The following is a 43,246-nucleotide window of genomic DNA, read 5'->3' on the forward strand; positions in this document are numbered from 1 at the left end:
AGCTAAGCCTCACAGCGCCGATGGTACTGCAGGGGGGACCCTGTGGGAGAGTAGGACGCCGCCGAACAATCATTCAGAAAAGCCCCCGCCGGGTTCACCGGCGGGGGCTTTTCGCATTTCCGGGAAAGGGGAGACCCGCGCTGTGACGCAGGTCACTCCGGATCAAGAACCTGCGCGCCGGATCGGGCGTCTGGCTGGTGTGAGATCACGCAGGAGAGCACTGGACGAGCTGGACGAGGAACGCCTCCTCCGGCTGGTGGCCAGGGGCGACCGCGGGGCGTTCGAGGAGCTGTACGGCCGGACGTCACCGTGGTTGGCGGTGCGGTTGCGCCGTCGCTGCTCGGACGAGCAGATCGTCGCCGAGGTCATGCAGGAGACCTATCTGGCGGTGTGGCGCGCGGCCGGCGCGTTCGCCGGGAGCGCCGTGGGCGGTTCGGCCGTCGGGTGGCTGTGGACGATCGCCGCGCGCCGGCTGGTCGACGCGTTCCGGCGGCGGGCCCACCACGCCGAGCCGCCCGTGGCGGCCGCCGAGCGGGCGGTGGTGCCGGGGGCGGAGGAGGAGGCGCTCGCCGGGACGGTCGGCGGTGACGTGGGCGACGCGCTGCGGCGCCTGGCACCGGAACTGCGCGAGGTGCTGCAGGCCACGGTGCTGGACGGGCTGTCCGTCCGGGAGACGGCCGTGCTGCTCAGACTGCCCGAAGGCACGGTCAAGACCCGTGCCCGGCGGGCCCGGATCGCGATGCGGGAGGCACTGGCATGACGGCGGAACACGCGTCCCGGCGGCTCATCGCCGACTACGCGCGGGGGGACGCGGCGATGGCCGCGGACACGGTGTGGGCGCTGGAGGCCCACTTGGAGACCTGTGCGCCGTGCCGGGCGTTGCTGGCGGCCTCGGTCGTCACCGAGGCGCCCGAGGTCGCCGCGCTGCTGGACACCGTCCGGGCCGGTCTGGCCCCGCAGTTGGACGCCGCGGTCCGGGCGCCCGCCCGTCGGCGCCGTCCGCGGTGGGTGTCGGCCTGGCTGACGCCCGCGACCGGCCCGTGGCTGGCCATGACCGCCGCCGTCACCCTGCTGGCGCTGCTGCTGGACGCGGTCGCGCCGTCGGGGTCGCTCGGCGGTGCCTCGCCGGTGTCGCTGCTGGCGCCGGTGCTGCCGCTGTTCGGCGTCGCCGCGGCGTGGTCGCGGGCCCTGGACCCGGCGTACGAGCTGACCGCCTCGACCGCCCGCGCGGGCCTGCCCCTGCTGCTCAGGCGCACCACGGCGGTGCTCGCCGTGGTCGTGCCCGGGCTCCTGCTGACGGGGTGGCTGACCGGCACCATGACGGCCGCTCAGTGGCTGCTGCCCTCGCTCGCCTTCACGTCCACGGCCCTGGCCCTGGGCAGCGTCGTCGGGGTGACCCGGGCCGCGACCGCTCTGGCGGCCGTCTGGAGCGCCGCCGTGCTGGTGCCCGCCGGGGTCACCGGACGTGCCCCCGCGGCCCTGCGGCTCGCCCTGGAACCGGGCCGGCTGCCGGTGTGGGGACTGCTCCTGGTGCTGGGGATCGCTGCCGTGATCGCCCGCCGGAACGCCTACTCAACGTTGTGACAACACCATCGACCCTCGAAAGGGGCCACCGCATGGCGCCCATGACGAGCGCGGCCGACATCGCGCCGAAGACCTACGCCTGGGAGATCCGGGCCAGTGACCTGAGAGTCCGGGTGGGCCGGAAGAAGCTGGCCGTCGACGGGCTGGACCTCTCCCTGGGGCTCGGTGCCCACGGCCTGCTGGGGCCCAACGGCGCGGGCAAGACCAGCCTGATCCGGGCGCTCGCGACGGTGCTGCGGCCGGCCGGCGGCGAGCTGGAGCTGCTCGGCACCTCCGTCGGCGGGCTGGGCGACCACCGGGCGCTGCGGCGCCGGATCGGCTACCTGCCGCAGGACTTCGGCTACTACAAGCGCTTCACCGTGCGGGAGTTCGTGGAGTACATGGCCTGGTTGAAGGAGGTGCCGAAGCCGGACATCCCCGCGGCCGTCCAGCGGGCCGTCGAGCGGGTGGGCCTGGCGGACCGGGCCGACCACCGGATGAAGACCCTGTCCGGCGGCATGGTGCGGCGGGCCGGCATCGCCCAGGCGATCGTCAACGACCCCGCGGTGCTGCTGCTGGACGAGCCCACGGCCGGCCTGGACCCGGCGCAGCGGCTGCGCTTCCGCGAGCTGCTCCAGGAACTGGGCCGGGACACCTGCGTGGTCGTCTCCACCCACCTGGTCGAGGACGTCGCGGCGGCCTGCACCGACGTGGTGCTGTTCGCGGACGGGCGCCTGGTCTTCCAGGGCACCCCGGAGGACCTGGCCGCCGCGGGCGGCAGCGAGTACCCGGGCGACAGCCCGTTGGAGCGCGGCTACTCGGCCCTGCTCCGTGACTCCGGACAGCAGGGAGGCAACTGGTGAACGCCCGGGTGCTGCGCACCGAACTGAGGCGCTCCGTCGCCCCGTGGGCCGGCCTGGTCGTCCTGGGCGGCAGCCTGGCGGTCCTCTACGCCGTCAACGGGCTGTGGTGGCGGGGCACCGCGGCGTGGACGGGGCAGTGGACGTCGATGGCGCTGACGACCCGTTCCATGCTGGCCTACCTGTGGCCGCTCTCGGTGGGCTTCGGCGCGGTCTTCGGGCTGCGGGACTCCCGCTCGCGGACGGCCGAGCTGCTGGCGAGCACGCCGCGGCCGGCCTGGCGCCGGGCGGCGGTGCCGGCCGGCGCGCTGGCGCTCGCGCTGGTGTCGGGCTTCGGCCTGCTCGTCCTGTGGGGCGGGAGCCAGGTGGCCCTGGGCGAGAGCGACTACCTGCCGGCGGGCTGGCCGGCGATCTCGCTGGTGGCGGCGCTGGCCCTGGCCGCGGGTGCCGTGTTCGGGATGGGCCTGGCGCGGACCCTGCCCTCGGTGCTCACCCCGCCGATCCTGGTGGTGGGCTCCCTGGTGACGGTCATGTACCTGCGGCAGACCACCGACACGGCCCTGCCGTCGGGCCAGGCGCCGAACCGCCTCTCCCAGCTGTCCCCGGTGACCGACATGCCGCGCGAGATGCTGCTGACCCTGTCCGGGGCGGTGGACCTGGGCCAGGTGCTGTGGTTCCTCGGCCTGCTCGGCACCGGCTTCGCGCTGCTGACGGCCTCGACCGTCCGGGCCCGGCTGTTCGCGGCGGCTCCGGTGCTGGTCGGTGCGGCGCTGGCCCTGCTGGTCCTGCCGGCCGACCCGCGCGACACCTGGGTGGTCGACCGGGCCGCCGCGGCCCTGGTCTGCGACGGTCCGGTGTGCGTGACCCGGGCGAACGGCGCGCAACTGCCCGTATTCGCGCCCTCCGGCAAGGAGGCGCTGCGGGTGCTGCACGACGCCCTGGGCGACCGGGCGCCGGCCGCGGTCCACGAGGAGACCACGCTGCGCGCGACCGGCGACGACCGTCAGCTCTCCGGCGACACGGTGCTGGTCGACTTCGACGACCCGCTGATCGCCCGTGCGACGGGGGCGGAACTGACCCGCCTGCTGGTCGCCCAGGGCCTGGCGCCGAACTGCCGGCCGCGCACCCCTTGGGAGGGAGGGGGGCTGAACGCCGTCGCGGCGCAGAGCGTCGTCGCGAGCTGGGCCCTCGGCGACCGTCAGCCCCAGCCGTTGCAGAAGCCGGAGGACGACAGGTACTCGCAGGTCGCGTGGGCGAGCGCGACGGCCGCCTGGGAGAAGCTGACCGCGCTGCCGCGGGCCGAGCAGCGCGCGCGGATCGCCGAGGTCCGGGCCGCCGCGCTGTCCTGCGGGGACGAGCTGGCGTCGCTGACCGGGGAGGCGTCCCGATGAGGTGGCTGAGTCTGTACGCGCGCTCGCGGCAGGCGCCCGCCTCGGCGGCCGTCGTCCTGCTGGTGGTGCTGGCGGGGTGGGCCTTCGACCACGACGGCCCGGGCCCGATGGGGTTGGGGACGGCGGTCCTGGTCCTCACCGTGAGCGTGGCGGCCGCCTCCGTCGGGCTCGGCGGCCAGGACGCCGCGCTGGACCGGACGGCCGCGATCCGGTGGGTGCCCCGCCGGGCGGCGCACCTGCTGCTGATCGGTGCGTTCGCCGCCGCGGCGCTGCTGGCGCTGCGGCTGGTGGGGGCGGAGCCCGCCTCCACCGGGTCCGTGGTCCGGGTCGCCGCCGGGCTGGCCGGCCTGGCCGGGCTCGGGGCGGTGCTGTGCGGGGCGCACCTCGCCTGGATCCTGCCGACCGGCTGGCTCGCGGTCACCGTCCTCAGCCCGGCCGCGCCCGGCACCGCGGGGGAGGTGGTGCACTGGATGACCTTCTCCCCGGCCACCACGGTGTCCACCGGGACGGGGTGGGTCCTGCTGGCGGTCGGTACCGCGCTGTACGCCGTGGTGGGCCCGAGGCGCTGACCGTCCGGTGGGTCGAGCGCGTCGGCCGACGTCGGCCGAGTCCCCGGGGGAGGGTCCAAGGGCCCCCGGGGACTCGGCCGTTTTCACGTCCCCGTGGTGTACGGGGTCAGGTCGACGTTCCAGGTGTGCGCGCCGCCCTCGTGGACGGTGATCGCGACCGGCTCGTCCGGGTGCAAGGGGTCGAATTCCGAGCGCACGCTGTGGGTGACCACGGGGCTGGTCCAGGCGGGCAGGTTCCGGTTCCAGGTGCCGTTGTTCGGGGCGACCTTCCAGCGGAACGAGACGCTGTACTCCTGGAGCCAGTACCCGGGGGACATCCGGGCCGAGGTGGAGAAGCCCGGGTTGTCGTTGAACTCGATCTGGTTCTGGGCGTCGACGATGACGGCGTTGGTGTAGTTCGGGCGGTAGGGGCCGTCCTGGACCCAGTCGCGCGCCGAGTCGTGCTCGCCGTAGCTGCCGTCCTTCGCCCGGACGACCTGGACGTTGGAGTCGGTGACCTCCTGCCAGAAGTGGTAGTTGGTGGAGACCCGCTGCGGGGCGCCCGGCGGGTTCTTCAACCGGGCGACCTGCCAGAAGCCGATGCTCTGGTCGTCGTCCATCTTCTGGGTGGCCGGGCCCTCGTAGCCGGACTCGAACTCCAGCACCGGCCGGGCGAGGTCGAGGTTCGCCGCGCGCGCCTTGCCCCGGGTGGTGCGCGCGGGCGGGCTGCTGCCGCGCACCTCGGCGACGTCCGCGTTCCGCTTGGGCATCCGCTGCACCGCGGCCCTGGCCGCCGCCGGGGATCCGGTGTGGGCGGGCGGCGCCTCCGCGCGTTGCAGCGGGGCCGCGAGGGCCCGGACGGCGTTGGCCTCCGCCTCGCGTTCGTAGCGGTCGGAGGGGTCGGAGATCCGCAGGCCGTCGCCGCGGTCGGTGCCGGTCACCGGGCCCTGGCGCTGCTGGATGACGTGGGTGAGCTCGTGCGCCAGGGTGTGCCGGTCGCCGCCGCCCTGCCCGAGCACCACGTGGTTGCCGGAGGTGTAGGCGCGGGCGCCGACCTCGGCCGCGGAGGCGGCGGCCGTGCTGCCGGTGTGCAGCCGTACGTCGGAGAAGTCGGCGCCGAGGCGGGCCTCCATCTCGCTGCGGGTGGGGCCGTCCAGGGGCTTCCCGGCGGTGCGCAGCACCTGGGGGACCAGGGAGCGCTGGAGCGGCAGTTCCTCCGGCCCGGCGCCGTGGGCGCCGCAGTCGTGGCCGCTGTGGGCGCCGTGGGCGCCGGATCCGGCCCGGGCCTGCTGGACGAGGCGGCTCACCGCGGCGTTGCCGAGGGTGCGTTGCAGGGCGAGGGCGGTGCCGGGCCCAGGGCCCGGGCGTGGTGCGCGGGCGGCCGGGGAGTTCCCCCGGTCGCTGCGCTGGTCGGCCTGCCGGTCCGGTTCATGAGCGCGCACGGTGGTCGGATTCCTTCCGCCTTGTGGCGATTCGGTGCGTATAAGGCCTCGAAGGCGTCTCCGGTGCGGGAACGGTTCAAAGCTACTGCTGTACTGATGACACGTCAGGAGGGCGTGCGGGGCAGACTCCGCCGTCCCCGGGGGAACGGCCGGTTGCCCCGGCGGGCCCCGGCCGGGTTCCCCGGGAGGGCAGGTGGCCCGTATTGGTGGGGTTCGAACGGGTTGTCGCCCGGTCCGCGGACCGGGTGCGAGGTCCGTCCCGTGTTGACATGGTCACGGGCCGTGGGAGGAGATACGGAAGGGGAAGATCACGGAGGAGAACGGGGTGATTCCGGCGGAAGGGGCCCATTGACACCGTTGGGGCATCGGGTGCACCTTTCCGGTCCGGTTGCGGGAGGGGAGGGCGCCGTGTGCACCGGGTCAGTTCCCCTGCCTGATGTCGCTCAACGTTCCGCTGATGTTGAGGAGTTCGTGACAGGTGGCTGCCTGCTTGCCCGAGGCCGGAGTGCCCGGGGCCTCGCAGGTCACGCTCGCCGTCACCGCCTGGTCCTCGGAGACCTGAATGGGAGTCACCCAGTGGTAGTCCTGGTTGCGGAAGGTCTCCAAGGCGATGGTGTTGATCACCTTCTGGCCGGCCGTGATGGTCACGACGCCCTGGTCGCCCTGGAAGTTGGCGATCACGAGGTCGGTCATGTCGAAGACCTTGCCGTGCGGCACCTGGTAGCTGCCGGTGGACGCGGCGCCGCCGCCGGTCTGCACGTCGATGGTCGCGGAGCTCTGCCGCCCGGTGCCCGGCTCCGCCAGGCCCGGTCCGGGGGCGGGGCGGCCGCCGCTGCTGGTGGCCTGCCCGGAGCCCGGCTTGCCCGATGCGCTGGGGTTGCCGCCGGAGGGGACGCCCGGGCCGCCGCCGGGTGTGCCGGCGGGTGCGGCCGGGGTGGCGCTCTGCTGGGCGACGGCCTGCTGGGCGGCCTGCTTGGCGGAGCTGCGCACCGCCGGGCGGACCAGGGCGAACCAGGCCAGCAGCAGGGCGATCAGTGCCGCCAGGAGGGCCAGCAGCCACTTGGGGAAGATCGGGAGCTGGATGAACTCGCCCTCCAGCACCGGGCGTTGAGCGGCGCCGGGAGGGGTGGGAGCGGGAGCAGCAGCGGGAGTGGGAGCGGCAGCGGTGCCCTCGGCAGCTCCGCCGCCGGTGTCCTTGCCGTCCTTGGTGTCCTTGGTGTCCTTGCTGTCCTTGCCCCCGCCGTCGGGGGCCTTGCCCGCAGGGGCCGGCTCGGGGCCCACCGCGACCTCGAACGGCCAGGAGGCCTGCTTCCCGAACCAGATCAGCTTGCGCGCGCGGGCCTGCAGGCGCAGCTCCCCGGACTCGCCGGGCTCCAGGCGCAGCCGCTCCGGGGTGGCCCGGAAGCGCAGGTCCTCGCCGGCCTGAGCAGGGGTGAGCACCACGGTGTCCGGGGCGTTGCCGAGGTTGCGCACCGAGGTGCGGTAGCGGCCGCGCAGCCAGCCGCGGCGGCGCCGGGGCGCGAGCGCGGCCTGCAACTCCTGGAAGGGCGTCACGGTGACCGTGGTCTCCGGCACCGTCACCAGCTCGGGGCGCTCGGTCGGCAGGACCCGGATGCCGAGCGGGAACTCCCCGGCCCGGGCGGCGGGCGAGCGCGGTGGGGCGAGGCGCACCGTCACCGTCTCGGACGTCCCCGGGAAGAGCGAGACCCGGGCCGGTTCGACCGTCGTCCACGCGGCGCAGTCGCCGACCACCTCCAGCGTGTACGCCTCCACGATGTCCAGGTCGTTGCGCACCGTCAGGGTCGTGGTGGCCACGCCACCGGGCGCCACCGTCAGCGCGGGCAGGCCGAGTTCGGCGGATGTGGTCATGGCGTGACGGTAGGGCCGGAGGACCGTCCGCGGAGAGGGCCGTACGGGCAAGCCGTGGGCACACCCCTTGCCCGTACGGGCCCGTACGGACGGACCGGCCCTGCCCGGCGCCGTCGCGACCGACCAGACGGGGCCCGACCGAGCCCCCCACCGGGGCCCCGACCGGGCCCCCGACCGGCCCCGCGCCACCACGCCGGGCCGCAACAGCCGCAGGACCGCAGGAGAATGGAGTGTTCCGATGACATCGATCGAGGCGACCCGCGGAGAAGCCGTCACCAGCCGCCGGGGGCCGGCGGCACCGCCGTCCGTGCCCGCCCGCCCGGCCGGGGCGCGGATCCCGGTGCAGGGGCGCGCCCGGCCGGCCCAGATACCCGTGGCGGTGTACGCCGAGGACCTCATCCTGCAGACCGGGGTGGTCCAACAGCTGCGCCAGCGGCCCGAGGTGGAACTGCTCAGTGAGGCCGACGCGGGCCGGGCGGAGGTCTCGCTGCTGGTCGTGGACGCCCTGACCGAGGCGGTCGCCGACCATCTGCGCCGGCTGCGGCTCGCCACCTCGGGCCGGATCGGCCTGGTGGTCGGCCAGTTCGAGGCCGGGGGGCTGCAGACCATCGTCGAACACGGCGTCGCCGCCGTGCTGCGCCGCTCGGAGGCGGACCAGGACCGGCTGGTGCACCTGATCACCGCCCTGGCCAACGGCGAGGGGGTGATGCCCGGGGACCTCCTCGGCGAACTGCTCGACCGGATCGGGACGCTCCAGCGCACCATGCTCGACGGACGCGGCCTCACCCTGTCGACCCTGACGGCCCGGGAGGCGGAGATGCTGCGGCTGGTCGCCGAGGGCTTCGACACCAGCGAGATCGCGGCCAAGACCTCGTACTCGGAACGCACCGTCAAGAACGTGCTGCACGAGATCATCACCCGGCTGGGGCTGCGCAACCGGGCGCACGCGGTGGGGTACGCGATGCGGCGCGGCCTGATCTGACCGGGGAGGGGGCTGCCCGAGGTCTCGGACAGCCGCAGGCGCGGACGGATGTCCCCAGCGCCCGCGCCGCGGCGTCCTGCCCTTTGCGGACACCAGCCGTTACCCCCGGCTCGGGTGCCCGGGCCCTGTTCCCGGGCACCCGGGCCGGTGAGACTGCGGGGGAGACCGCCCCTGCCACCCTGTGAGGTCGAGCGTGATCGGCGCCACCGCCACCCCCCGCCCCGTCCGGCGGCCGGCCCGGGCCGCCGTCGCGGTGCTGCTCGCGCTGGCGACCGCCGTGCTGACCCTGGGCTCCGCCCCCGTGACGCCGAGCGGCCGGGCGGCCCCGGCCGTCACCGCCGAGGACCCGGCCGCCGCGCGGATCGTCTACGCCGGCACCAACCACCGCGGCCTCGGCCGGGTGACCGGCGGCGCCTCCAGCACCCCGCTGTTCGGGCCCGGTCCGGTCCACTTCGACCAGGACCCCTCCGCCCGCGGCGGCGAACTGGTCTTCACCAGCCTGCGGGACAGCCCGCTGCCCCAGGTCTACCTGCGCGAGGCGAACGGCGCGGTGCGCCGGCTCACCAACGGCATGGACACCGCCCACCCCGCGCTCGCCCCGGACGGCAAGGGCGTCGTCTTCGAGGCGCTGGAGCCCACCGCCGCCGGCGGCACCCAGCACGTGCTGTGGGCGGTCAACCGGGACGGCACCGGGCTGCGCCGGATCACCGACGGCGCCGCCGACGAGACCCACCCGACCGTCTCGCCCGACGGTCAGTGGGTCGCGTACTCCTGCACCGGCGACCCGGCGCACCGCCAGATCTACCTGCGGCCGTTCACCGGCGGCGCGCCCGTCAGGATCACCAACGTGGCCGTCGGGGACGCCGTCGACCCGACCTGGAACCCGGTGAACGACGACGCCCACCGCAACCAGATCGTCTACACCTGGGACAAGGGCGACCAGGGCCGCACCCTGATGCTCACCTCGCCCACCGGCGGCGACAAGGCGTTCTTCCCCGGCACCGGCTCCACCTGGCGCACCGGCTCCGCCTCCTGGCTGGCCGACGGCACCGGCGTCCTCTTCCTGAGCGCCGACCAGCTCACCTCCCCGCCCCCGGCCCCGCAGCCCGACCCGAACCAGCCGCCCGTGGTGAACCTCTACCGGGCGCCGACCTGCGACTGCACCGACCCCCAACTCCTCTACCGCACCAACCGGTTGATCTCGACCCCGACCTGGCTCGGCACCCAGGCCGAGGGCGGCCCGGTGGTCGAGCAGACCAGCGCCGCCACCGCCAACACCGCCGACGTCCAGGACGTCCGCCAGGACGGCACCGACCCGCGCGACCTCGGCATCAGCGTGCTCACCGAGGACCCGGCCGCCGACACCAACACCAACCCCGACCCCGGCGCCGACCCGCTCTTCCACCCCCGCCCCGGCTACGACCCCTGGTACGAGCGGCAGAGCTACACGCCCGACGGCCGCCAGCTCGTGGTCACCCGCTACGAGGACTCCCCGGCCGGGCGGATCCAGCGGATCTGGCAGGCCGACGCCGACGGCTCGAACCCGCACCCGCTCAACCTCGCCGGCCGCGGGCCCACCGACCGGGACACCGACCCGTCGCTGTCCCCGGACGGCCGGCTCATCGTGTTCAGCCGCAGCACCCCGGCCGCCGGCCAGACCCCGGCCCGCCCCGGCCGGCTGCTGATCGCCCAGGTGGCCACCGGCGCGATCGTCGGCACCGTCCAGCCGCCCGCCGACCAGCCGGGAGCCTCCGACGGTGAGCCGTTCTGGTCCCCCGACGGCAAGCTGATCGCCTTCTCCCGGACCGCCGTCGTCAACGGCAACGCGGGCAACCTGCACATCTGGACCGTCGCCGCCGACGACCTCACCCGGCAGCGCGACCTCAGCCGGGCGGCCTGCCCCGGCAGCTGCAACGTGATCGACGACAGCCCGGTGTTCTCGCCCGACGGCCGACGCCTCGCCTTCAACCGCAAGGCCGGTGACGGCGGCAACAACCGGCAGGACGGCCTCCTGGTCACCTCGCCCACCGGCACCGACTGCGCGGTGCTGCTGCCCGCCGGGCTGCGTGACGACAAGGGCGCCTGCACCCGGCCGCTGCCCGACACCACCGCCACCGGCCCGTACCAGCCGCGGGACGTCGCCTGGACGCCGAACGGCGCCCAGCTGGTGCTCACCTCGCGCCGGGCGCTGCCGCCCAACTCCCCGGAGGGGCTCGGCACCTACGACCTCGCCAGCGGCAAGCTCAGCCCGCTCGACTGGCGGCTGCCCGGACGGCAGAAGGAGCCGGCCGTCCAGCAGTCCGTCCACCTGGCGCTGAGCGCGCCGCCGCGCACCCCCGCTGTGCAGGTCGACGGCGGCACCGACGTCACCGTCACCGTCACCAACCACGGCCCCGCGCCCTCGCCCGGCACCGTACTGACCGCCTCGGTGCCGGGCGGCGCCCGGCTCGACAGGCTGACCACGCCCGTCGGGACGTGCGACGCGGCCGCGCTGCGCTGCGAACTCGGCACCCTGGCACCGGGCGCCGAGGTGCGGGTGACCGCCACCCTGATCGGTACCCGCACCGGGGACCAGCCGTTCGGGTGGAGCGTCACCGGGGCGGTCGTCGACCCGGACCCGGAGAACGACTCCGCCGAGACGGTCCTGCCGGTGCTGAGCGCGCCCTCGCCCACCCCGACCCCCACCGCCTCGGCCAGTCCGACCCCCAGCCCGACCCCGACTCCGACCCCGACCCCGACACCCGCGCCGACCACCCCGAGCAGCACGCCCACCCCCGCACCGCCGCCGTCCCCCGCACCGCCGCAGGCCGGCCCCGCCGTCGCGGTCGACGCCCAGCCGAACCCCGGCTACGTCGGCGGCCACGTGACCGTCAGCTACACCGTGCGCAACACCGGCCAGGCCCTCGCCACCGGTCTGCGGCTCACCCTCGGCCTGCCCCCCGGAGTGCCCACCGAGGCACTGCCGCCCGGCTGTCGGGCCGGCAGCTGCGCGCTGGCCGACCTGCGTCCGGGGCGCAGCCAGGTGGTCCGGGTGGTGCTCTCGCCCGTCGCGGTGCTGGACACCACCGTCACCGCCGAACTGACCACCACCGGCACCGACGCCACGCCCGGCCCGCACCGGGCCAGCACCCCGCTGCGCGTCGTCCAGCCGCGGATCGTCGCCGTGCCGCCGATCGGCAAGCCCGGCTTCGTGACCTCCGTGCGCGGCGTGGACTTCCCGCCCGGCGCCCCCGTTCGCTTCACCTGGAACCCCGGCATCACGGCCGCCGCCGCGCCCACCTACCCCAAGGCGGACGGGACCTTCGCGGGCCAGCTGCTCATCCTGTCCAAGGACGAGACCGGCCCGCGCACCATCACCGCCGACGGCCCCGGCTTCTCCCCGGTCACCACGCCCTTCCTGGTGGTCGAGGGCACCATCGGCCCGCCGGGGGAGGTGGACCGGCGGTGACCCGGGTGAGCGACGAGGCATCGCGGCTGCACCGGAAGTCGGCCCGGTCGACTTCCGGTGCAGCCGGGTGGTCGGGTGCGGTGCTGGAGCAGTGGTCGGCCGGCGGCCGGGCCGGAGCAGCAGGGGAGGTGGGGCAGCGGTGATCCACGAGGTCGACGAGGCGCTGCGGCTGCTGCTCGCCGAGGCCGGACTGCCGGAGCGCGGCGTCGAGGTCGTCCTCGACGCGCCCACCCGGGACCTGGCGGCCCGGCGCACCGCGCCGACGGTCAGCGTCTTCCTGTACGACGTCCGCGAGGACACCGGGCGCCGACAGGCCGGCGCCGTCGCCGAACACGACGCCGACGGCCTGGTGGTCGGCCACCGCGCCGCGCCGCGCTGGTTCGAACTGGCCTACCTGGTCACCGTCTGGACCAACCGCCCGCAGGACGAACACCGGCTGCTGGCCGAGGTGTTGCAGTGCCTGACCGCCGTCGACGCGCTGCCCGCCCGGCTGCTCACCGGGACGCTCGCCCGGCTCGGACTCACCGTCGGCCTGGACATCGCCGGGCGCGACACCGGCCTGCCGTCGGTCTCCGACGTCTGGTCCGCGCTCGGCGGGGAGCTGCGGCCCTCGATCGACCTGCGGGTGCTCGCCCCGCTCGCCGGGGCGCTCACCCCCGCCGGACCGCCCGTCACCGAGGGGCTGGTGGTGCACGCCAGGGACACCAGCGGGGACACCGGTACGGACGCCGGCACGGACACCGCTGGGGACGCCCGGCCGCCCGCCGACGGCCCCGGCCGGCGGCTGCGCTACCGGGGCGCCGCCACCGACCCCGGACCGGACGGCTTCGCCGCCCCCCGCGACCGCGCCCTGCCGCCCGGCCGCCGCAGCAGGGGTGGAAGCGGCAGGGGCGGGAGCAGCGGGGGTGGGGCTAGGTGAGCCCGGACCTCGCCCTGGCGGTGCCCGGCGTCCCGCCCGACCACGACACCGACCACGACACCGACCACGACCACCTGTGGGACCGCCTGCACCGGGTCGAGCAGCGGGTCCGCACCGCGGTGCGCGAGCGCCGGGCCGACGACCCGGACCCGGACGACCCGTACCGCGGCCAGTACCTCGGCCCGGAGGCGGTCGAGCGGATCCTGGCCTCCGCCGCCGTGACCACCGGCCACGGCACACCGGCCGGCCAGGACGCGCCCGCCCCGCCGCCCGGCTCCCGGCTGGCCCGGCTCGGCGCCGCCTTCGGGCTGCTCCCGGTCGACCTCGACCTGCTGCTGGTCGCCCTCGCCCCCGACCTCGACCCCCGCTTCGAGCAGCTCTACGGCTACCTCAACGACGACCTGACCCGCCGTCGGGCGACCGTCGGGCTGGCCCTCGAACTGTGCGGGCTGCCCGGGGCCGGGGCCGGCCGCTTCCGCTTCGCCGTACGGGCCCCGCTGATCGCCGGCGGCCTGCTGGAACTCACCGAACCGGACCGCCCGCTGCTGTCCCGCACCCTGCGGGTGCCGGACCGGGTGACGGCGCACCTGCTCGGCGAGGACGAACCGGACGACGCCCTCGCCGGACTGGCCCACCGCGCCGACCCGGCCGCCCGTGCCGAACCGATGGGCGCGGCCGGGGCGCTCACCCCCGCCGAGGCCGGGGCGCTCACCCCCGCCGAGGCCGGGGCGCTCACCCCCGCCGAGGCGCAGGCCGTCGACCGGCTGCGCGCGGCCGCGACGGCGGCGGGCGGCGGAGCCGTCTACCTGCTGGACCGGGGCGGCCACGCCGGCCCGCTCGCGGTGGCCGCGCTCGCCGCCGACGGCCGCCCGCCGCTGGTCGTCGACGCCGCCGCGCTGGCCGCCCGCCCGCCGGGGGCCACCGTGCGGGTGCTCGCCCGCGAGGCCCGGCTGGCCGGGGGCGGGGTGGTGCTCGGCCCGCTGGACCGGCTGGAGCCCGAACGCCCCGAGCGGGCCGCGCTGTTGCGCGAGCTGTGCGCGGAACTCGCCGCCGTCCCGCTGATCGTGCACGGCTCCCTGGTGTGGGACCCGGCCTGGTCGCGGGAGAGCCCCGTGCTGGTCACCGCCCCGCCGCCGGACGCCGACGGCCGCGCCGGGCAGTGGGCCCGCGCACTGGCCGCCGCCGGCACGCCGCTGGACGAGGAGCTGACGGACGGCCTGGCCGAGGCGGTGGCCGCCTACCGGGTCGACCGGGAGAAGCTGGCGCGGGCCGCCTCGGTGGCCGCCCGGACGGCCGCCGCCGAGCGGCGCCCGGTGCGCGCCGAGGACCTGCGGGCCGCCGTCCGGGCGCAGAACGCCGCCGGCCTGGCCCGGCTGGCCCGCCGGATCGAGCCCGCCGTCGGCTGGCCCGACCTGGTGCTGCCCGACCCCACCGCCGACCGGCTGCGCGAACTGGTGCTGCGCGCCCGGCACCGCGACCAGGTGCTCGGCCGGTGGCGGATGCGCCCCGGCGGCGGCCGCGGCAACGGCGTGATCGCCCTGTTCGCCGGGGAGTCCGGCACCGGGAAGACCATGTCGGCCGAGGTGGTCGCCGCCGAACTCGGCATGGAGCTGTACGTGGTGGACCTCTCCACCGTGGTGGACAAGTACATCGGCGAGACCGAGAAGAACCTGGAACGGATCTTCACCGAGGCCGCCCAGGTCAACGGCGTCCTGCTGTTCGACGAGGCGGACGCGCTGTTCGGCAAGCGCGCCCAGGTCAAGGACGCCCACGACCGGCACGCCAACCTGGAGACCGCGTACCTGCTCCAACGGATGGAGTCCTTCGACGGGATCGCGCTGCTCACCACCAACCTGCGCGCCAACCTCGACGAGGCGTTCACCCGGCGGCTGGACGTCATCGCCGAGTTCCCGCTGCCCGACCGGGCGCAGCGCCGGCTGCTCTGGGACCGCTGCCTGGGCCCGGCCCTGCCCCGCGGCGACGACCTCGACCTGGACTACTGCGCCGAGCACTTCGAGCTCACCGGCGGCTCGATCCGGGCCTGCGCCGTCTCCGCGGCCTACCTGGCCGCCGGGGCGGGCACCCCGCTGGGCATGGCCCAGCTGGTCGCCGCCGTGGTCGGGGAGTACCGCAAGCTCGGCCGGCTGGTGCTGGAGAGCGAGTTCGGGCCGTGGCTGGAGCGGCTGCGCCCCGCCCCGGAACAGTCGGGGGCTGCCGGGCGCAGGTGACCGGAGCGGCTGCGCCCCGCCCCGGAGCGGCTCGGGCCCGTCGGGCGCACATGACCGGAGCGGCCCGCGGCCGCCGGGCGCACCCGGCCGTGCCCGCCGGGGCAGCGATCCTGCCCCCGATCTTGACCGCGGGGACATGTCCCCGGACACCGCCCCGGCCGCAGACTCGGGGGCGAGTGAGACGTAACGACCGGTCATCTGGAGGAGCGCGTATGCCGTCGTACCTGACCCCGGGCGTGTACGTGGAGGAGGTGCAGTCCGGTGCCCGGCCGATCGAGGGCGTCGGCACGGCCGTCGCCGCCTTCGTCGGCTTCGCCGGCAGCGGCCCCTTCCACGAGCCCACGCTGGTGACCAACTGGGACCAGTACGTCCAGCGGTTCGGGGCGTTCACCGAGGGCACCTACCTGGCGCACGCGGTGTACGGGTTCTTCGCCAACGGTGGCGGCTCCGCCTACGTCGTGCGGATCGGCGACCCGGCGCGGCAGGCCACCGGCGGCGCCCCCGCCCCGGCCGTCGTGGCGGCCCCGCCGGTGGAGATCGGCGGCTTCCTGGTGTCGGCCCTGCCCGGTGCGGGCGGCGAGGTGTCCGTCGAGGTCGCCGACGCCGAGGGCGAGAACGTCCCCGACGACCGGTTCCGGCTGATCGTCCGCCGGGGCGCCGAGGTGGCCGAGAGCTACGACGTCTCCACCCGGAAGAACACCAAGGGCTACCTCGTCACCCAGCTGCGCGAGTCCAAACTGGTCGCCGTCGCCGAGCAGCCGGGCACCGCGCCGAGCCGCCCTGAGCGCCGCACCCACGCGCTCGCCGCCGCCCCGGCCCCCGCGACCGGCCCGGTGGTGGCCGCCGGCACCCGGCTGGACCCGGCCGAGTACGTCGGCGACGCGGCCGCCCGCACCGGCTTCTCCGGCCTGGAGGCGATCGACGAGATCACCATGGTCGCGGTGCCCGACCTGATGAGTGCCTACCAGCGCGGCGACCTCGACGACGAGGGCCTGCGCACCGTCCAGCTCGCGGTGATCTCGCACTGCGAGCAGATGGGCGACCGGATCGCCGTGCTGGACCCGCCGCCCGGCCTCAACGCCCAGCGGATGCGCAGCTGGCGCCAGGACGAGGCCGGCTACGACTCCCGCTACGCCGCGCTCTACTACCCGTGGATCAAGGTGTTCGACCCGGCCACCGGGCGCAACGTGCTGGTCCCGCCGAGCGGCCACGCCGCCGGGGTGTGGGCGCGCAGCGACGCCGAACGCGGGGTCCACAAGGCGCCCGCCAACGAGGTCATCCGCGGCGCCGTCGACCTCGAACTGCGGCTCAGCAAGGGCGAACAGGACCTGCTGAACCCGATCGGCGTCAACTGCGTCCGGGCGTTCCCCGGCCGCGGCATCCGGATCTGGGGCGCCCGCACCCTCTCCTCCGACCCGGCCTGGCGCTACCTCAACGTGCGCCGGCTGTTCAACTACCTGGAGGAGTCCATCCTCCTGGGGACCCAGTGGGTGGTCTTCGAACCCAACGACGACCGGCTGTGGTCCAGCATCCGGCGGAACATCACCGCGTTCCTCACCGAGGAGTGGCGGCGCGGGGCGCTGTTCGGCCAGACCGCGGCCGAGGCCTTCTACGTCAAGTGCGACCGTGACAACAACCCGCCCGAGTCCATCGACCTCGGACAGGTGATCTGCGAGATCGGCGTCTCCCCGGTGAAGCCGGCCGAGTTCGTGGTGTTCCGGCTGGCCCAGTTCTCCGACAGCACCAGCCTCCTCGACGAGTGAGTCGCGGCCCCACCGCAGACCCATCCGTCGGCCCCACTGTCGATACGCATCGGAAGGTGACCACACGCCATGGCTGAAGGCGATCCGCTCTCCACACACATATTCGGCGTCCAACTCGGCGGCTACAACGTCGAGTCCGTCAAGGAGATCAGCAACCTGACGGTCGAACAGGACGTCGTCGAGTACAAGCAGGTGACCCAAGAGGGCAAGCTGATCGTCCGCAAGCAGCCCGGCGCCCGACTGCCCGGCGAGGTGACCATCACCCGAGGCCTGGACAAGAGCGGCGCGTTCACGGACTGGATCAAGGAGACCCTCAACAACGGGGCGATCAACACCGCCCGGCAGAACCTCACCATCGAGGTCAAGGACACCACCGGGGCCACCCTGCGCCGCATCCAGCTCACCAACGCCTGGGCGAGCCGCTGGGAGGGCCCCACGCTCAGCGCGGGCGAGTCCAGCGCCGCGACCGAGACGGTGACCATCGTGTTCGAGGAGATCCGGGTCGAGTGAGGCGCAAGATCGGCCTTGAGGAGCTGCTGGAAGGCGCCCCGGCCCCGCAGAACCCCGCGCCGCAGCAGGCGGCTCCGGGGCAGGCGGGGCCGGCCGGGCCGCCCCGGCGGCAGTCCCCGCACACCGAGTTCGAGTTCGAGCTGCCGCTCGGCTACGTCGACGACGAGGGCACCGTGCACCGCCACGGCGCCATGCGCCTGGCGACCGCGCGCGACGAACTGATGCCGCAGATCGACCTGCGGGTCAAGGAGAACCCGGCCTACCTCAGCGTGGTGCTGCTCAGCCACGTGATCACCCGGCTGGGCGACCTCACCGAGGTGCACACGGGCATCGTCGAGCGGATGTACGCCACCGACGTGGCCTTCCTCCAGGACCTCTACCAGCGGATCAACAGCGAAGGCCACACGCGCGCCGCCGTGACCTGCCCGCACTGCGACGGCGCCTTCGAGGTCGACCTCGCCGGTGGGCGCCTGGGGGAATCGTGACGTACGCGCCTGCTCGGCTGTACGAGGAGATCGCGTACATCGCCTACCACCTCCACTGGTCGCGGGAGGACCTCCTCGACCTGACCCACCACGAGCGCGGGCAGTGGGTGCGCGAGGTCGCGCGGCTCAACTCCCGTATCAGTGAGGGTGGGTGAGGGGGGTGGGGCTGCGGGACTGGATCGGGCGGCGGCGTGGCGGGTCCGGCGCCGGGGTTGCTCCGGGGTCGGGCTCTGACGCGGGCCCGGGCCCGGGCTCTGACGCGGGTTCGGGCTCGGGTTCCGGGGCTGCCGGGGTCGCGCGGTCGCGCCCGGTGGCCGGGGACGGGGGCTGGCGCGCCGTGGCGCCGCTGGTCCCGACCCTGGCCGGGGCGTCGCCGCGCGGGGTCAGCGACGGTCTGGCGTTCCGTTCCCGGCTCTCCGCCTGGCAGGACCCTTCGCTGAGCGGACCGCTCGGCCACTCCGTGCTGCCCTCCGCTCCGGCGGGCATCCTGCGGGCGGTCGCGGTGCCGGGCACCCCGTCCGTGACCGTGGGCGGCGGGGACGAGCTCGTCCTGCGGCCGAGGGTGGGTGCGGGGGAGGAAGAGCCCGCGGGACCGTTGGAACCGGCGGGACAGGTGGCACGACAGCGGACCAGGCCCGTCCAACGGGCGGTCCGGCTGCGGCAGTTGCCCGTACGGTCGACCGGGTCCCGTGCGGCGCGTACGGGCGGAGCCGATCGGCGGGCTGGGGCTGGGGCTGCGGTGCCCGGTCCGTCCCGCAGTGCCGTTCCGGCGGCGGGTGCGGCAACTGATGCTGTCGAGGCCGGAGTTGTGGAGGCACCCGCTGGTCCGGCGGGTCGTACGGTGCGGCAGCCGGAGGCGGTCGCCGGGGCGCCGCGTCGGAATGGCGTGGCAGGTCCGGCCGTTCAGCGTGCGGTGCGACCGCGGGCCGTCAGCGCGCCGCTGACCGTGGCGCGGCGCCCCGGGTTGCTGCCCGTACGGCCGGTGGCGGCCGTTCCGGTGCCGAGTGGGGCCACGCCGGAGGCCGTCGGCGAGGTGTCGAGCCGGGGTGCGGAGGTGTCGCGGCCGGTAGCTGTGGCGGAGGAGACGGCCCGTGCTGAGCGGGTGCCCGAGCGCACCGGGTCGGCGGCCCGAACGGCGCCGTCGGGCCCGGGCGGCGCCGCCGACGCGGCAGTGCAGCGGGCTGCGGCGACGCGTGGTGCGGCACCGGCCCGTCCGGTGCTCGGCGCGCCCTTGACGGCGCTGCCCGCGAGTGCGGCGCCGCTGGCCGCCACCGGCCCCCGGACGGCCGAGTCCGCGCCGGGTGCCCCGCCTGCTATGCCGGTGGTCCGCGCCGAGTCCGGGGCCACGGGTGGCGGGGAGCCCGGGGGCGGTGAGCGGGCAGCGCGTGGGTTCGGGGCCGGGCCCGTCGGCGGCGCGTCCGTCCAGCGTGCGCCGTCCTCGCCGGCCGCCGAACGAGCGTCCCGGGCGCCGTCGCACCCGAGCGCGATCCCGCCCCAGGCCTCGACCTCGGCTCGGGCCCAGGCCTCGACCCCGGCCCAAGCGCCGACCCCAACGTCAACCCCGTCCCAGGCCCCAGTGCGCCCGCGCTCGGGTCTGGGTGCGCCCCTCGATGCGATACCGCCGACGGCGGCAGCCGTCGGCCGTGGCGCTCCGTCGGCCGGTGGGCGGCGGCGGGTCCGGCGGGGCTCGGTCGCCCTGCCGGGGAGTGGTGGGCCGAGCGCACCGGCCGCCGGCGGTGGTGCACCCATGCAGCGTGCGGCCGAGCACCACATGACTGGCTCGCAATCATCAACGCCAGTTCAGGCAAGCACAAGTGAGGAATCATCACACCGGGTCTACGCCGCCGTGCCCGGCCCTGTCGGCGTGCCGAGTGCGGCCGGACGTGTCGGCGGCGGCCCGGTCGTTCCGGCCCGTCCGGCCGGGGGCGGTCTGGGCGTGCAGCGGGCCGTCGAATCCACCGCCCCGAGGCGCGGGCTGATCGGGGAGCGTCCGATGGCGGTCGCCCTGGCGGCAGCGTCGGCGCCCTTCGCGGGCGGCGTCGGCGCTCGGCCGGGGGCCGCTGCGGTGCCCGCCGCCCCGCCGGTGGTTCCGGTGGCCTGGCCCAACTCCCTTGCGCGCCGTACGGACTCGGAGTCGGACTCGGAGCCGCAGCCGGAGCAGGGTTCGACGGCCGCGCCGCAGCCGAGGTCGGCTCCGGCGCCGCGCGGGGGCCGAGCGGCGGCTGCTGCTCCCCGGCGCGGGACGAGCCCCGGGGTCGGCCGGGCCGCCAATGCCGGGCAGCCGGTGCCACCGGCGCCAGGGGGTGCAGTGGCCGCCGGTCGTCCGTCCGGCGGGGGAGTCGGGCACGCGGTGGCAACGGGCGTGCAGCGACTGCGCGTCCGGCGTTCACCGGAGCACCGGGCTGGCCGGGAAGTGGCCGATCGTCCTTCCGTACAAGGGAGTTCGGCGCCCGACGACGCCGCGCCGACCTCAGCTGCCGCCGACGGCCCCTCGCCCGTGCGGTCCGAACGGCGGCGCGGCACGGTGCCCGTGGCGCAACGGCCGCAGGGAGGTGGCGGCCACAGCCCTGCCGCTGTTCAACGTCTTGCCGCCGCCCAGTCGTCCTCCCGCCATCCGCGCCCCGGGGTTCGGTCCGGCGGGCGGTCGGCCGCGCCGGTGCCCGCGCCGGTGCCCGTGCCCGTGGTCCGCCTCGCGCCGCCGGGCATCCAGGCGCTCCCACGGGCGGCCGCACCGCTGTCCGGCGGGCCCTCACCGGTCGTCCAGCGGGCTCAGTGGCCTTCGGTGGCAGCCGAGTTGTCGCCGCAAGGGACGGCCGCGCCGGCCCGCGCCGCGCAGCCCGTACGGCCCGCGCAGCCGGTGGCGCCTGCACAGCCCGTGGCGCCCGCGCTGCCGGTGGTCCCTTCGCTCCAGCGGCTGCCGGGTGCGCCCGGCCCGCTGCCGCAGGCCCAGGCTCAGCCGCTCGCCGTGCTGTCGCCGGTCGTGTCCCGGTCTATGGCCCCCGGGGTGCCCGCAATCCCCGGGGCAGCGCCCATGGCCGCGCGGCCCGGCGGGGCCGGGAGCACCCCGTCCGTACCGTCCCCGCCGCCCGCCGCCCACTACTCCGCACCCGGTACGGCGCAGGTGTTGCAGCGGGTGGCCGAGCAGGCCGGGCTGGTGGGGGTGCCGTTGACCGCCGTCCCGGCGCGTCGGCCGACCACCGTCCAGGCGGCGCCGCCGCACGGCGCGCAGTCCGGTGGGCAACGGCCGCCCGGCGGCACCGAGAAGGGCGGGGCGGCGGCCGAGGGCCCCGACAGGCCCGAGCACACCGCGCCCGCCGACCTGGACGAACTGGCCCGGCGCCTGGTCGAACCGGTCGGCCGCCTGCTGCGCACCGAACTGCGCAGGGGCCGGGAGCGGGCCGGGAAGCCGTACGACCTGCGCCGCTGAGCGCGGGCCGGCGCCGGACGGCCGCCGGGGGACCGGATCGACGTTGACCGTGAGCAGCACAGCAGGAACAGCAGGAGGCGGGGCCGATGACCGACAACATCTTCGCGAGCAGTGTGTTCTTCAGCCTGACGATCGGCGGGAACGACCTGGGCGAGTTCACCACCTGTTCGGGGCTCGGCGCGCAGGTCGAGATCGAGCAGTACGCGGAGGGCGGCAACAACGGCTTCGCCTGGCAGCTACCGGGCCGGATCACCTGGACGAACATCACGCTGAGCCGCGCGGTCACCGCGGACACCGCCAAGATCGCGCGATGGCTGAACGAGATCGTGCGGAAGGTCGAGCCGAAGGACGGCGAGATCGTGGCGCTGCGGCCGGACCTGAGCCGGATCGTGGGCTGGCAGGTGCTCGGGATCGTCCCGGTGCGGTGGGAGGGGCCGTCCTTCGACCCGTCGAGCTCCCAGCCGGCCATGGAGTCCCTGGAGATCGCCCACGCGGGCCTCCGCCCGTCCTGAGCGCGCCCCTCACCCCCTCCCTCCCCCCAAGCACCCAAGGAGCAGCAGGATGTCCTCGGCGGTCCCCGCGAGTGTCACCCGGGCGCAACTGACCATCATGGAGCCGCCGGCCACCGTCGGCGCCCAGCCCGGCGGTGCGATCGCGCGGCTCCCGCTCCAGTTCAACCCGGCGACCCTGGTGCTGCGCAAGTCCACCGAGTGGCGGCGCACGCCGTCCCGGATGGCGGGCCAGTCGGCCCTGCCGGAGTTCGTCGGCAGCGGCCCGCGCTCGCTCTCCCTGGACGTGTTCCTGGACTCGACCGCGACCCACGACAACTCGGTGGAGCGGGCGGTGGAGCAGCTGATGACGGCCTGTGTGCCGACCCCGACGAGCCTGGCGCGCAAGACCCCGGCCAGCCCGTGGATCCGGCTGGACTGGGGCACCTTGAAGACGACCTCGTTCAACGGGGTGCTGACCGGCCTGTCCGTCACCTACACGCTCTTCGACGTGGACGGCAACCCGCTGCGCGCGGTCTGCTCGCTCTCCATCGACGAGGCGAGCGTCGACCCGGCCGGGCAGAACCCGACCTCCGGCTCCCCGGAGGCCCGCAGCACCCACCGGGTGATCGCGGGCGACAGTCTGCCGCTGCTGGCCTGGCGGGCGTACGGGGACGCGACGGCCTGGCGGACCATCGCGGAGGCGAACGGCATCGACGACCCGCTGGTGCTGGTCCCGGGCGCGGAGCTGATCGTGCCGGGCATCGACGAGCTGACCCGGGGCGGTGCGGCATGACCACGCCCGAGGCCCGGGGCGGCCGGCCGTTCGCCGCGGATCCCGTCGTCGAGGCGCCGGGGCCGCTGCCGCCGGTGTGGGCGGCGCAGCTGGTGTCCTGCGACATCGAGGAGAGCGTGGGCCTGCCGGACACGGCGGTGCTGAGCTTCCGGGACGCCGACCACACCTTCCTCTCCGCGACCGGGATCACCATCGGCACCGAGCTGCGGGTCTCCGTGGTGACGGTGCAGGGCAACACCCGGGTGCGGCTGTTCACCGGGGAGGTGACGGCGCTGGAGCTGGAGGTGGACACCACGGGCTCGTACACGGTGGTGCGGGCGGCGGCGGTGACCCACCGGCTGATGCGCGGGCGCCGGGTGAAGGCCTTCCGGAACATGACCACCGCCGACATCGTGCGCGAGGTGGCCACGGGCGCGGGCCTGGCCTGCGGGCGGGTCGACTCCTTCCCGGTGGTGCACCAGCAGCTGTCCCAGGCGAACGTCCCGGACTGGGAGTTCCTGCAGTTCCTGGCGCAGGAGAGCGGCGCGCAGGTGCGGGTGGACGACGACGGCAAGCTGGAGTTCGTCCGGCCGCAGCCCGCCTCCTCGGCCCCGGCGCCGAGCACGCCCGCGCCGCAGAACCCGCTGGTGCTGGAGTACGGGCGCAACCTGCTGGAGCTGCGCGGGGTGCTGACCGGCGCGGCCGGGGCGGACACGGTCGAGGCGCGCGGCTGGAACGTCACCACCAAGAGCGCCCTGGTCGCCACCGAGCCGTCGGTGGCCTCGACCACCGTACTGCCGGGGCTGAGCCCCTCGGTGGTGGCCTCGGCCTTCCCCGGCCAGGCCAGGCTGACCGTCGCCGACACCCCGTACCGCACCCAGGCGGAGACCGCCGCCGTGGCCCGTTCGCTGGCCGCCTCGGTGGCCGGGGGCTTCGGCGAGCTGGAGGTGGTGGCCGAGGGCAATCCGCGGCTGCGGGCCGGCACCGCCGTCGCCCTGGGGAACGTCGGCGCGGCCTTCTCCGGCCGCTACACCGCCACCGGGGTGCGGCACCTGCTGGAGCCGTTCCGCGGCTACCGCACCACGGTGGTGGTCAGCGCCTCACCGGACCGTTCGCTGGCCGGGCTGACGACCGGCGGCAACGCGCCGCCGCGCGGGCCGCGGATGCCGGGCCTGGCCGTCGCCGTGGTCACCGACGTCCGGGAGCCGGGCGCCGGGCAGCGCGGCTGGGTCCGGTTGAAGTTCCCCTGGCTGGACGACAGTTACGTCTCCGACTGGGTGCGCACCGTGCAGTGGGGCGGCCACGGGGGCGGCGGCGTGGTCAGCCCGGAGGTCAACGACGAGGTGCTGGTGGGCTTCGAGCAGGGGGACCTGGACAGCCCGTACGTGCTGGGCGGGCTCTACAACGGCGTGGACCGGCCCTCGCCGCACGACGTGCCGCTGGTCGACGCGACCGCCGGCAAGGTCAACCGCCGTTCCGTGGTGTCCCGTTCGGGCCACCGGCTGGAACTGCTGGACGTGCCGGGCGGCAGCTCCGGGGTCCGGCTGGCCAGCGGCGACGGGAAGCTGGAGGTCCGGCTGGACCAGCAGCGCGGGGAGATCCTGCTGACCGTGCACGGCGGGGTCGGCGGGGCGGGCAGTACGGTGCGCCTGACCTCCTCCGGCATCACCCTGGACGCGGGCACCGGCGAGGTGAACGTGCGCGGCGGTTCGGTGACCGTGCGCGGCACGACCGCCGTCACCGTGGACGGCGGGGCCGAGGCCGTCCTCAAGGGGGCGTTCGTGCGCATCAATTGACGGACCATCAGAACACGCAGCAGGATCGTGCCCGGCAGGGCGCCCTCGGAAATGGAGACCGCACATGCCCCCCGCAGCCCGGACCGGCGACCCGACCGACCACGGCGGCGTCCTCACCACCCCGCCGCCGGGTGCCGTCAAGGTCGCGACGGTGCTGATCGGCGGCCGCCCCGCCGCGGTGGCCGGCAGCGTGCACGCCTGCGTCCCGCACGTGGAGCTGGGCCCCGCCAACCTGGTCGAGCCCCAACTCGGCGGGCTGACCGGGGGAGTGGTGCTGATCGGCGGCCTGCCCGCGGCCCGGATGGGCGACAAGACCACCTGCGGTGCCACCATCATCGCCGGGGCGTTCAACGTGCTGATCGGCGGCGCACTGTGAGCGGGCGCGGCGAGCGGGTCATCGACAGGCGCGCACGGGCGAACGCCCCTGCCCGGCGCAGCGAGGCGGGCGCATGAGCAACGACTTCATCGGCCGCGGCTGGGCCTTCCCGCTGCGGGTGAACGCCACCGGCGGGATCGGCATGGTGGAACGGGACCGGGAACTCGCCGAGGCGATCCGGCTGATCCTCGGCACCGCCCCCGGCGAGCGGCCGATGCGCCCCGAGTTCGGCTGCGGCATCCACGAGTACGTCTTCGCCCCGGGCGACAGCACCACCGCCGGGCGGATCGCCCGCGAGGTGCGGATCGCACTGGAACGCTGGGAGCCGCGGATCACCGTCGACGACGTGGTGATCGCCTTCGACTGGGTCGACGAGGGCACGCTCTACATCGACGTCCACTACACCGTCCGCGCCACCAACGACCGCCGCAACCTGGTCTTCCCCTTCTACACGATCCCGGAGTCCCCGGGGGCGGAAGCCGTGGACCCGCAACCGGCCGCCGCCGCGGACGGAGGTGCCCGCTGATGGCCCTGCCCTCCCCGAACCTGGACGACCGCCGGTTCCAGCAACTCGTCGACGAGGCCAAGCGGTACGTGCAGCAGCGCGCGCCGGAGTGGACCGACCACAACGTCTCCGACCCGGGCGTCACCCTGATCGAGACCTTCGCCTACCTGGTCGACCAGCTGCTCTACCGGCTGAACCGGGTGCCCGAGAAGAACTACACCGCCTTCCTGGACCTGCTGGGCATCCGGCTCTTCCCGCCCGCCGCGGCCCGCGCCGAGGTCGACTTCTGGCTCTCCGCCCCGCAGTCCGAGACGGTCCTGCTGCGCGCCGGCACCGAGGTGTCCACGCTGCGCACCGAGACCGACGAGGCGGTGGTCTTCGCCACCGCCGAGGACCTCCCGGTCGTCCCCAGCGCACTGGAGCGGCTGGTCACCGTCACCGCCGCCGGTGAGCAGGCCGACGTCACCGGACGACTGGCGGACGGCGTGGACGTGCGGTGCTTCCAGCCCCGCCCGGCGGCCGGGGACGCCATGCTGTTCGCCCTGCCCGCCGTGGTACCGCGCTGCATCCTGGCCGTCCGGCTGGACAGCCGGGTGGAGGGCGTCGGCGTCGACCCGCGCCAGCCCCCGCTGGTCTGGGAGGTGTGGGACGGCGCCCGCTGGATCGCCTGCGAGACCGGCAGCGACACCACCGGCGGCCTCAACCGGCCCGGCGAGGTGGTGGTGTTCGTGCCCGCCGGGCACACCGCCTCGGTGGTGGCCGGGCGGCGGGCCGGCTGGCTGCGCTGCCGGGTCACCGAGCCCCGGCCCGGCCAGCCGTTCTACTCCGAGTCCCCGACCGTGCGCCGGGCCGAGGTGTTCACCGTCGGCGGCACCGCCACCGCCGTGCACGCCCGGACCGTCACCGACGCGCCGCTGGGCACCTCGGAGGGCGTCGCGGGCCAGCGCTTCCGGCTCGCCCGCCCGCCGGTGCTGCTGGACGGCGGAGCGCCGGTGGTCGAGGTCTCGGCCGGCGACGGCTGGCAGCGCTGGACCGTCGTCGAGCACTTCGGCGACTCCGCGCCGACCGACCGGCACGTGGTGCTGGACGCCACCAACGGCGAGTTCCTCTTCCCGCCCGCCGTCCGGGAGCCCGACGGCAGCCTGCGCGCCTTCGGCGCGGTGCCGCCCAAGGGCGCCCAACTGCGCGTCCCGCAGTACCGCACCGGCGGCGGGATCGCCGGCAACGTCGCCCGGGGCACCGTCACGGTGCTGCGCAGCTCCGTCCCGTACATCGCCCGGGTGGACAACCGGGAGGCGGCCCGGGGCGGGGTCGACGGCGAGACGGTGGAGAACGCCAAGGCGCGCGCCCCGCGCCAGCTGCGGCTGCAGGAACGCGCCGTCACCGCCGGGGACTTCGAGCTGATCGCCCGCCAGGCCGCGCCCTCCGCCGCCCGGGTCAACTGCGTGCCCGCCACCGGCGGGGATGCCGGGGCGGTCCGGGTCCTGGTGGTGCCGGAGGCCGTCGCCGACGAGGGCGAGCGGCTGCGGTTCGAGCAGCTCATCCCGGACGAGCAGGTACTGGCCGAGGTGGCGGCCGCGCTGGACGAACGGCGGCTGATCGGCACCCGGGTCCTCGTCCAGCCGCCCGCCTACCAGGGCGTCACCGTGGTCGCCCGGCTCACCACCCGCGCCCCGGACCCCGACCGGGTCCGCGAGGCGGTGCTGGACGCGCTCTACCGCCACCTCAACCCGCTGCGCGGCGGCGCCGCCGGCACCGGCTGGCCGTTCGGCCGGGCGGTGCAGTACGGGGAGGTGTTCGCCGTGCTCCAGCGGGTGGCCGCCGTCGCGGGCGTCGAGGAACTGCGGCTCTTCCCGGCCGACCCGATCACCGGCCGCCGGGGCGCGCCCGCCGAGCGGGTCGACGTCCCGCCGGACGCCCTGGTGTTCTCCCACCAGCACCAGGTCGTGGTCACCGCGGTCGCCGAGGACGGCACCTCATGACCAGAGCCGCCGTCCCCGGGCTGCCCAGCCCGCACCCGATCGGCGAACTGCTGCCCGCGCTCTTCGCCGACGACGACTTCGCCCAGCGCTTCACGGCCGGCCTGGACACCGTCCTCGCCCCGGTCTTCGCCACCCTGGACAACCTGTCCGCCTACTTCCGGCCCGAACTCGCGCCCGCCGACTTCCTCGACTGGCTGGCCTCCTGGGTCGCGGTCGAGGTCGACCCGGCCTGGCCGGAGGAGGTGCGCCGGGCGGTGGTCGGACGCGCGGTGGAACTGCACCGCTGGCGCGGCACCCGGCGCGGACTCACCGAGCGGCTGCGGCTGGTGCTGGGCGCCGGAGCCGAGATCACGGACGGCGGCGGCGCCGTCTGGTCCACCGACCCGGACGGCGCGCTGCCTCCCGCACCGGGCGGCGGCGGGGTGCTGGTCCGGGTCTGGCCGCTGGGCGGCGCGGGGCTGGACGAGGACCAGGTGCTGGCCGTCGTCCGGGCCGGCTGCCCGGTCCACCTGACCTGCCGGGTCGAGATCCTGCCCGGTCCACCCGGGCGAGCGGAGGGCTGACGGATGCCGGTGTGTCCCGAATGCGGCACGGCCAACGCGGAGGGCGACGACTTCTGCGGCAACTGCGGCGCCTACCTGGGGTGGTCGCGCCGCGCGCCCGCCGCGGGGGCCGGGGCCGCTCCGGTGGCCGGGCCTGGGCCCGCGCCGGCCTCGACGCCGGCGGCGTCCGAGCCCGAGTCCGCTGCGCCTGCTGCGCCTGCTGCGCCTGCTGCGCCTGCTGTGCCGGAGTCTGCTGCGCCCGACACCTCGCGTACCTGGCGGAACGTGTCCCGACGGGTCACCAGCCGGAGCCGGCGCACCCAACCGGCCGCCCCGGAGCCCGCTGCTCCAGAGCCTGTTGCACCGGAGCCCGCTGCACCGGCACCGGCACCGCCCGTCGAGGAGCCGCCCGTCGAGGAGTCGCCCTCCCCGGCGGCCGTCGAGACCTCGCGCTCGACCTCCACCCGGGCGCGGCCCGTACCGGCTCCCGCACCGGAGCCGGACCCGAAGCCGCAACCACCCGCCGGACCGCCTGCGGCACCGCCCGCCGTGACACCCGCCGCACCGCAGAGCGACCCGGTCGCCGTGCAGCCCGCCAAGCCCGTCGCGCCGCGTCCCGTCGTCCGGGCCTCCGCCGTCGAGGAGACCCAGGACGGCCCGCCCTGCCCCCGCTGCGGCACCCCCAACCTGCCCGAGCGCCGGTTCTGCCGCCGCTGCGCGGCCCCGCTGACCGTCACCGCGGCCGCCCCGGAGCTGCCCTGGTGGCGCACCCGGTGGCCGTTCCGGCGCCGGGTGCGGATCGGCGGCTCGGGCAACGCGCTGCGCCGCACCATCGCGCTGATCGTGCTGCTCGCGCTGGTGGTGGCGGGGGTCCTGCTCTACCCGCTCGGCAAGAACGCCTACCAGGACGTGCTGGACAAGCTGGGCAGCACCGCACCGGTCTCGCCCTCGCTGACCACGGCGTCGGCCGCGGTCGAGGGGCACCCCGCGAGCGCGGCCGACGACGGCCTCTCCAACACCTACTGGGGCGCGCCCGCGATCGGCGACTCCGTCGACTTCACCTTCCGCACCCCGTTCCGGCTGGTGGACCTGATCGTCCACACCGGCGCCTCCGCGGACCCGGAGCAGTTCCGGCAGCAGGCCCGCCCGCTGGTGCTCGCCCTGGAGGTGACCGCCTCGGACGGCGAGGTGCACCGCAAGCAGGTCACCCTCAACGACCAGCCGGGCCCGCAGACCGTGGCGACGGGCATCAGCGACGTCGTCCGGGTGAAGCTGACCGTCCGCGAGGCGGCGGGCACCGGCCCGGGCCGCACCGTGGCACTGGCGGAGGTGGAGTTCTTCAAGCGGACGTGAAGGGGTGCCCGCCGCGGTGGTGTCGCCGGTCGCCGGTGCCCGCTTCGGCGGCGGCGCGGCTGGTGAAGGCGACCGAGAGGTCCGCCGGGGTCGCGCCGTGGGCGCCGAACAGTGGGGATCAGTCGGCGGGCTGGTCGTGGGTCGAGCAGTGGATGCCGCCGCCGCCGGAGGCGATGGTGTCGATCTGCACGGGGACGATCTCGCGGTCCGGGAACTGGTCCTTGAAGACCTCCCGGGCGTGCCCGTCGGCCTTGGCGTCGCCGAACAGCGGCAGGTACACGCCCTTGTTGCCGATGTAGAAGTTCATGTACGAGGAGACGAAGGCGTCGCCCCGGCCGGTGATCCGGTCCGGGTCGGGCTGGCTGATCTCGATCACCTTGAGCTTTCTGCCGGTGGCGTCGGTGGCGTCCGCGAGTACGGCCCGGGCCTGGTCGGCGGAGCGGGACCAGACGTCCGCGGGCATGCCGGGGAAGGCCCGGTCCAGGAAGACCACGCCGGGGGCGGCGAACCGGGCCAGGCAGTCGACGTGGGCGTCGGTGATGTCCTTGCCCTTGACGCCGGCCAGCCAGATCACCTTGGTGATGCCGAGGGCCTGCTTGAGCTCGGCCTCGACCTGGTCCCGGCTCATCCCCGGGTTGCGGTTGGCGTTGACGACGGAGCTCTCGGTGACCATCAGGGTGCCCTGGCCGTCGGTCTCGAAGGAGCCGCCCTCGGCGACCAGCGGGGTCTCGACGCGCTCGACGCCGAACCTGGCCAGCACCGTCCGGGCGATCTTGGAGTCGTTGGCGTGCTGCTGCTTGTCGCCCCAGCCGTTGAAGTTGAAGTCGACGCCCTTGACCTTGCCGCCCTCCTCGACGAACACCGGCAGGGTGTCGCGGGCCCACAGGTCGTCGACGGCCACCGGCACCACCTCGACGGCGGAGCCGCAGGCCTTCTGGGCGGCCTCCTGCTGCTCCGGGCGGGCCATCATGACGACGGGTTCGCGGGCGGCGATGGCCTGGGCGAGGCCGGCGATGTCCTTGCGGACCTCCGGGAGCTGCTCGCCCCAGACGCTCTCGGAGGCGGGCCAGGACATCACGGTGCGCTGGTGCTTCTCCCACTCGGCGCCGAAGCGCCGGGCGCCGGGGGAGCCGGGCTGCTGGGACGGCGGCACGGCGCCGTCGGGGTCGCCGAGGCCGTCGGGGTCGCAGGCGGTCAGGCCGAGGGTGAGGACGCCGACTCCGGCGCCGACGCCGGCGATGGAGCGGATCATGCTGCGACGGGACATGGCGTTGGGCATACGGGCTCTCCGGGCAGGGGTCGAGGGTGGTCCGGGAGGGACAACTGATGCGGCTCGGGCTCCGGCTACGGCAGCGGTTCGTGCATGGTCGAGCAGTGGATGCCGCCGCCCCCGGCCATCAGCCGGTCGACGTCGAGTTGGACGACGTGGCGGCCGGGAAAGGCGGCGGCGAGCGCGTCCCGGGCGGCGGCGTCCTTGTGGGCGTCGCCGAACTGGGCGGTGATGACCCCGCCGTTGACGAGGACGAAGTTGAGGTAGGAGTCGACGAACCTGGAGCTGCGGGAGCGGACGCTGTCCGGGCCGTGCACCGGGATGACCTGGAGCCGGCGGCCGCGGGCGTCGGTGGCGGCGGAGAGGATGGCGAACTGCTCGCGGGCGTCGCGCACCCAGGAGTCGTTGCGGTCGGCCGGCGGCAGCTGGACCATCACCACGCCGGGGCGGACGAACCGCGAGGTGACGTCGACGTGGTCGTCGGTGATGTCCTCGCCCTTTATGCCGGGCAGCCAGATCATCCTGTCCGCGCCGTAGGCCTCCAGGACGGCGTCCTCGATCTCGTCCCGGCTCATGCCGCGGTTGCGGTTCTTGTTGACCAGGCTGCTCTCGGTGGCCATCACGGTGCCGTCGCCGTCGGTCTCGACCGCCCCGCCCTCACCGACGAAGTCCGCGTAGGAGTGGCGCAGGCCGCGGTGAGCGGCGATCCGCTCGGCGGCCCGGGCGTCGTCGTGGTGGACCTGCTTGTTGCCCCAGCCGTTGAAGTTGAGGACCACGGCCTCCAGGCCGCCGTGGCCGTCCCGGCGGAACACCGGGGCGATGTCGCGCATCCACAGGTCGTCGGTGGGGATCGCGGTGATCACCTCGACGGACGGGCCGCACCTCGAGCGGGCCTTGTCCGCGGTGTAGTCGTCGGGGGCGCACATGACCACGGGCTCGAACCGGGCGACGGTGCGGGCGATCAGGGCGATGTCCTCCTGGACGCCGCCCAGGCGCAGCCCCCAAACGCCCCGGCGGGAGGGCCAGGACATCCAGGTCCGCGCATGGGGGACGTCGTCGGCAGGCACCCAGGGGCCCGACGCGCCGGAGTGGTCGTCGTGGTGGTGGCTCACGGTGGTCTCCTGATCGTGCGGGGATGCGCAGGTGCCGTTCGCGCCGTGGCCCGGGACCGGTCCGTGGTCGGGGGAAGGGTCGCAGCCGTCTCCACTCTCCGGGTGACGGCGCGTGGGCGCAGAGCGGGACGGAGCCAACGGACGGGGCGGCCGGCGCCTGCTGTCCCCTGCAGCGTTGCACTGACTAAAAAGTCAGTCAAGTTCGGACATGCGCCGTGACTCTTGCCGCAGGGAGCGTCACGCAGCGCGCCGTCCGGGCCCGCCGCTGCACGGTTCAGGCGTCGAGCCGGGCGATCTCGCTGTCGATCGCCTCGGCCATCAGGGCGCGGGCGTGGGTGACCGGCAGGCTGCCGCTGAGCCAGCGGGTGCTGAGGCCTTCGAGCAGTGCGGTCAGCCGCTCCGCCGCGCCGGCCAGCGCGACCGCCGAGGACATCGGCTGTACGGCGCCGAGCAGTCCGGCGATCTCCTGGACCCAGACCCGGGTGGCGCGGGCGAGGTCCTCGCGCAGGGTCTCGTCGAAGACGGCGCTGGCGCGCAGCTCGCCCCAGGCGGTGCTGTTCTCCCGGACCTCGACGCTGTCCTGGAGTTCGAGCAGCAGGGTCTGCTCCAGCTCCTCGCGCGGCGTCAACGGCGGTGCGTCCGGGGCGCGTTCGGTCGTGTAGCGCTCGGCCCGGTCGTTGATGAACTCCAGCGTCTGCCGGAGGATGCCGGTGCGGTCCTTGAAGTGGTAGTAGATCAGCGCGGTGGACACGCCCGCCTCGGCGGCGAGCTCCTCCACCCGCAGCCCGCGCACGCCGCGCCGGGCGATCACCCGCGCCGCTGCTTCCATGATCGACGTTTTCCTACTGGCCACGGTCCACCACCTTACCCGCGGGGCGCGCCAAGATCACTCCGCATGCTGAAAGTCCCGTCAGGTGGGATGCCGGGGGCGGGCCGTACGTCCTGACGACTTTCGGACAAGCTGCGCCCCGGGAGTGGAATTCTCCGATCCTCCGCTGAACTTTCACGTCTCCACCACCTAGGGTGACTCTCGTTCGACCGCCGGGTGGACCGGCGCAACGGGGGTACCTCATCCTCCTCAATACTCCAGGAGCACACCGGACATGACCCTGCGTCAGATAGTGAAGTGCGTGAGGGCCCTGGCGACCGGCCGGGGCGCGGGAGCCGCCGTGGCGTCGATCGCCCTGGTCGCGGCCGTCGCTCTGGGCGGCACCGTCTCCGGTATGTCCACGGCCGAGGCCCGGACGGCGGGCTGGGGCAACGGCGGCAAGTGGAGCTGCTCCGGGCAGCCCGTCGCCGCCGGGAACGTCATCACCGACCACGACCCCAGCGGGTGCAGCGGCGCCGGCTCCTGGTACCAGCAGCCGGCCAAGGACGGCATCTGGACCTGCTCCGGCTCCCCGGTGGTGGCCGGCTACGTGATCACCGACCACCAGACCACCGGCTGCCGGGGCATGGGCTCCTGGCGGCACAACCTCGTCCACGACGGCATCTGGACCTGTTCCGGCTCGCCCGTCGTGCCCGGCTACGTCATCAGCAACCACTTCCGCAGCGGCTGCGGCGGCATCGGCAACTGGCAGCACAGCCTCCCGCACGACGGCATCTGGACCTGCTCGGGCTCCCCGGTGGTGGCCGGCTACGTGATCACCGGCCACACCGTGGCGGGCTGCGACGGCGCCGGCTCCTGGCGCCACAACACCGCCCGCGTCGGCCTGTGGACCTGCCCGGGCTCGCCCGTCCCGGCCGGCTTCCGGGCCACCCAGTACAACGCCGGCGCCTGCGACGGCCTCGGCGGCTGGGTCCTCGCCCGCGCCTGACGCACCGGCACCGGGCAGGTCGCCGTACGACCCCCTCGTACGACCCCCTCGTACGACCTCTCCGTACGACCTCTCCGCGCGACCTCTCCGCGCGACCTCTCCGTACGACCTCTCCGTACGACCTCTCCGTACGACCTTCTCGTCCCGGCCGGCCCGGTCCCCGTCCTACCGGGCCGGGTCGGCCAGGACGGCCTGCGCCGCGTTGTGCCCCGGGATCCCGCTGACCCCGCCGCCGCGGACGGCGCCCGCGCCGCACAGCAGCACGTTCGGGTGGGCCGTCGCCACGCCCCAGCGGGCGGCGGGGTCCGCCCGCCCCGCCCCGTCGTCGTCCCCGTCCCCGTCCCCGTCCTCTTCCTCGGTGAAGGGGAAGGCGAGGTCGCGATGGAAGATGTGCCCGCCCGGCAGCCCGAGCTCCCGCTCCAGCGCCGGCGGCGTCCGGGCCTCCACGCAGGGCCGTCCGTCGGCGTCCACGGCCAGGCAGTCGGCGATCGGCTCGGCCAGCACCGCGTCCAGCTGCGCCAGGCTCGCGGCCAGCGCGCGCTCCTCGGCCGCCGGGTCGCCGAACAGCCGGGCGGGCATGTGCAGTCCGAAGAGCGTCAGGGTCTGGTACCCCTGCCGGACGGCCTCCGGCCCGAGGATGGACGGGTCGGTGAGGGAGTGGCAGTAGATCTCGGACGGCGGTGCCGAGGGCAGTCGGCCGGCCAGCGCCTCGGTGTACGCGGTCTCCAACTGCCGGTAGCCCTCCGCGATGTGGAAGGTCCCGGCGAAGGCCTCGCGCGGGTCGGCGGCGGCGTCCCGCAACCGGGGCAGCCGGCGCAGCACCATGTTGACCTTGAGCTGGGAGCCCTCCGGGGCGGGCCCCGGGTCCTCGCCCAGCAGCTGGGCCAGGGTGGCCGGGGCGGCGTTCACCAGCACCCGTCGCCCCGCCACCGTCGTCTCGCCGTCCCGGTGCCGGTACGTCACCTCGGCGTCGCCCCGGCCGTCGGTGGCGATGGCCGTCACCTCGCAGCCGGTCCGGAGCTCCGCCCCGGCCGCCCGGGCGGCGCCGGCCAGGGCGTCCGTCACCGCGCCCATCCCGCCGACCGGCACGTCCCAGTCACCGGTCCCGTTGCCGATGACGTGGTAGAGGAAGCAGCGGTTCTGCCGCAGCGCGGGGTCGTGGGCGTGGGTGAAGGTGCCGATCAGCGCGTCCGTCAGGACCACGCCGCGCACCAGGTCGTCCGTGAAGGTCCGTTCGACCGCCTCGCCGAGCGGCCGCTCGAACAGGGCCGTCCAGGCGGCCTCGTCGCCGACCAGCCGACGGAACTCGGCGCGGGTGCGCAGCGGTTCGGTGAGGGTGGGGAACACCCGCCGGGCGACCTCCGCCGTCATCCCGTAGAAGCGCTGCCAGGCCTGCCACTCCCGGTCGCCGCCGGTCAGGCTCCGGAACGACTCCCTGGTGCGCTCCGGGTCCGCCGCGTCCACCAGCAGCCCGGTGGGCTTCCCGTCCCGCAGGGTGGGGGTGTAGGAGGAGATCCGGCGGCGGCGCAGGTCGAGCCGCAGCCCGAGGTCCCGTACCACCTGCCGGGGCAGCAGGCTGACCAGGTAGGAGTAGCGCGACAGCCGGGCGTCCACGCCGGGGAACACCCGGGCGGAGACGGCGGCCCCGCCCACCCTGGGCAGCCGTTCGAGGAGCAGAACCCGCTGCCCGGCCCGCGCCAGGTAGGCCGCCGCCACCAGTCCGTTGTGCCCGCCGCCGACGATCACGGCGTCGTACCGGGATGACACGATCGTGGTCATCCGGTCACGGTACGACACCCCACCCGTGCGGGGAACCCCCGCGATCTCACACCACGCCGTAACAGGTCAGGCGCCACCACCCAGACCCTCAGGAGCCCCCACGCCTGCCACGGCGGAGCGCCTGCCGGGCCAGTGTCCTGCTGCCGTTGAAGAAGTCGCTGAACCGGTCCAGCCCCCAGATGGCTCGGAGGACGAACGGCTGCATCAGCAACGACATCGACGGCGGGTACGTCGAGGCGTCCGACCAGATGCCGGCGAGGTCGTCCGACATCTCACCGTCGACGATGTAGTCGGCGAGCTGATGGGCCACGTACGGCACCTGACAGAGGCCGTGGCCGTTGCAGGCCATCGAGTAGAAGACGTTGCCGCCCACCTGCCCGGCGATCGACAGCCAGTCCGGGCTGATGCCGATCCAACCGTCCCAGGCCCGCTCGATGGCCACGTCGGACAGCGACGGGAACCGGTTGGCCAGATCCTTCCCCATCTCCTGCACGACACGGGGATCCGGGACCCGGTCCGGGAGCGGGAAGGTCCGGCCCCGCTGCGCCTGGCGGACCCCGCAGACGATGGTGTTGCGCTCGGTGAGACGGTAGTGGGTCATCAACTGGTGCTGGGTGATGATGCCGGACCGACTGGTCCAGTCCAGCGCGGCGAGCCGCTCCGGCGCGATGGGTTCCGACTCGATCTCGATGACGTACAGCGGCGTCGCGAGGTTCTTGGGCGTGATGTCCCACTCACCGCCGTAGACGCTGGTTGCGAGCACCACCTTGTCGGCCCGCACGGTGCCGTGGGGTGTCGTGATCTCGACGGTGCTGCCTGTCCGCCGGACGTCGCTCACCCGCGTCCGCTCGAAGACCTTGGCCGAAGAGGCGAGCAGCGCGCGACGCACACCACGAGCGAGCTTGCCCGGGTTCAGCATCCCGCCGATGGACTCCCGCATACCGCCCACGAAGCCGGCAGGGAGGCCGAGTTCCTCCCTGTTGCCGACAGTCCCGTGCCCACCGAAGGCGCGCAGGACCGCCGCCTGAGTGCGCACCCTGAGCATCATGACGGGTGAGACCGCACCCCACACCAGGCCGTTCGCCACGTAGTCGCAGTCGATGGCGTGCGTTGTGATGAGGTTCTCCACGTAGTGGCCCGCGTGTTCCGCCAGTTTGACCATGACCGGCATCTTCTTCGGGGACTGGAGGCTGAGCATCCGTAGGTCGCCACCCGGAGCCCCGGCGATCTGACCGCCGTTGCGCGAGGCCGAGCCGTAACCGCAGAACTCGGCCTCCAGCAGGACCACGTCCTGGTCGCGCTCCGCGAGGCGCAGCGCAGCCGCCATACCGCCCATGCCGCCGCCGATGACGGCGATGGCACAGGTGAGATCGCCGTCCAGCGCGGGCCGCACGTCGTCCGGCGGATCGATCCAGCCGGTGAAGCTGCTGTATTTCGTGCTGTCGGTCCTCATGCGCGCTGATCTCCTTCTAGGCGAGGTCCGTCCTGTTCCGTGCTCCGCGTTTCGTGCTCCGCGTCAAGGCATGCTCGGCATGAACCTCGCCTGCGGCGGTGACCTCGTACCTCACTGTCGCCAGCCACGGCCGCGGCGAGAACGACACCGAGCACCTGCTTTCCCTGAGGCCGGTGCACGGTGCACAGGCCAGTCGTGCCCTTGCGTTCACACGCTCCCCGAGTTGGGCGCGACCCCGGACGAGGTCGCGCCCAACTCGGGCAGCAACGGCCGGGCGAACTCCCACTCGGCATCAGACAGTTCATGGCGACGCATCACCCCACCGTGATCTACCAGGCATGATCATTTGAAGACATCCGCTAGGGTCAACACCCGTGATCCGCACGATGATTGGTGGTGCTGCGATGCCGAGCTACGGCCGGACCGAGCTCGAGTGGGACGAGTTGGCGGAGGCCGCTCGCGACTACCTGGCCGAGGTCGCCAGGGCCGGTGGACTGACGACGTACACCAAGCTGAGCGCGGCCCTGGTGGAGCGGACCGGGCAGCCCGGGTTCGACTTCTCGCGGGCCGACCACCGGGCGGCGGTCGGGCACCTGCTGTGGCTCGTCACCACGGCCGGCCGGACCGGGAAGGAACCGATGCTCTCGGCATTGGTCTGTTACGAGGGCATGAACGACGCCGGCCCCGGGTTCTACGGCCTGGCGCAGGAGCTCGGTCTCCTGTCGCTCGGCGCCTCCAGGGCGGAGAAGGACACGTTCTGGAGCGGCCAGGTGGGAGCTCTGTACACCGCGTATGCCCGTCCCGGCGGTCCGGCCGGAAGGCGCTCCTGAGGGCAGGTCCCAAGGACGGTCCCGAGGGCCTCGTCGGCTCAGGGATGAGGATCGGCGAGCGGGAAGCGCCACTGCTCCGAGGTCGAGGTCCAACGCGTCTCGGTCATCCGGCAGTTGTTGGACGCGGGCATGTCCAGCCGGGTGATCGCGGCCGTGCTGCCGTGCGTGGAGGCCCCGGACGATCTCGCGCGCGGCCGCCACGGTCACGGGATCCAGCCCCGTGGTACGTTCCGGGACCAAGGGGGCGCCATGGACGAGACTTCGACGGCACGTGCGGAACTGGACCGACTGGGTCGGTCCCTGCGCGGGCAACTGGTCACCCTGGTCGAGGACTTGACCGTTCGTGTCCACCTCCGCCGACTCACCCTCGGCGAGCCGCAGCCGGAGATCACTGACCGGCCCGATCCGCTGCGGCACCACCACTCGTTGGCCTACCAGGGCAATCGTCCGGCGACCGTCACCGCCACCGAGACGTCCGACCGGGCGGTCTCCCTCCTCCACGCGGCCGGGTGGGACGTCACGACGTCACAGCTGGACGACGACGGGAGGCTCTGGACGGTGGTCCTCGCCCGCCGGGACGGCAGCACCATCCGCGTTCTGACGAGCGACGACACACCCGCGGTGGTCTTCCGGGGACAGACGGCGGACCTGGCCCTGACCGCCCCGCAACCGGAGCCGGTGCCGGAACCTGAGCCGGTGCCGGTACCGGTGCGCCCCTCGGAGCCCCAGCCCGAACCGGAGCCGGAGCCGGTGCGTACACCGGAGACTCTCACACCCGGCTACGTCCTCTGCTACGAGTGCGACGGCCTCGGCCGTTGCCCCACCTGCCACGGCCGCGGGTGGCTCCCCCGCAGCCCCGACGGCAAGCGCCGTTGCGGCGAATGCCGCACGACAAGGCTCTGCGTCATCTGCCGGGGCGCCGGCGAGCTGAGCGTCTACGGACTGTCCACCTACCAGCGCGGCTACTACCCGGACCTGGACCAGGACTGACCTGGGCTGCTGCGGAGGTCACAGCCGCGGGGCCATCCGATGCCGGTTCGGATGGCCGTGAAGCCGGGGCGAGTTGAGTTCCAGCGCCCGGTTGTCGAGTCCGGCACTCATCTGGTTGAGCCAGCGCTCGTACCAGGCGAGGAAGTCGGTGGCGGAGGAGACGTTGGGCCCCCAGTGCCCGTCGCCGTTGCCGACGAGGATGCGGCCGGTGAGGGGCCCGGTCACCGCGATGACGCACACGTCGGTGCACCCCATCTCGATGATGTGGAGGAAGAGGTCGCGATCGTGCGACCCGGCCTCCGGGCGGTCGAAACCGCGGGGCGTCCCCGGTGCTCCGCGCGGCTCCATGACCAGCATGGAGCACCGGTCCAGTGGCACGAGCCCGTAGAACGGTGCTGCGCCGGAGCCGCCGAGGTGCCTGAGGAACTGCCGGTAGGCGTAGGGCAGGGCGACGCCGTGTTCGGCCTCGAAGGCAGCGATCCGCGCCTCCGACAGCTTCGGTCCGAGGCGGAACCTGTGTTGCTTCTCCCCGAAGGAGTGGCTGCGTAGTGGCTGGAACGGGATCGCGGCCAGTTTGCGACGCAGGCGGGGTATGCGGGGGTCCATGGTGGGCCTTCTCTCGTCCCCGTAACCCTAGAGGTGGGCGAACCACCGCAACCGCTCCATCCGGAGACCGCTGCCTCGCATCCCGGCGGCGTCCCCGGGGCGGGCGCGGGCGTCCCGGGACGGAGCAGGGACGCGCGGACGGCGCCGGGGACGGGCTTCGGACGGAACACTGGCGAACTGCGCCACCACCCCGCCCCCACCGCCCCCACCGGGCCGCCGGAACCCGGCGCACGAAGGCCCGGCCCGGAACCGACCACCACCAGCCCCCAGAAGGATCCATGCGCATCTCCACCTCCCTCAAGCGGGCCGCCCTGGTCGGCGTGGCCGCCATCGCCCTGGCCACGGGCGTCAACGGCACCGCGAACGCCGCTACTTACGACGGACAGGACCCGATCTCCTCCGGCTGTGCCGCCGACGCGATCACCGCGAAGTCCGTGCCCCTGAACGCGGACGGCATCGGCCAGGTCGGCACCCTCGAGCTGCGCTACAGCCGCTCGTGCCGCACGGCCTGGGCCCGCGTCTACTCCCGCGGCAACAGCCTCTGGGCGAACGTGGTCCGCCAGAAGGACAACCAGCGCTCGGGCTGCGACAAGGCGTCCTGGGACTCGGGCTCCGCGCAGTACTACTGCTACACGCCCATGGTCAACGACGCCGGCTACCTCTCCTACGCCGTCGGCAACGCCACCGACTCCTCCGGGCAGATCGGCAGCCACGCCGGATACACCCCCCTGTACTGACACCGGTCCACCCGCGACGACACTGCCCCCGGGGCCGCCGGCCCGCTCCGGGGGCAGCGCCGTCGGGACGGCGCCGAAGCGCTGCCCCGGACACCGGCTCGTTCGCCCGAACGAGCCGCGACCGTAGGGGCCGCTCCGGCCTTCCGTGCCGGGCTGTTAGGGGATGAACTGCGCTCCGAGCAGACCGTGGCCGGCGTCCGCCGCCGCGCGCCACACCGGGGGTACGCCGTCGAGTAGTGCGGTGATGTCGTCCCGACCGCCCTCGTCGTGGAGGGCGGCGGTGAGCAGCAGTTCGGCCTGGTGCCGGCCCTGCGGGGTCCAGTCGTAGGCGCGTTCGACGGCCGGAAGGGTCTGCACGACCTGTTCCGGGGTGAGGAGGAGGTCGCCGAACCAGCCGGGCAGTTCCGCGAAGCGCCGCGGGCCGAGGGCGAAGGCCATGGCGGAGGCCGGGTAGGCCTTGCGGGCGGAGACCACGAGGCGCGGCATGGACCTGTCGTAGCCCTGTTCCCAGGCCTCGTAGACGGTGCAGATCTGCTCGTCCAATGCGGACGGGGCGGCCAGATCGATGAACCGGTCCATGGTCTCCGGGGTGCTGCCGCCGGCGCGCCACCAACGGAGGAGGTCCGTGGACGCGGCGAGCGCGGCCTCCGCCTCGATGACCGGAGCGAGTTCCGGCGCGTACCGTGCGACGGCCTCGGGCCGCACGGGGATCAGGCACCACATGCCCAGGAAACTCATCAGCGGCCCCCTTCGTCGTGTTGCCCTGATGGTGCCACCCCCCTCCGACAACGGGCTGCCGCGCGCAGGCCGGAACGCCCGACAGCGTGCCCGCACCCGACCTTCTGCAACAAGCTTTCGAGGGAGGTCCCGCCACAGGCGGAGGGCTGACTGTGCGTGCCGATGGTGTTACGCTCCCCGCAAGAGAGAGCTGGCTCTCACTTCTTGGCTCCGGGCGCCCGTTCGTCCACCCCGGCCCGGGCGTGTGGGAGAGAGCCGCTCCGCCGAGTGTTCGCTGCTCTTGTGGCCCTTCGGCCGGTGAGGAGAGACCATGACCACGCCCGCACCGCAGTTACCCTTCGAACGCCCCAACGCCCTGGACCTGGCGCCGCTGCTCGCGCGCCTGCGGGAGCAGGGCCCGATCACACGGGTGACGACACCCGCCGGTGATCCGGCCTGGCTGGTGACCCGCTACGAGGAGGCCCGGGAGATCCTGAGCGACACCCGGTTCTCCCGGCTGCGCCCCGACACCGCGGACTCCCCGAGGATCTCGGCCTCGGCGCTGCACACCCGCACCGCCGGCACGCCCGAGGAGGAGGACCGCGAGCACGCGCGGATGCGGCGGATGCTGGCACCCGCGTTCAGCGCGCCGCGGATGCGGCGGCTGGGCGAGCGGATCGGGGAACTCGCCGCGTCCTGCCTGGACGCGATGGCGGAGCAGCGTGCACGAGACCCCCGACGCGCCGTCGACCTGCACCGCCACCTGTCCTTCCCGCTGCCCGTGATGGTGATCTGCGAGCTGCTCGGCGTGCCGGTCGCGGACCGGGAGCTGCTGCGCGGCTGGTCGGAGCGGATCGCCGCACTGTACGGCGAGGCCGACGGGGCCGCGGCCATGGCCGAGTTCGAGGCGTACGTGGCCGCCGTCGCCGAGGACAAGCGCAGGCGGCCGGGACAGGACGTGATCAGCGACATCCTGGCCGTACAGGCGCAGGACCCCTCGTTCACCGAGGAGGAGATGACCCGCCTGGCGGTGGGGCTGCTGTTCGCGGGCCACGAGACGACGTCGACCCGGATCGACCTCGGGGTCCTGTTCCTGCTGAGCGACACCGCCCGGCGCGACCGCTTCGCCGCCGACCCTGAGGGATCGGCCCGCGCCACCGTGGAGGAGGTCCTGCGGATGGCCGCGCCCGGCGCCCTGGGACTGACCCGCTACGCCCGCGAGGCGATCACCGTCGCGGGAACGGCGATCGCGCGGGGAGAGGCGGTGCTGGTGGCGATCAACGCCGCGAACCGGGACGGCCGGGCGTTCGAGGAGCCGGACACCTTCGACCCCTCGCGTTCCCCCAACGCCCACCTCGCCTTCGGGCACGGCGGCCACTACTGCATCGGCAACGCGCTGGCCCGCACCGAGATGCAGATCGCGCTGACCGCGCTGTTCCGACGCTTCCCCGGCCTGCGACTGGCGGTGGACGCGCGCAGCCTGCGCGACCACTCCGAACGGCTGGCGGGCGGCATCAGCGAGGTCCCGGTCCTGTGGTGAACGGCCCTGTGGAGCTGCCGACACCAGCCCGGGCGTGAGGCGTCGCGGCGTGAGGCGTCGGGGCGTCAGGGTGTGCGGGCGCGCAGCGCCGGGGCGGGGCAGGGCAGCGGGCGGGCCCCGGTGGGGGAGAGGCCGTCGAGGACCAGGGCCAGGTACCGGCGCCAGCCGTCCTCACCGGGCTCCACCGTCCACAGCACCGAGACCAGCATGACGACCACGCGGTGCAGGTCGTCGGGCACCAGGTCGGTGCGGAGCACGCCCGCCGCCTGACCGCGTGCCAGGAGGACGTCGAGGGCGGCGAAGAACTCCTCACCGGTCGCCGGGGTCAGCACCCCGGCGGCGCGGGCGGCGGCCAGCACGTTGTAGTCGCCGGCCACCGACTCCAGAGCCGCCGCCAGCACCCGGGCCAGCCCGCCCGCAGGATCGGGCTCGTGGGCGGCCGCCTGGATGACAGGCCGGACGTGCTCCTCGAAACGCTGGTCCAGCACGGCCCGCAGGAGCGCGGCCTTGTCGGGGAAGCGGCGGAAGAGCGTGGCGGCCCCGAGACCGGCCCGCCGCGCCACGTCGTGGAGATGGGCGTCGGGGCCCTGCTCGGCGAAGACCTCCCGGGCAGCCCGGATGATCTTCTCCGCGTTACGGGCGGCGTCGGCGCGCAGCACCCGGGGAGCGTCGGGAACCATCCCGGCACCCTATCGCCGCAGTGGCCGAGCCGGCCGGTGACGTACGTTCAGCCCCCATGCACGCTCCCGCGCGGCCCGGAGGCCGGGCATTTGTTTCGGGCGAGGAGTAGGGGTACTGTCTCCCAGTCGCCCGACAGGGAGCACCGGACACGCGAAAGCGCGGACGGTTCCGGGGCGGCCAATCCACGAGAAACAGCACGGGCCGGTTTCGGCATGCCTGTTTATCGGGATTGCGGCCGGATTCGCTTTTCGGAGCGGGGCTCGGTTAGAGTTTGAAACGTCGGACGGGGCGTCAAGCCGCAGAAGACACCGGCGAGTTGGATGACGAAGCCCCGGAAAACGGAGCGGAAAACGTCTGATAAGCTGGGAACACGAAAGAACGAAGCGCCCGGAGGGCCCGCTGGAAGGCGGTCCGAAGGAAGCGTCCGTTCCTTGAGAACTCAACAGCGTGCCAAAAGTCAAC

The 43,246-nt window shown here is 74.5% G+C and carries 38 protein-coding genes and 1 pseudogene; 28 read left to right on the top strand and 11 right to left on the bottom strand.

Features of this window, described 5'->3' with window-relative positions; translation table 11 throughout:
• Positions 1 to 199 precede the first annotated feature (199 nt).
• The 5 genes from ACIQWA_RS39085 to ACIQWA_RS39105 are packed head-to-tail and all read left to right on the top strand — an operon-like array spanning position 200 to position 4,383.
• Positions 200 to 760, top strand: a complete 561-nt coding sequence (locus tag ACIQWA_RS39085; RefSeq protein ID WP_402491425.1) for an RNA polymerase sigma factor — start codon at positions 200 to 202, stop codon at positions 758 to 760.
• Complete coding sequence (locus ACIQWA_RS39090) at positions 757 to 1,584, top strand: zf-HC2 domain-containing protein (protein ID WP_402491428.1); 828 nt, start codon at positions 757 to 759, stop codon at positions 1,582 to 1,584. Before ACIQWA_RS39085 ends, ACIQWA_RS39090 begins: the two co-directional genes overlap by 4 nt.
• 32 nt (positions 1,585 to 1,616) lie before the next feature.
• Positions 1,617 to 2,426: an ATP-binding cassette domain-containing protein gene (locus ACIQWA_RS39095; RefSeq protein ID WP_402491431.1), complete on the top strand. Its 810-nt coding sequence runs from the start codon at positions 1,617 to 1,619 to the stop codon at positions 2,424 to 2,426.
• The gene (locus tag ACIQWA_RS39100; protein ID WP_402491434.1) at positions 2,423 to 3,814 is read left to right on the top strand and encodes a hypothetical protein; all 1,392 of its coding nucleotides are present in this window, start codon (positions 2,423 to 2,425) and stop codon (positions 3,812 to 3,814) included. Before ACIQWA_RS39095 ends, ACIQWA_RS39100 begins: the two co-directional genes overlap by 4 nt.
• The gene (locus ACIQWA_RS39105) at positions 3,811 to 4,383 is read left to right on the top strand and encodes a hypothetical protein (protein ID WP_402491437.1); all 573 of its coding nucleotides are present in this window, start codon (positions 3,811 to 3,813) and stop codon (positions 4,381 to 4,383) included. Before ACIQWA_RS39100 ends, ACIQWA_RS39105 begins: the two co-directional genes overlap by 4 nt.
• Positions 4,384 to 4,466: 83 nt before the next feature.
• Here the strand turns inward: ACIQWA_RS39105 and ACIQWA_RS39110 are convergent, their stop codons facing one another.
• A complete protein-coding gene (locus ACIQWA_RS39110; protein ID WP_402491440.1) occupies positions 4,467 to 5,804 on the bottom strand; it encodes a DUF4157 domain-containing protein in 1,338 nt (445 codons plus the stop codon).
• Positions 5,805 to 6,224: 420 nt separating this feature from the next.
• Positions 6,225 to 7,673 carry a hydrolytic protein gene (locus tag ACIQWA_RS39115; RefSeq protein ID WP_402491443.1) on the bottom strand — a complete coding sequence of 483 codons (1,449 nt, stop codon included), beginning with the start codon at positions 7,671 to 7,673 and terminating at the stop codon, positions 6,225 to 6,227.
• A 238-nt stretch (positions 7,674 to 7,911) separates the two neighbouring features.
• Between ACIQWA_RS39115 and ACIQWA_RS39120 the strand changes: the two genes are divergently transcribed.
• The 8 genes from ACIQWA_RS39120 to ACIQWA_RS39155 all read left to right on the top strand — a co-directional run bounded on the left by ACIQWA_RS39120 (position 7,912) and on the right by ACIQWA_RS39155 (position 18,163).
• Positions 7,912 to 8,655 (top strand): LuxR C-terminal-related transcriptional regulator, encoded by a 744-nt coding sequence (locus ACIQWA_RS39120; RefSeq protein ID WP_360244247.1) that lies wholly within the window; start codon positions 7,912 to 7,914, stop codon positions 8,653 to 8,655.
• Positions 8,656 to 8,848: 193 nt separating this feature from the next.
• Positions 8,849 to 12,103: a hypothetical protein gene (locus ACIQWA_RS39125; RefSeq protein ID WP_402491446.1), complete on the top strand. Its 3,255-nt coding sequence runs from the start codon at positions 8,849 to 8,851 to the stop codon at positions 12,101 to 12,103.
• A gap of 139 nt (positions 12,104 to 12,242) precedes the next feature.
• Entirely contained in the window at positions 12,243 to 13,022 is a 780-nt protein-coding gene (locus ACIQWA_RS39130; protein ID WP_402491449.1) for a DUF4255 domain-containing protein, read from the top strand.
• Between the two features lie 20 nt (positions 13,023 to 13,042).
• Entirely contained in the window at positions 13,043 to 15,250 is a 2,208-nt protein-coding gene (locus ACIQWA_RS39135) for an AAA family ATPase (RefSeq protein ID WP_402491515.1), read from the top strand.
• Between the two features lie 212 nt (positions 15,251 to 15,462).
• Positions 15,463 to 17,013: a phage tail sheath family protein gene (locus ACIQWA_RS39140; protein ID WP_402491452.1), complete on the top strand. Its 1,551-nt coding sequence runs from the start codon at positions 15,463 to 15,465 to the stop codon at positions 17,011 to 17,013.
• Between the two features lie 69 nt (positions 17,014 to 17,082).
• Entirely contained in the window at positions 17,083 to 17,523 is a 441-nt protein-coding gene (locus ACIQWA_RS39145; RefSeq protein ID WP_350509413.1) for a phage tail protein, read from the top strand.
• Positions 17,520 to 18,008 carry a hypothetical protein gene (locus ACIQWA_RS39150; RefSeq protein WP_402491455.1) on the top strand — a complete coding sequence of 163 codons (489 nt, stop codon included), beginning with the start codon at positions 17,520 to 17,522 and terminating at the stop codon, positions 18,006 to 18,008. The genes ACIQWA_RS39145 and ACIQWA_RS39150 overlap by 4 nt, the downstream gene beginning before the upstream one ends.
• Positions 18,005 to 18,163, top strand: a complete 159-nt coding sequence (locus ACIQWA_RS39155) for a DUF6760 family protein (protein WP_360244231.1) — start codon at positions 18,005 to 18,007, stop codon at positions 18,161 to 18,163. The genes ACIQWA_RS39150 and ACIQWA_RS39155 overlap by 4 nt, the downstream gene beginning before the upstream one ends.
• A 748-nt stretch (positions 18,164 to 18,911) precedes the next feature.
• Here the strand turns inward: ACIQWA_RS39155 and ACIQWA_RS39160 are convergent.
• Positions 18,912 to 19,355, bottom strand: a complete 444-nt coding sequence (locus ACIQWA_RS39160) for a hypothetical protein (RefSeq protein ID WP_402491458.1) — start codon at positions 19,353 to 19,355, stop codon at positions 18,912 to 18,914.
• 1,684 nt (positions 19,356 to 21,039) lie between these two features.
• On the opposite strand from ACIQWA_RS39160, the gene ACIQWA_RS39165 reads away from it, so the two are divergent.
• The 10 genes and pseudogenes from ACIQWA_RS39165 to ACIQWA_RS39210 all read left to right on the top strand — a co-directional run bounded on the left by ACIQWA_RS39165 (position 21,040) and on the right by ACIQWA_RS39210 (position 29,252).
• Positions 21,040 to 21,435, top strand: coding sequence for a hypothetical protein (locus ACIQWA_RS39165; protein ID WP_402491461.1), 396 nt, complete (start codon positions 21,040 to 21,042; stop codon positions 21,433 to 21,435).
• Between the two features lie 86 nt (positions 21,436 to 21,521).
• Complete coding sequence (locus tag ACIQWA_RS39170; protein WP_360244222.1) at positions 21,522 to 21,947, top strand: phage tail protein; 426 nt, start codon at positions 21,522 to 21,524, stop codon at positions 21,945 to 21,947.
• 49 nt (positions 21,948 to 21,996) lie between these two features.
• The gene (locus ACIQWA_RS39175) at positions 21,997 to 22,719 is read left to right on the top strand and encodes a LysM peptidoglycan-binding domain-containing protein (RefSeq protein WP_360244219.1); all 723 of its coding nucleotides are present in this window, start codon (positions 21,997 to 21,999) and stop codon (positions 22,717 to 22,719) included.
• The gene (locus tag ACIQWA_RS39180; protein ID WP_402491466.1) at positions 22,716 to 24,494 is read left to right on the top strand and encodes a VgrG-related protein; all 1,779 of its coding nucleotides are present in this window, start codon (positions 22,716 to 22,718) and stop codon (positions 24,492 to 24,494) included. The genes ACIQWA_RS39175 and ACIQWA_RS39180 overlap by 4 nt, the downstream gene beginning before the upstream one ends.
• Before the next feature lie 64 nt (positions 24,495 to 24,558).
• Positions 24,559 to 24,870: a PAAR domain-containing protein gene (locus ACIQWA_RS39185; protein ID WP_360244213.1), complete on the top strand. Its 312-nt coding sequence runs from the start codon at positions 24,559 to 24,561 to the stop codon at positions 24,868 to 24,870.
• A gap of 73 nt (positions 24,871 to 24,943) precedes the next feature.
• Positions 24,944 to 25,396, top strand: coding sequence for a GPW/gp25 family protein (locus ACIQWA_RS39190; RefSeq protein ID WP_402491469.1), 453 nt, complete (start codon positions 24,944 to 24,946; stop codon positions 25,394 to 25,396).
• Positions 25,396 to 27,357 (top strand): putative baseplate assembly protein, encoded by a 1,962-nt coding sequence (locus ACIQWA_RS39195; RefSeq protein ID WP_402491472.1) that lies wholly within the window; start codon positions 25,396 to 25,398, stop codon positions 27,355 to 27,357. The genes ACIQWA_RS39190 and ACIQWA_RS39195 overlap by 1 nt, the downstream gene beginning before the upstream one ends.
• A complete protein-coding gene (locus ACIQWA_RS39200) occupies positions 27,354 to 27,920 on the top strand; it encodes a phage tail protein (RefSeq protein ID WP_402491475.1) in 567 nt (188 codons plus the stop codon). Before ACIQWA_RS39195 ends, ACIQWA_RS39200 begins: the two co-directional genes overlap by 4 nt.
• A gap of 3 nt (positions 27,921 to 27,923) precedes the next feature.
• Positions 27,924 to 27,989: pseudogene (locus ACIQWA_RS39205) on the top strand (zinc-ribbon domain-containing protein); the annotation flags it as partial.
• A 459-nt stretch (positions 27,990 to 28,448) separates the two neighbouring features.
• On the top strand, positions 28,449 to 29,252 hold the full coding sequence (locus ACIQWA_RS39210; protein ID WP_402491518.1) for an NADase-type glycan-binding domain-containing protein: 804 nt from the start codon (positions 28,449 to 28,451) through the stop codon (positions 29,250 to 29,252).
• 118 nt (positions 29,253 to 29,370) lie between these two features.
• Here ACIQWA_RS39210 and ACIQWA_RS39215 read toward each other — a convergent pair whose 3' ends face one another.
• The 3 genes from ACIQWA_RS39215 to ACIQWA_RS39225 form a co-directional block, all read right to left on the bottom strand.
• Positions 29,371 to 30,519 carry an agmatine/peptidylarginine deiminase gene (locus ACIQWA_RS39215; RefSeq protein WP_402491478.1) on the bottom strand — a complete coding sequence of 383 codons (1,149 nt, stop codon included), beginning with the start codon at positions 30,517 to 30,519 and terminating at the stop codon, positions 29,371 to 29,373.
• 77 nt (positions 30,520 to 30,596) lie between these two features.
• Positions 30,597 to 31,634, bottom strand: a complete 1,038-nt coding sequence (locus ACIQWA_RS39220) for an agmatine/peptidylarginine deiminase (RefSeq protein WP_402491481.1) — start codon at positions 31,632 to 31,634, stop codon at positions 30,597 to 30,599.
• Between the two features lie 274 nt (positions 31,635 to 31,908).
• Complete coding sequence (locus ACIQWA_RS39225; RefSeq protein ID WP_402491484.1) at positions 31,909 to 32,463, bottom strand: TetR/AcrR family transcriptional regulator; 555 nt, start codon at positions 32,461 to 32,463, stop codon at positions 31,909 to 31,911.
• Between the two features lie 274 nt (positions 32,464 to 32,737).
• Here ACIQWA_RS39225 and ACIQWA_RS39230 point away from each other — a divergent pair, with 274 nt between their 5' ends.
• Positions 32,738 to 33,451, top strand: coding sequence for a hypothetical protein (locus ACIQWA_RS39230; RefSeq protein ID WP_402491486.1), 714 nt, complete (start codon positions 32,738 to 32,740; stop codon positions 33,449 to 33,451).
• Positions 33,452 to 33,616: 165 nt separating this feature from the next.
• Here the strand turns inward: ACIQWA_RS39230 and ACIQWA_RS39235 are convergent, their stop codons facing one another.
• The gene (locus ACIQWA_RS39235; protein ID WP_402491489.1) at positions 33,617 to 35,230 is read right to left on the bottom strand and encodes a phytoene desaturase family protein; all 1,614 of its coding nucleotides are present in this window, start codon (positions 35,228 to 35,230) and stop codon (positions 33,617 to 33,619) included.
• A gap of 88 nt (positions 35,231 to 35,318) precedes the next feature.
• The gene (locus tag ACIQWA_RS39240; RefSeq protein WP_402491492.1) at positions 35,319 to 36,683 is read right to left on the bottom strand and encodes an NAD(P)/FAD-dependent oxidoreductase; all 1,365 of its coding nucleotides are present in this window, start codon (positions 36,681 to 36,683) and stop codon (positions 35,319 to 35,321) included.
• 374 nt (positions 36,684 to 37,057) lie between these two features.
• On the opposite strand from ACIQWA_RS39240, the gene ACIQWA_RS39245 reads away from it, so the two are divergent.
• Both ACIQWA_RS39245 and ACIQWA_RS39250 read left to right on the top strand, forming a co-directional pair.
• Positions 37,058 to 37,513: a hypothetical protein gene (locus tag ACIQWA_RS39245; RefSeq protein ID WP_402491494.1), complete on the top strand. Its 456-nt coding sequence runs from the start codon at positions 37,058 to 37,060 to the stop codon at positions 37,511 to 37,513.
• A gap of 249 nt (positions 37,514 to 37,762) precedes the next feature.
• Complete coding sequence (locus ACIQWA_RS39250; RefSeq protein WP_402491497.1) at positions 37,763 to 38,503, top strand: hypothetical protein; 741 nt, start codon at positions 37,763 to 37,765, stop codon at positions 38,501 to 38,503.
• 18 nt (positions 38,504 to 38,521) lie between these two features.
• Here ACIQWA_RS39250 and ACIQWA_RS39255 read toward each other — a convergent pair whose 3' ends face one another.
• Entirely contained in the window at positions 38,522 to 39,109 is a 588-nt protein-coding gene (locus tag ACIQWA_RS39255) for an SMI1/KNR4 family protein (RefSeq protein WP_402491500.1), read from the bottom strand.
• A 278-nt stretch (positions 39,110 to 39,387) separates the two neighbouring features.
• Between ACIQWA_RS39255 and ACIQWA_RS39260 the strand changes: the two genes are divergently transcribed.
• Positions 39,388 to 39,846: a DUF2690 domain-containing protein gene (locus ACIQWA_RS39260; protein WP_402491503.1), complete on the top strand. Its 459-nt coding sequence runs from the start codon at positions 39,388 to 39,390 to the stop codon at positions 39,844 to 39,846.
• A gap of 156 nt (positions 39,847 to 40,002) precedes the next feature.
• On the opposite strand, the gene ACIQWA_RS39265 is transcribed toward ACIQWA_RS39260, so the two are convergent.
• Complete coding sequence (locus ACIQWA_RS39265) at positions 40,003 to 40,584, bottom strand: hypothetical protein (protein WP_402491506.1); 582 nt, start codon at positions 40,582 to 40,584, stop codon at positions 40,003 to 40,005.
• A 310-nt stretch (positions 40,585 to 40,894) separates the two neighbouring features.
• Between ACIQWA_RS39265 and ACIQWA_RS39270 the strand changes: the two genes are divergently transcribed.
• Positions 40,895 to 42,103, top strand: coding sequence for a cytochrome P450 (locus tag ACIQWA_RS39270; RefSeq protein ID WP_402491509.1), 1,209 nt, complete (start codon positions 40,895 to 40,897; stop codon positions 42,101 to 42,103).
• Positions 42,104 to 42,168: 65 nt separating this feature from the next.
• On the opposite strand, the gene ACIQWA_RS39275 is transcribed toward ACIQWA_RS39270, so the two are convergent.
• The gene (locus ACIQWA_RS39275; protein ID WP_402491512.1) at positions 42,169 to 42,783 is read right to left on the bottom strand and encodes a TetR/AcrR family transcriptional regulator; all 615 of its coding nucleotides are present in this window, start codon (positions 42,781 to 42,783) and stop codon (positions 42,169 to 42,171) included.
• Positions 42,784 to 43,246: the final 463 nt, after the last annotated feature.

This window comes from Kitasatospora sp. NPDC098652 (genome assembly GCF_044760155.1).
Taxonomy (GTDB): domain Bacteria; phylum Actinomycetota; class Actinomycetes; order Streptomycetales; family Streptomycetaceae; genus Kitasatospora.

Coding starts and splice junctions, on each gene's coding strand:
- ACIQWA_RS39090 (WP_402491428.1), top strand. CDS start 757: ATGACGGCGGAACACGCGTCCCGGCGGCTCATCGCCGACTACGCGCGG.
- ACIQWA_RS39095 (WP_402491431.1), top strand. CDS start 1,617: ATGGCGCCCATGACGAGCGCGGCCGACATCGCGCCGAAGACCTACGCC.
- ACIQWA_RS39105 (WP_402491437.1), top strand. CDS start 3,811: ATGAGGTGGCTGAGTCTGTACGCGCGCTCGCGGCAGGCGCCCGCCTCG.
- ACIQWA_RS39115 (WP_402491443.1), bottom strand. CDS start 7,673: ATGACCACATCCGCCGAACTCGGCCTGCCCGCGCTGACGGTGGCGCCC.
- ACIQWA_RS39120 (WP_360244247.1), top strand. CDS start 7,912: ATGACATCGATCGAGGCGACCCGCGGAGAAGCCGTCACCAGCCGCCGG.
- ACIQWA_RS39140 (WP_402491452.1), top strand. CDS start 15,463: ATGCCGTCGTACCTGACCCCGGGCGTGTACGTGGAGGAGGTGCAGTCC.
- ACIQWA_RS39145 (WP_350509413.1), top strand. CDS start 17,083: ATGGCTGAAGGCGATCCGCTCTCCACACACATATTCGGCGTCCAACTC.
- ACIQWA_RS39165 (WP_402491461.1), top strand. CDS start 21,040: ATGGCCGCGCGGCCCGGCGGGGCCGGGAGCACCCCGTCCGTACCGTCC.
- ACIQWA_RS39170 (WP_360244222.1), top strand. CDS start 21,522: ATGACCGACAACATCTTCGCGAGCAGTGTGTTCTTCAGCCTGACGATC.
- ACIQWA_RS39175 (WP_360244219.1), top strand. CDS start 21,997: ATGTCCTCGGCGGTCCCCGCGAGTGTCACCCGGGCGCAACTGACCATC.
- ACIQWA_RS39180 (WP_402491466.1), top strand. CDS start 22,716: ATGACCACGCCCGAGGCCCGGGGCGGCCGGCCGTTCGCCGCGGATCCC.
- ACIQWA_RS39185 (WP_360244213.1), top strand. CDS start 24,559: ATGCCCCCCGCAGCCCGGACCGGCGACCCGACCGACCACGGCGGCGTC.
- ACIQWA_RS39190 (WP_402491469.1), top strand. CDS start 24,944: ATGAGCAACGACTTCATCGGCCGCGGCTGGGCCTTCCCGCTGCGGGTG.
- ACIQWA_RS39195 (WP_402491472.1), top strand. CDS start 25,396: ATGGCCCTGCCCTCCCCGAACCTGGACGACCGCCGGTTCCAGCAACTC.
- ACIQWA_RS39200 (WP_402491475.1), top strand. CDS start 27,354: ATGACCAGAGCCGCCGTCCCCGGGCTGCCCAGCCCGCACCCGATCGGC.
- ACIQWA_RS39215 (WP_402491478.1), bottom strand. CDS start 30,519: ATGTCCCGTCGCAGCATGATCCGCTCCATCGCCGGCGTCGGCGCCGGA.
- ACIQWA_RS39225 (WP_402491484.1), bottom strand. CDS start 32,463: ATGGAAGCAGCGGCGCGGGTGATCGCCCGGCGCGGCGTGCGCGGGCTG.
- ACIQWA_RS39230 (WP_402491486.1), top strand. CDS start 32,738: ATGACCCTGCGTCAGATAGTGAAGTGCGTGAGGGCCCTGGCGACCGGC.
- ACIQWA_RS39235 (WP_402491489.1), bottom strand. CDS start 35,230: ATGACCACGATCGTGTCATCCCGGTACGACGCCGTGATCGTCGGCGGC.
- ACIQWA_RS39240 (WP_402491492.1), bottom strand. CDS start 36,683: ATGAGGACCGACAGCACGAAATACAGCAGCTTCACCGGCTGGATCGAT.
- ACIQWA_RS39250 (WP_402491497.1), top strand. CDS start 37,763: ATGGACGAGACTTCGACGGCACGTGCGGAACTGGACCGACTGGGTCGG.
- ACIQWA_RS39255 (WP_402491500.1), bottom strand. CDS start 39,109: ATGGACCCCCGCATACCCCGCCTGCGTCGCAAACTGGCCGCGATCCCG.
- ACIQWA_RS39260 (WP_402491503.1), top strand. CDS start 39,388: ATGCGCATCTCCACCTCCCTCAAGCGGGCCGCCCTGGTCGGCGTGGCC.
- ACIQWA_RS39265 (WP_402491506.1), bottom strand. CDS start 40,584: ATGAGTTTCCTGGGCATGTGGTGCCTGATCCCCGTGCGGCCCGAGGCC.
- ACIQWA_RS39270 (WP_402491509.1), top strand. CDS start 40,895: ATGACCACGCCCGCACCGCAGTTACCCTTCGAACGCCCCAACGCCCTG.
- ACIQWA_RS39275 (WP_402491512.1), bottom strand. CDS start 42,783: ATGGTTCCCGACGCTCCCCGGGTGCTGCGCGCCGACGCCGCCCGTAAC.